The following is a 56,117-nucleotide window of genomic DNA, read 5'->3' on the forward strand; positions in this document are numbered from 1 at the left end:
GGGAGTGTGGCGCACGACAGACCAGGTGTCCTCCGTGAGCTCCATCCGCACGAGCACGTAGCCCGGGATGCGCACGCGGGTGACCATCTTGCGCTGGCCGTTCTTGATCTCGACGACGTCCTCCATCGGGACCTCGATCTGGTAGATCTCGTCCTCGACCTCGAGCGTCGACTTGCGCTGCTCGATGTTCGCCTTGACCTTGCGCTCGAAACCGGCGTACGAGTGGATGACGTACCACTTGCCCGGGAGCATCCGCAGGTCGAGACGGAACGCCTCGTACGGGTCTTCCTCGGCGTCCTCGTCCTCATCGGACTCGGCGTCGTCGTCGGTCTGCTCGTCATCGGCGCCGAGGTCGGGACCGTCGTACGGGGTGACCTCGTCGGCCTCAGCGGCCTCGAGCTCGGCGGTCTCTTCCGCCACAGAGTCGTTGAGGACCTCAGCGGCAGCCTCAGACTCAGCCGCTTCGTCCAGATTGAGAGCGTCGTTCACGATCGCGTCAGCCTCCGGGTCGTCGATTTCGATGTCGGTGTCGTCGTTCTGGATCTCGGCGTCGCCCTCGGCGTCGACGTCCTCGATGTGGATGGCGACGTGCTCAGCAGGGGTGACGGAATTCTCTTCCGCGGCGAGCACGTTGCCCTCCTGGGCTTCGTCCTCTTCGCTGGACTGCTCGGCAGCCGTCGCCCAGTCGGCGTCGTCGGAATATCGTTCAGACACGTTGCTTCTTTCCAATCACTGCGGCCAGGGCCGCGAAGGCGTCAGGCGCCCGGAACCCCGAAGACGATGTGTGTCACCCAGGCGAACAGGGTGTCAAGTCCGTAGACGATGCCCATGACGATCAGAACGAAGACGAGCACCACCGCAGTGAACTTGACCAGTTCCTTGCGGGTCGGCGTGACGACCTTGCGCAGCTCTGCGATGACCTGACGGAAGAACAGGGCGATGCTCCCGAAGAAGCCTGCGATGCCACGCTTCTTCTCGCGGGTGGCTCCTGACGCGACGACCTCGCCGCGCGGTTCGTCCTGATCCATCCTGAATGTACCTTTCGTGTGTCAGCGTGTGCTGACGCGCAGGGCGGACAGGAATCGAACCTGCAACCTGCGGTTTTGGAGACCGCTGCTCTGCCAATTGAGCTACCGCCCTAGAGACCGGGAGGTCTCGGGGTGTCATCTTCATCCTGCCACCGCAACCGGACCGGAAGGACCGGGGCACGGCGAAAGAATGCAGACAACAACTGCTCGTCAAGCATACGGCATCCTCCGGCCGGTGCCGAACCGGGCCCGGCCGGGGCGTTGTTGTTAGGCTCGGCGGGCGGATGCAACCGGAGGGAGCGCAGTGAGCGCTGACGTGCAGCAGTTCCAGGTGGACCTGCGCGGGGTCGTCGACCTTCTGAGTCGTCACATCTACTCGAGCCCTCGGGTGTACCTTCGGGAGCTCCTCCAGAACGCCAGGGACGCGATCACGGCCCGACGCGAGGTCGACGGCGAGGGCGGACGCATCCGCATCACGCCGCTGACGGAGGCCTCCGGCGAGTTCGTCCTGCGAGACGACGGCGTGGGCCTGACCGCCGGTGAGGTGGCCGACCTTCTCGCGACGGTCGGACGCAGTTCGAAGCGCGACATCTTCGACCTTCCCCGCAGCGACTACCTCGGCCAGTTCGGCATCGGCCTGCTCAGCTGCTTCATGGTCGCCGACACGATCGTGATCCGCTCGCGCAGCGCGCGGGGCGGCCAGGCCGTCGAGTGGACGGGCAGCGCCGACGGGACGTTCCGTGTGGTCGAGATCGACGACGACCTGCCGATCGGCACGAGCGTGCACCTCGTGCCCCGCTTCGATGCCGATGATCTGCTGCGCCCCGCGGCCGTTCGCGAGCTGGCGTCGACCTTCGCCGAGTTCCTCCCCGTTCGCGTCACGATCGATTCTCCGAACGGCGACGTCGACGTGACCCGCCGCGCGCCGTTCCTCGACGCCGCCGACGACGTCGACGGCGCCGTGCAGTACGGGCGCGACCTCCTCGGCGCCTCACCGCTCGACGTGATCGAACTCTCCGAGCCCGCCACCGGCACGCGCGGACTCGCCTACGTGCTCCCGTACGCTCCCCCGCCGGGCGCGCGGCAGGCGACGCGCATGTACCTCGGCAGGATGCTGCTGGGCGAGCGCGTCGACGACGTGCTGCCCGAGTGGGCCTTCTTCGTGCGGGCGGTCGTCGATTCGACCGGCCTCGCGCCGACCGCGAGTCGTGAGTCCCTGGTCGACGACGCGGCACTGGAGCGCGTGCGCGAGCAGTTCGGCGCGGGCATCCGTCGCTGGGTGCTCGAGCTGGGTCTGCGCGAGCCGCACCGGCTCGCCCAGTTCGTCGCGATCCACGAGGTGGGGCTGAAGTCGCTGGTGCGGCACGATGAGGAGCTCGCGCGGTTCATCACCCGCTGGCTGACTCTCGAGACCACCCACGGCACGATGCGCATCGGCGATCTCGTCGAGCGGTTCCCGCATGTGCGCTTCGCCCCGACGGTCGACGAGTTCCGTCAGGTCGCCGGCATCTCCCCCAGCTCCGAAGTGCTGGTCAACGGCGGGTACCTCTACGACGCCGACCTCGTGCGGATGCTCCCCGATCTCTACCCGCAGATCACCGTCGAACTCGTCGACGTGACCGGCGAGCTCGACCGTCTCGACCCTCCTCCGCTCGACGACCGCGACACCGCCGTCGCGCTCGAGGCCCGCGCCGGAGCCGTGCTGACGGCATCCGGATGCTCGGTCACGGTGCGCTCGATCGACCAGCCGGAGCTCGCCGTCCTCTACGTGGCCGACCCCGAGGTGCTCCGCCGGATCGACCGCGGCCGCACCAAGGGCATCACCGGCTCGCTGTGGGGCGGGGTGCTCGACCGCATCGACTCGACGCTCTCGGCATCACGCGACGACGACCTGAGCGCACGGCTCTGCCTGAACTGGTCGAACCGGGTCGTGCGCGCCCTGGTGCGGGTGCAGGATGACGCGGTGTTCGCCCGCACGGTGCAGCTGCTCTACATCCAGGCGCTCCTGGCCGGGCACCATCCGCTCTCCGACGCGGACCGCGCCCTCATGTCCACGGCGCTCGCCGACCTCGTCTCGCTCTCGGCAGGCGTCGAAGAGGACTCGGTCCCCTTCGGCGACGCGCTCTGATCCGCCCTCCGTCCGAAGGAACCCCGCATGGCACGTCCGCAGAAGCGCTTCACGCAGCTCATCGAGGAGATCGACCGCACCCCGTGGGGCCCCGCCGAGCAGACGCTCGTGGCCGAGGCCGTCGCCCTCGCCGTCGAACTCGGCGACGAGCGCCTCGAGTACGAGGCCCGCATGCGCCAGACCGCATCGGCGAACATGAACGGCGCCACCGACGTGATGCTGAACTCGTTCGCGTGGTGCCTCGCCCGGCATGACGCCGACCCGCAGCGCTTCCCGGCCGATCTGGAGTACGGCGGCGCCGATCTGATGTGGCAGTTCAAGTGGATGGCGTCGTCACTGAGGTCGTCGCCCGCATTCTCGGTCGAGCAGATCGCCGCGGTGCTCGATGACATGGAGGCGCACTACCGCACCGCGGGGCTCGGTCTCAGCGGAGTGCTCACCGCACGGTTCGAGGATGCCTGGGATGCCGGCCGCCTCGACGAGGCCGAGGCGCTGCGCGTGCAGCTGGAGGCGACACCCCGAGACGACCACAGCCACTGCGACGCGTGCGGCCGCAGTCAGGTCGCCGGTTTCTTCGCCGAGACCGATCGTGAGGCGGAGGCGATCCGGCTCATCGAGGAGATGCTCGAGGGCGGGTTCTCGTGCGGAGAGGAGCCTGAGCACGCCCTCTCACGCGTGCTCGTGCCGTACCTGCGCGCCGGGCGCCTCGACGAGGCGAAGAGCGCGCACCTGCGCAGCTACCGTCTGGCGAAGGACAACCCCGACAACCTGCGGATCGTCGCGAACAACATCGTGTTCTCGGCGCTGACCGGCAACGAGGCCCGCGCTCTCGCGCAGATCGAGCGGCACATCTCGTGGCTCGCGCACGACGGTCTCAACGTCGACGCGCATTTCGCCGCCCTCGCCGCATTCGCGTTCGCGCTCGACCGTGTGGCGGCGACCGGCCATGGCGACACCCCGGTGCGAGGAGCCGACGCTCCTGCGCTCACCGCTTTCTTCGGCGAGCACGACGGCACCTGGGGCGCAGCAGAGCTCGCTGCCGCCGCCTGGGCGTCCGCCGAGCGCATCGGCGCCGACTTCGACCGCCGCGACGGCACCGAGGGGCACTCGCGCGCACTCGCCCGCACTCGCGCCCTGGCCACCGAGCACTACGACGTCCCCATCAGATCGGATGCCTTCACCGCTGCTCCCGACGCGACGATTCCCGCCGACGCCGATGCCTGGTTCGACCGCGTGATGGACCTCGCCCAGTTCGGGGCCGAGCACGAGACGCTGCAGGCGCTCCCGCACGCGCTCGCCGTGGAGGATCCGTCGAAGCTCGCCCAGCTCATGTCGATGCGCCTCGGCATCCTGATCGCGCTCGATCGCGCCGACGAAGCCGCCGAGCTGCTCCCGTCACGGATCGACGCGCTGCGGGCCGCAGGGCTCGATGCGCAGGCCGACCTCGAGCAGCGGCTCGGCCTCGCGACCTTCGGCCTCAACACCCCCGACGCGGCATCCGCCCTCGAAGACGAGCTCGCGACCGCCGCAGCCCTTCCCGCGTGGTCCCGCGGCGACCTGGCGATCAGCCGTGCCTCGCTGCACATGCATGCCGAAGAGCCGAGCGCCGCCCTCGACATGGCCGAGATCGCCGCCCGCGCCTTCGCCGAGGCCGGCGACGCCCGTCTGTCGAACACCACGACGCTGATCGCGATCGCGGCCGTGCTGCAGAAGAACGACATCGAGGCGGCATCCGCGCTGTTGGATCGATTCCTCGCCCAGGACGACCTCAGCATCGGTCACCGCGCGCAGGCCCTGCAGACCCGCGCCAGAGTGCGCGGCGGCAGCGAGGCGTTCGTGGAGGGCGCATCGGACGCCGACGAGGCGTCACGCCTGCTGGCGGGCCTCGGAGCGACCAAAGCCCTCGCTGCGGCGCACCTGCTCGCCGGAGCGCTCTGGGAGGACGCGGGCGACCCTGAGAAGGCCGTCACCCGCTACCGAGTCACGTCCCGTCTCGTCGCACAGGAGGGCGGCGATCAGACGGGGGCCGATTTCCGTCTCGCGCGGGCCATGCTCGCTGCGGGCGACGCGGAGGTCGCCGCTGAGCTGTTCGGCCAGGTGCTCGAGAGCGAGGAGCAGGCCGAGGTGCACCCCGCATCGCGCGCGATGACGGCATCTCTCCTCGCCCGCGCGCTGGGCGCATCCGGCGAGTTCGGGCAGGCCGTCGGCGCCTTCGGATACGCCGCACAGCTCTTCGGCGAGGCGGAGGAGCACGCAGATCACGCCGTGGCGCTGACCGAGCGCGCGAAGATCCTCGCCCGTTTCGAGGAGAACGACGAGGCGATCGAGTCGCTCGAGACGGCAGCCGAGATCGTCCGCAACGCCCCGGATGCGGTCGGCGCCCTCGCCGACGTCCTGCACAACCTGGGTCAGGCCTACGGCTCACGGCAGGACGACCGTGCGTTCGCCCTCTTCGACGAGGTCGCAGCGCTCGCCCGGGAGCACGAGGCCGGCTGGCTGCTCGCCGACGTCACCGACTCGCGTGGCCGCGCGCTCGCGCAGTTCGGCCGCACGGACGAGGCCGTGGCCGCCGCGCTGACCGCTGCCGACGGATTCGCCGCGGTCGGTGATGCAGGTTCTGCCGGTGGCTCAGAGCTGTTCGCCGCGCGTCTGCTCGCGGGAGATGAGCGCGCCGCGGATGCCGTGCCGATCTACCGCAGCGCGCTGGAGCACGCGACCGACCATCCGCCGCTCCGTCAGGTGTCGGCTCTCGAGTTGGGCGATCTGCTCGAAGCACTCGGCCGTCACGTCGAGGCCGCGGAAGCGCGCGCGCTGCTCGAGAGCTGAGGCGCCGAGGCTCAGAGGAACTGACGCCAGTTCGCCCGCGCGAGGTCGAGCAGCTCGTCCCCCTTGCCCGACATCACGGTGCGGATCGCGTACAGCGCGAAGCCCTTGACCTGCGCGGCCTCGATCGCGGGCGGCATCGACAGCTCCTGCCGCTCCGTGACGACATCGAGCAGCGCAGGGCCGTCGTGCGCGAGTACCTCTCGCACGGCCTCCGGCAGGTCCTCGCTGTTCTCGACGCGGCGCGCGAAGATTCCCATGGCCTCGGCGATCGCCGCGAAGCTCGGGTTGTCGAGGGACGTGCCGTAGTTGACGAAGCCGGCGGCCTTCATCTCGAGTTCGACGAAGTTCAGCGACGAGTTGTTCACGACGATCGTCTTCACCGGCAGCCTGTTCTGCGTGAGGGTCAGCAGCTCCCCCAGCATCATCGCGAGCCCGCCGTCACCGGCGAGTGCGACGACCTGCCGATCAGGATGCGAGACCTGCGCGCCGATGCCGTGCAGCAGCGCGTTGGCCATCGACCCGTGCGTGAACGAGCCGATCAGCCGTCGGTTCTCGGTCATCGACAGGTACCGGGCCGCCCATACGGTCGGCGAGCCGACGTCTGCGGTGAAGATCGCGTCATCCGCCGCCTGTTCGTCGAGCAGTCGGGCGAGGTACTGCGGGTGGATCGGACGGCCCGCCTTCGTCGGGGTCGCGAGGTCGTCGAGCTTGGCCCTGGTCTTGCGATAGTGCGCGGTCGAGTCGTCGAGGTGATCGCGATCGCTCTTCTCGGCGAGACGCGGCAGCAGTGCGGCGGCGGTCGCTCCGACGTCTCCGACGAGACCGAGGTCGAGCGGATGCCGCTTGCCCAGCTGTGAGCCGCGGATGTCGACCTGGATGGTCGTGGCGTGCTCGGGATAGAACTGCTCGTAGGGGAAGTCGCTGCCCAGCACCAGGAGCGTGTCTGCCGCCTCCATCGCACGGTACCCCGAGGCGAAGCCGAGAAGTCCGGTCATGCCGACGTCGAAGGGGTTGTCGTACTCGATGAACTCCTTGCCGCGGAGGGCGTGCACGATCGGGGCGCCGAGCCGGTCGGCGAGCGCGATGACCTCATCGTGGGCGCCCTCGACACCTGCGCCGGCGAGGATCGTCGTCTTCTTCGAGGCGTTCAGCAGAGTGGCTGCACGCTCGAGCTCATCGCCGCTCGGCACCACCACGGGATGCGCGCGCTCGATCACCACGGCGCGGTCGTCGGCGATCTCGGAGAGCGCGACGTCGCCGGGGATCACGAGCACCGCGACTCCCCGCTGCTCGATCGCCGCACGCATCGCGATCTCGAGAAGGCGCGGCATCTGCTGGGGGTCGGCGACGTACTCGACGTAGACGCTGCACTCGCGGAACAGCTCCTGCGGGTGGGTCTCCTGGAAGTATCCGGTGCCGATCTCTGTGGTCGGGATGTGGGCCGCGATCGCCAGAACCGGCACCCGCGAGCGGTTGGCGTCGTAGAGGCCGTTGATCAGGTGCAGGTTGCCGGGGCCGCACGAACCGGCCACCACCGCGAGTTCACCCGTGAGCGCCGCATCCGCCGCCGCCGCGAACGCCGCGGACTCCTCGTGTCGCACGTGCACCCATCGGATGCCGCCGTCCTTGCGGAGCGCATCGGTGAACCCGTTGAGGGAGTCGCCCGGGAGGCCGTAGACACGGTCGATCCCGTTCGCGCGGAGAGTCTTGACGATGTTCGCTGCGACGGTTGCCATGCTTCCAACCTACGCCCGGGGGCCGGTGCGGGCTCCGGCATCCGTCGAACGTCCATTCTCCGAATGCTGAACGGCGAAGACGACGGAGGGACGGATGCCGATGCATCCGTCCCTCCGTGACGCCGTCGCTCACCCGATGCGGATGAGCTTCTTGTTGACGAATTCGTCGGCGGCGAGGTGGCCGAGCTCGCGCGAGGTGCCGCTGCGCTTGATGCCGCCGAAAGGCAGCTCCGGGCTGTCGGCGAGCACGAGGTTGACGTAGACCATGCCCGCCTCGATGTTGTCGGCCACGCGCTCGGCCTGCTCGGCGTCGGTCGTGAAGACGTACGAGCCCAGACCGAAGGTGGTGTCGTTCGCGAGGGCGACCGCGGCGTCCTCATCGGCGACCCGGTAGACGACCGCCGCGGGGCCGAAGAGCTCCTCGCGGTAGACGTTCATCTCGGGCGTCACGTCGGCGAGCACGGTCGGCGCGAAGAACGCCCCCTCACGGGTGCCTCCGGTCAGCAGCGTCGCCCCCTGCTCGATGGCCTGGTCGATCTGCTTCTGCAGGTTCTCGGCCGCAGTCTCGGACGAGACCGGGCCGAGCACGGTGTCATCGAGCATCGGGTCGGTCGCCGTCACCGCGGCCATCGCAGCCGTGAACTTCTCGACGAACGAGTCGTAGAGGTCGTCGACGATGATGAAGCGCTTCGCTCCGTTGCAGGCCTGGCCGTTGTTATCGAGACGTGCGTCGACGCCCGCCTGCACGGTGGCGTCGAGGTCGTCGGTGGAGAGCACGATGAACGGGTCGGATCCGCCGAGCTCCAGTGCGACCTTCTTGAGGTTGCGTCCGGCGATCTCGGCGACCGCGGCTCCGGCGCGCTCCGATCCCGTGAGCGAGACGCCCTGCACGCGCGGGTCGGCGATCATGTCGGCGATCTGCTCGTTCGTCGCGAGCACGTTCTGGTAGGCGCCCTTCGGGAATCCGGCGTCGTGGTAGATCGCCTCGATCGCAGTCGACGACTCGGGGCACTGCGGTGCGGGCTTGAGCAGGATCGTGTTGCCGACGATCAGGTTCGGCGCCGCGAAGCGGACGATCTGGTACGCCGGGAAGTTCCACGGCATGATGCCGACGAGCGGTCCGAGCGATGAGCGGCGGACGATCGCCGTGCCGTCTCCGAGGATCGCGATCGGCTGGTCGGCCATGATCGCCTCTGCCTGGTCGGCGTAGTACTCGGCGATGTCGGCGGCGAAGTCGACCTCGCCGAGCGCGGCCTCGCGGGGCTTGCCCATCTCTCGCACGAAGACGTCGGCGAGCGCCTCACGGCGTTCGCGGTGCAGCTCGGCCGCACGGCGCAGCAGCGCTGCGCGCTCCGCCACGGTCGACGACCGCGACCAGTCGCGGTGCGCCTCATCGGCAGCTGCCACGGCCTCCTCGATCTGCGCGTCGGTGAAGGTGTCGAAGGACGCCAGCGTCTCTCCGGTGGCGGGGTTGATGACGGCGTAATCGGTCATGTTCTCTCCTCCTCTGGGCCGACCGGTCAGGAGACCGGGATCAGCGTGTACTTGGTGGACAGGTACTCGTGGATGCCCTCGAGACCGCCCTCGCGGCCGACGCCGGACTGCTTGACGCCACCGAAGGGGGCGGCGGCGTTGGACACCACGCCCACATTGAGACCCATCATGCCGGTCTCGAGCTTGTCGATCATGCGCTGGCCGCGCTGCAGGTTCTCGGTGAACACGTACGACACGAGCCCGTACTCGGTGTCGTTCGCGAGACGGACCGCGTCGTCCTCGGTGTCGAAGGTCGCGATCGCGAGCACCGGTCCGAAGATCTCCTCACGGAGGATCGCCGAGCCTGCGACGACATCGGTGAGGACGGTGGGCTCGTAGAACGTGCCGGTTCCCTCGAGCGCCTTGCCGCCGGCGAGAAGCGTGGCACCGCGTTCCACGGCGTCGTCGACGAGCTCACCGGCCTTCGCGACCGCACCTTCGTCGATGAGCGGTCCGATGGCGACGCCCTCTTCGGTGCCGCGGCCGATCTTCATGGCGTTGACGCGCTCGGTGACCTTGCGGGCGAACTCCTCGGCGACGTCCTTGTGGACGATGAAGCGGTTGGCGGCGGTGCACGCCTGACCGATGTTGCGGAACTTCGCAGCCAGCGCGCCGTCCACGGCCTTGTCGAGGTCGGCATCGTCGAACACGACGAACGGGGCGTTGCCGCCCAGCTCCATCGACACGCGCAGCACGCCCTCGGCGGCCTGCGCGATGAGCTTGCGGCCTACCTCGGTCGAGCCGGTGAACGACAGCTTGCGCAGGCGCGGGTCGGCGATGATCGGGGCGGACAGCGCCGACGACTTCGAGGTCTGCACGACGTTGACGACGCCGGCGGGAAGGCCGGCCTTCTCGAGCAGCGACGTGAAGAAGATCGTCGTCAGCGGCGTGAGTGCCGGGGGCTTGATCACCACGGTGCAGCCTGCCGCGAGGGCGGGAGCGATCTTGCGCGTCGCCATCGCGAAGGGGAAGTTCCACGGCGTCACGAAGAACGACGGACCGACGGGACGCTGCGAGACGACCATGTGGCCGGTGCCCTCGGGGTTGATTCCGTAGCGACCGCTGATGCGCACGGCCTCTTCGCTGAACCACCGAAGGAACTCGCCGCCGTAGGCGACCTCTCCGCGCGCCTCGGCGAGAGGCTTTCCCATCTCGAGCGTCATCAGCAGCGCGAGGTCTTCCTTGTGCTCCTGCACGAGGTCGAATGCGCGGCGCAGGATCTCGCTGCGAGTGCGGGGAGCGGTGGCTGCCCACGAGTCCTGCGCGGCCACGGCCGCATCCAGGGCGCGGATGCCGTCGGCGGGGGTCGCATCCGCGATCGTGCGGATCACCGCACCGGTCGCCGGGTCCTGCACGTCGAACGTGCCGCCGGTCTCGCCGTCGATCCACTCTCCCCCGATGAAGAGGCCGGTGGGGATGCTGTCGAGCAGCGCCTGCTCTGTCTGAGTGCTCATGGAATCTCTTTCTGTGGGGACGTGGGTGGGGTCAGCGTCGGCGAACACTCGCGGGAGCATCCATGCTGAGCGTCTCGCCGCGGAAGAACGCCGGGCGCTTGATCGACTGCCAGATCATGATGACGATGCCGATCACGATGATGCCGACGCCGAGGACGAACACGAGGCCGAGACCGCCGATGCTCGATCCGCTGCCGTAGGCGGGATCCATCGAGTCGATGAGCGTCGTCACGAACAGCACGGCGAGGATCGCGCCTCCGACGAGCGGGAACAGGAACGTGAAGAAGAAGCTCCTGGCCGAGTCGAACCACTGCTTGCGGAAGTACCAGACGCACGCGAACGCGGTGAGGCCGTAGTAGAAGCAGATCATCATGCCGAGCGACAGGATCGTGTCGGTGAGCACGTTCTCGCTCACCAGGCGCATCACGGCGTAGAAGACGGATGCGACCACGGCGGAGACGATCGTCGAGTAGCCGGGGGTGAAGAAGCGCGGGCTCACCCGAGCGAACTTCTTCGGCAGGGCCCCGTAATGCCCCATCGCCAGCAATGTGCGGGCAGGGCCGACGGCGGTCGACTGCAGAGATGCCGCCGAGCTCGAGAGCACCGCGAGCGACACGAGGAACGCCAGCGGTCCGAGGATCGGGTCGGACAGGGCGAAGAACACGTTCGCCGAGATGTCCTCGTTCGCGAGACCGTACTCGCCGGTGCCGACGCCGGCGAACATGATCAGGCCGATCGCGAGAAGCAGGTACAGGGCGACGACGACCACGACGGTGACCATCGCGGCGCGACCAGGGGTCTTGGCCGGGTCCTTGGTCTCCTCGTTCATGGTCAGGACGACGTCCCAGCCCCAGAAGATGAAGATCGACAGCGAGAGGCCCGCAGCGAAGGCGCTGAAGGACTGCACCTCGAAGGGGTTGAACCACGACCACGAGAACGCGGTCGGCTCGGGGGCGTCTCCGCTGACGGCCTTGACGATCGCGACGGTGGCGAAGACGACGAGCACGAGCACCTGGAAACCGACCAGGATGTACTGGAACTTCTGCGTGGTCTGCATGTCTCGGTACGACACCAGCGTCGCCCCGAGCATGAAGAGCAGACAGACCACCACGTTGATGAACGGGTTGAAGGCGAGATCAGCGATCTCGGGATTGCCGCTGAGCTGCGCGATCAGTAGGAAGAGGAATTCGACGGCGATGCCGGCGAGGTTCGACAGCACGATGACGGTCGCGGCGATCAGGCCCCAGCCGGTCATCCAGCCGATCCACGGGCCGAACGCTCGCACGCCCCAGGTGAACGAGGTTCCGGAGTCCGGCATCATCCGGTTGAGCTCGCGATACCCGAAGGCGGTCAGGAGCATCGGAATGAAGCCGACGAGCATGATCGCGGGCACCTGGGTGCCGACGACCGCGACCGTCGGTCCGAGCGATGCGGTGAGGGTGTACGCGGGCGCGATCGTGGACACCCCGATCACGACGGCTCCGAGGACGCCGACGGCACCTGCGCTGAGCCCCTTCTGGGAGATCCCGGTCGTCACACCGGATTCGGGCTCCGTCGCCCGGTTCGTGCTGCTCATCAGCGGTCTCCTGCTTCGGCGCGGGTGCGCGGGACGACGATCATCGGTACGGGCAGTTCGTGCAGCATCTTCGCTGCGGTGGAGCCCAGGAACAGGCGGCGCGGCTGCGCCAGACGGCTGGAGCCGACGAGGACGACCTCGCCGGGCAGCCAGGAGAGGTTCGCGACGGCATCCTCGACGCTGTCACCCGGTGCCTCTTCGACCTCGGCCTTCAGCTCTTCGGGCAGCAGGCTCTTGGCCACCGCGAGCACGTCGTTCGCGTGCGCCTCTCCGACCACGCGGATCGCACCGGTGTCGAGACCGGGCGGCACGTCGAACGGCACGAGTGAGACCAGACGCAGACCGACACGGGACTCGGTCGCGATCGCCGCAGCCTCGTCGAGCAGGTTGTCTGCTCCTGCGCGATTGCCGACGGCTGCCGTCACCCGAGGCAGGACGTGGTCGTCCTCGTCGGCGGTTCCCGCCGGGGCGAGTGCGACGGGGATGGTCGACGAGTGCAGCAGCTCCGAGGCGACGCTGCCGAGACGGTGGCGGCCGAAGATGCTGCCGCCGGCGGTCCCGATGACGATCAGCCGGGCGTCGAACTCCTCACCCGCGGCGATAAGCCCCTCGGCGAAGGACTCACCGAAGCGCACGTGCCCCGTACGGGTGAGCTCCTGCGGCAGGCGCACGACCGCATCCTCGAGCCACTCCTTCGCCTGGCGGCGGATGTGGTCCTCGTAGGCCCGCTCCGGAGGCACCGCCGCGCTGCGGGTGCCCTCCGAGGGCAGCACGATCACGAGGTGCAGAACAGCCCCGAGGCTGCGTGCGAGCCGCGCACCGAGAGCCGCGGCATCCGCACCCGCATCCGTCGCCGTGTAGCCGACGACGACTGCACCGGTCATCAGCCGACCTCAGCGGTGTCGCCGGCGGCGCGGCTCGAGTCGACGATGTTCGAGGCCACGAGGTGGCCCATGCGGATCGCACCGTCGACGTGCTGGTAGCCGGCGCCCGCGAGATCGCTGCACGCGAAGTGGATCGGGCCGACGGCCGAGCGCAGGTCTGCGCCGTAGCGGTGCAGACCCCCCATGTCGAAGCTCGCCGCGTACGCGCCGCGCGTCCACTCCTCGGTGCCCCAGTCGCTCTCGTAGTAGACGACGGGGTTCTTTGCCTCGGGTCCGTAGTAGTGCGACAGCGACTCGAGGATGCGCTCCTTGCGCTCCTCTGCCGTGAGAGTGAAGAGGTCATCGGCGTTCTGGTCGCTGACGAAGCCGACCAGGGTGCCCCGCTCATCTGCGTGATTCGTGTTGTCGTACGCCTCGTGCGCCAGCTCGTACGGGCTGAACGCAGTGCCGCTGAGGCCCTGCTCGCGCCAGAACGGGCGGTCGTAGACGGCGTGCACCTTGATGACGAAGCCCATCGAGATGTGTTGGTGCATCTGGTGCTGGCGACGTGGCAGCGGCGGCACGAAGGCGATGCGACTGTAGAGCACCGGCGCATGTGCGAGGATCGCGAACCGCGCGCGCACGGTGAGCTCGTCGGTCGTGGCGGTCACGCCGTCGGCGCCCCACTCGAGCGAGCGCACCGGCTGGTCGAGGTAGACGTCGTCGCCGAGGCGCTCGGCCAGCAGCAGCGGCACCTTCTGCAGGCCGCCCACGACGCGCTTGTCGAGGATGAAGTCGGCATCGACGAGATTCGAGTACGAACCGGCGGATGCCGCCATCAGCAGCGACTGCAGCAGCGAGAACGAGTGCGTGGGCTTGGTGAGCATCGCGGATCCCGTGGCGAAGGCCAGGTTGCGCACGGCCTCGTCGTCGTCGGTCTGCGCTCGCAGCCAGGCATCCCACGTGATCGAGTCCCACTCTTCGGCGTTCGCGTGCTCCCACGGGCGATCGGGGTCGATCTCGGCGACCATGGCGTCGAGTCGTTCGGTGATCTCGGCGATGACCGCCTCGGTCGCAGCCGACACCGGGAACATCTCGCCGGTGAAGCGGTGCGTCTGACCGTCGGGGCCGACGTACACGCTGTCGCCCTCGCGGTAGCGGCTGTAGGTCTCGAGCCCCAGCTCTTCGATGGTGTCCTTCAGCGCGTCCTGATCGGGCGAGACCCACTGTCCGCCGATCTCGAGCATGGCGCCGTCGATGACATCGGTCCACAGACGGCCTCCGACGCGGTCGCGGGCCTCCAGGACGGCGACCGACAAGCCGGCCTTGCGCAGGTCGTTCGCCGCCGTGAGCCCTGCGGCTCCCGCACCGACGATCAGCACGTCACGGGTGATCTCAGCCATCTGCTTCTCCTTCGTTGGAAAGGGGTAGTGCCGGTCGCGATCCGAAATCCCCCGATACGAATCGCGACCGGACGTCTGTTCAGGTCGCGACGGCGTCGCTTCCCGATGTCTCGGTCGCCTGTGCGGCGTTGCGCTTGGCGAGGTTGCGACGCACGAACGGCCAGAAGAGCACGAGCACGCCGGTGGCGATGAGGCTCGTCCAGACCTGGGTGCGTCCGCCCTCGGTCGTGAGCATGACCACGAGCACCGCGGCGATGCAGGTGATCAGCACGATGTTGAGCCACGGGTGCAGCCACATCTTCAGCTTGAGGTTCGCGACCTCCTCCGGCGTCATCTTCTGACGCAGCCGCCACTGGGTCAGCGCGATGAAGACGTAGACGAACAGCGCGACGAGACCGGCGGAGTTCATGATGAAGTCGAAGATGCCCGAACCGGGAGTGAAGAAGTTGACGAGGGTGGCGATGAGGCCGCCGATGGTCGAGGCGAGCAGCGCCATGACGGGCACGCCGCTCTTCGACTTCCTCGTCATGATCTTCGGCGCGAAGCCCTGCTCGGCCAGAGCCGAGAACATGCGCGATGCGGAGTACAGGCCGGAGTTCAGCACCGAGATCACGGCGGTGAAGATGACGAGCTGCATGATGATGCTCGCGCCGGGGATGCCGAACTGCTCGAGCGCGTACGTGAACGGCGCGTTCGCGACGTCGGTCGGCACGGGGAGCTCGTCCCACGGCACGACGGTGACGATGATGAGCACGGATCCGACGAAGAACAGCAGGATGCGCCAGATGATCGTGCTCGTCGCCTGACGGATGCCCTTGGCAGGGTCCTCGGACTCGGCCGACGCCATCACGGCGATCTCCGTGCCGAAGTACGAGAAGATCACCAGCGCGACACCGGTGAAGGCGACGCCGTAGCCGTTCGGGGCGAAGCCGCCGTGCTCCCAGAGGTTCGACACCGAGACCTCGGAGTTCGGCCAGAGTCCGAAGGCGAAGAGCAGACCGGCGCCGAGGAACACGACGATCGCGAGCACCTTGATGCTGGCGAGCCAGAACTCGACCTCGCCGAACGTGCGGACCGAGATGACGTTGGTTCCGACGAAGATCGCGATGAGGATCAGAGACCAGGCCCAGGACGGCACCGCCGGGAACCAGCTGGCCATCGTCTCGCCGCCGAGGACCGCCTCGTAGGCGAGAACGCCGACCCAGAAGTACCAGTACAGCCAGCCCACGAGGTAGGCGGCCCAGTTGCCGAGGCCGACCCTCGCGTATTCCATGAACGAGCCGATGGCCGGACGCGATGCCGCCATCTCGCCGAGCATCCGCATCGCCAGGAATACCAGCAGGCCGCCGATCAGGTACGACAGCACGGCGGCGGGCCCCACGGCGCGGATGACGTTGCCCGATCCGACGAACAGGCTCGCGCCGATGATCCCGCCGAGCGTGATCATCGTGACGTGACGGGACCGCAGCTTCTTCGTGCGCGGGTTCGCGCCCGCGAAACCGGCCGACGTCTCAGGAGAGACGGGCCGATCCCACTGCGATTCCGGTTGCGTCGACATGTCAGGCCGCAGCGAGCGCCGCAGCGACGACGTCGAGGCCCTCGTTCAGCAGATCGTCGCCGATCGCGAGAGGCGGCAGGAAGCGGATGACGTTGCCGTAGGTGCCGCAGGTGAGGACGATCACGCCCTGGGCGACGCATGCCTTGGCGACGGCTGCGGTGAGTGCGGCATCCGGCGCCTTGGTCTCGGGATCGACGAACTCGGCAGCGATCATCGCGCCGTGTCCGCGGATGTCGCCGATGCGGGCGTCCTTCTGCTGCATCGCGCCGAGGCGCTGCGTGAGGATCTCGCCGATCTCGCGCGCCCGCTCGATCACACCGTCGTTCTCGAAGACGTCGATCGCCGCGAGGGCTGCCGCGCACGCGATCGGGTTGCCGCCGTAGGTTCCGCCGAGGCCGCCCGAGTGCGAGGCGTCCATGATCTCTGCGCGGCCGGTGACGGCGGCGAGCGGCAGGCCGCCCGCGATGCCCTTGGCCGTGGTGATGAGGTCGGGCTCGACGCCGAAGATCTCGCTCGCGAACATGTGGCCGGTGCGGGCGAAGCCCGTCTGCACCTCGTCGGCGATGAAGACGACGCCGTTGGCGCGGCACCACTCGGCGATCGCCGGCAGGAACCCCTCGGCGGGGACGATGAAGCCGCCCTCGCCCTGGATCGGCTCGATGATCACGGCGGCGAGGTTGTCGGCGCCGATCTGCTTCTCGAGTTGGAGGATGACGCGGGATGCCGCCTCGGGGCCTGCGAGCCCGTCGCGGAACGGGTACGACATCGGAGCGCGGTACACCTCGGGCGCGAACGGGCCGAACCCGCTCTTGTAGGGCATCGACTTGGCCGTCAGCGCCATGGTGAGGTTGGTGCGGCCGTGGTAGCCGTGGTCGAAGGCGACGACCGCCTGGCGACCGGTGTGCTTGCGGGCGATCTTGATCGCGTTCTCGACGGCCTCGGCGCCGGAGTTGAACAGCGCGCTCTTCTTCGCGAAGTCGCCGGGGGTGAGGCGGTTGAGGGCCTCGGCGACCTCGATGTACGACTCGTACGGCGAGATCATGAAGCAGGTGTGCGTGAACTGCGCGGCCTGCGCGGCGACGGCTGCGGCGACCTTCGGGTGCGCGTTGCCGACCGTAGTCACGGCGATGCCGGATCCGAGGTCGATGAGCGAGTTGCCGTCGGCGTCGACGACCACTCCTCCGCCTGCGGCGACGGCTGCGACGGGAACAGTGTGCCCGACACCCGCTGCCACGGCGTCTGCCTTGCGTGCGAGGATCTCCGCCGACCGGGGGCCGGGAAGGTCTGTCACGAGGCGACGCTCCTGGGGGAGCTCGGGTCCGCCGAGGGGAACTGCAACAGCTGCGTTGTCGAGGAGTGCCATGTGGGTGAGCGTACGACTCGGACATCGACCGCCGCATTCGCCCAGCTGTACAATCTGATCGAGATCATCGCCGGGCCGTACAAAGACCGTTCACGCGATGGAGATGGAGACCACGCATGGATGCCGCCGAGCAGCCCACTCTTCGCGCACTCCTCAGCCGTCGCGACCTCGGTCTGGGCCTCGTCTCGGCAGAGACCGATCTCCCGCTCGGCGCGGTGGATCGTCCACTGCGCTGGGTGCACAGCTCCGACCTCGCCGACCCCACGCCCTTCCTCGCGGAAGACCTCGCACTGCTGACAACCGGCACTCAGTTCGACGCCGGCATCGACGTCGAGCTGTACGTCGGGCGCCTCTCCGACCGAGGTGTGCTCGGCCTCGGTTTCGGCACGGACGTGCACCGCGCCGGCATCCCCGACGAGCTCGTCACCGAGTGCGCGCGCCGAGGCATCCCGCTGTTCGAGGTGCCCTACCGCACGCCGTTCATCGCCGTCGCCCGCGCGCATTCCGAGGCGATCGCGGCACAGGCGTACGCCCGCAGGTCATGGGCGCTCGACACGCAGCGCGCACTGGCACTCGCCGCGCTCCGCCCGCATGGACTGGACGCGACGGTCGCCGAGCTCGGCCGCCGCCTCGGAGTCTGGGTCGGCATGTACGACGCATCCGGCGCTCTGCAGCTGTCGCATCCCCGGGCGTCCGTCTCGACGGACCGCCTGACAGCACTCGGCGAGCGCGCCACCGAGATCCTCACCCGCGGCCTCGAATCCGGGCAGTCGCTCACGATCGACGAACAGACGTTCATGCTGTTCACGGTCGGGCGCGGCGGGCAGCTGCGGGGTGTGATCGCGCTCGCGGTCGACGCACTCGATTCCGAGGCCCGCACGGTCGTGACCTCCGTGATCGCCATGGCCGGGCTCGCACTCGAGCAGAGCGACCAGCTCGCCCGCAGCAGGCGGAAGCTGAACTCCCAGCTGCTGGGCTCGCTGCTCGATGACGACGCTTCCCTCGCCAGGAGAGTGCTCGGCAGCATGCCCGCGGCACCCGTCGTGGTGGCGATCGCCGCCGACGCCCCGACCGGCCCACTGACCGACTGGTGGGAGCGACGGCGCTCCGAGCACGGGACCGCGAGCTTCCTCGCGGAGTCCCCGGACGGCGTCGTGCTGTGCGTCTCGATGGCCGACGACGCGCTGCTCGACGAGATCGCGATCCGCTTCGGCATCCGCATCGGTGCCTCCGGTTCGGAGTCGTACGACGCGTTCTCGCGGGCGCACGCTCAGGCGCTCGCGGCGCTGCGCCAGCAGTCGGATGCGGGGGTGTTCCACTTCGCGGACGCGGCAGGGTCCAGCATCCTCAGCGCGCTGGCGACCGACGAGGCGCGCCTGGTCGCCGAGTCGCGCCTCGCCCCGCTGCGCGACCACGACGCGCGATCGGGCGGCGACCTCGAAAACTCTCTGCGTGTGTGGCTCGAGCACGATGCCAGAGCCGAGCCTGCGGCGGCTGCTCTCGGGGTGCACCGCCACACCCTCCGGTCGCGCATCGCGCAGGCGGGTGCGCTGCTCGGCTCCGACCTGTCGTCGTTCCCCGCCCGCGCCGAACTGTGGGCGCTGCTGCAGACCGCGCGGGACTGAACGCGCCCTCTCGGTCAGCTGGCTGACGTTCTCCCGCATGGCGGCGGATGGGGATGCCCTCGTCCAGCCATCCGGGGATCGCTCAGCCGTCCGTCCCCTCGGCGGGATGCAGGTAGCGTCCGACGAACTCCTCGAAGAGGGCGACCATGTCGACGGAGTCGTCCAGGAGCCACTGCAGCTGGATTCCGTCCATGACCGCGCTGATCAGTCGTGCCGCCAGCGCGGGGTCGACGTCGGCACGGACCTCTCCGTCCGCCTGGCCACGTCGCAGGATCTCCTCGGCCTCGGCCGCCCTGTCTCGATAGCGGGCGGCGAAGTCGGCGTGCGACGGATGATCGGGGTCGGTCGCCTCCGCCGAGACGATCGCGTACAACGAGGTCAGCCCCCGCGAGGTCTGGTTGTGCGCGACGACCCGCTTCGCCTGCTCGATCAGCGCATGCTCCGCAGGATCCCCTGCCGCCTCCCGCACCTTCTCGTCGCGCTGGTGGATCACCTCGGCGAAGAGCTCCTCCTTGCCGGCGAAGTGGTGCAGCAGGCCGGCGGGCGTCACACCCACGCGCTTCGCGATCTCCCGCAGGGATCCGCCGTGGAATCCCGTGCGGGAGAACACCGCGAGAGCTTCGTCGACGATCGCCTGCCGGCGCGCCTGCCCCGTGGCATACGGGCCTCGGGGCCTGCGCGCCGGCGCCGCCTGCTGCTCATCCGTGCTCATCACCCGCTCCTGTCATCGGCGGGGTGAGGAGGGTCTCAGCCGTGGCTGTTCCCCGATCCCCATGACGAGCCGAATACCTGTTGTTTCATGGCGGGCCGCAGGCGCTGTTCCATCTCGCGGTCCACGAAGTAGTCCTTGAGTGTATCTTTGGTCAGCTCGTTGCCGATCGCCGCCATGATCATCGACTGATCGAGCGACAGGTACCGTTCGGCGATCGTGCCGCTCTCGACGGCGACGGCATCGTAGAAGCCACCGGGGCCGTACGCGTGGAGCTCGTTCTCGATGCCGTGCAGGTTGCTGAGGGCACCCTTCCGGTCGTACGGCAGCGCGAGGAAGGCCGCATGAGGCGTCACCACGCCGTCGCCGAACTCCGGGGCCGGATTCGTTCCTGTCGTGCACCCCGGCCGGTCGATGTCGACATCGGTCTTCTCGGCGTCCGAGGTGTAGCCGTCGGACCGCATGCCGGCGACGTCGACTCCGTACTCGGCGTACCCGCCGAAGGGATCACTCGCGGGCGAGAAGCCCCAGAAGCCGTACCCCGCCTCGTCGAGCCCGTGCTGCTTCTGCACGGCGACCGTGATCGGGTGGTTGAGCTTCCACGACTGCGGTCCCCATTTGGTCTCCGGCACCAGGAGATCGGGCATCAGCGACTCGAACATGCTGCCGCCCCAGCTCGGGACGAACGACATCCCGGCGTAGTCGTACACGCCTTCCCAGACCTCGACGCCGTCGTAGGTGCGGTACTCGCCGCGCGGTAGCTGCTCCTGCCACGCCCAGTCGCATCCGGGCGGCATGGTGCGATGCGTCCCGTAGAGCGCCGTGGCGGGGATCTGTCCGTTGGCGATGCCGAGATAGGTCGCGATGCGGCTCTCGCTCACGGTCGTGTCGTAGTGGTGACACGTGTAGTACACGGTCTCCCCCGAGCCGTTGTACATGGGTGCCTCGACACTGCAGTCGGGCGGCGCCGCATCCCAGAACCCGCCGCGGTTCGTGCCCGCGGGCAGGCCTGCGGCGCCTGCAGGATCGAAGAACGCACCGAAGTCCATCGAGTCGTACAGTGCGTCGGCCTCGGTCGCGAGCTCCGGCTCCGCCTCGCGGACGATGCGCAGCGCCGCCGCGAGCCATCCGTTGTCCACCGTGCTGAGGAACGGGTGCACGGCGTCACCCGAGTCGGGCCAGGTCGTCAGCTTCTCGCCCGTCGTCGGCGAGTACCAGTTGTAGAACATGCCGCTCGCGTCGTTTCGCTCGAGCCCTGCGAGGGTGTCGAGCGTGGTCGACAAGCGGGTGCGCGCCTCGTCGTCGGCGATGATCCCCAGGTCGCGAGCCGTCACGGTCGACCACAGGTAGCCGCCGATGTTCGTCGGCGACGTGTAGTCGCCCGGCGTCTCGAGATCACCCGTCACGTTGTCTGCCGGCAGGCCCGTCTGCTCATCCGTCATCGCATCCAGTGATCGCCAGGTGTCCGTCGCCCAGCGGTTCAGATCCTCGGCGCCCGGGCGCCCTGCGCCAGCTGTCGCGGGCCCGGCGAGACTCAGTCCCGCGACCACCAGTCCGGCGGTCGCCACTGCGCTCATCCATCGCTTCATCGTGTCTCCTCTTCGAGAACGGCGCTGCCGATCGCAGCGCTCCGACACGCGAAAACCTAACACCTGTTCGGTGTTCATTCAACCCCTCTCCTGCACGCGCTCCCCCGGGCGCACTCTCTCGTGGGTCCGGCACCAGCTCTCAGCCGAGCGAATCGAGAGCATCGAGCAGGTCGCCCGCAGGTGTGAGGCGACTTTTGGCAGCGCGATACGGTGGAGGGGTGACCTCCCCCCTCACAGAAGCGACCCCCGATCGTCTCGAATGGGCCGACACCGCGCGAGGCCTCAGTGTCACGCTCATCGTCATCCTCCACCTCTGGGCCATTCACCTGACCTACTGGATCACCGACACGACCGTGATGCGCGTGCTCGCCGACGTCATCGAATGGACGGGACCGCTGCGGATCCCCCTGTTCTTCTTCGTCTCGGGCTTCCTGGCATCTCGATCGCTCCGCAAGCCGTGGCGTCAGGCCTGGCGCGGACGAGTGCTCAGCGTCGCCTACCTCTACATCGGCTGGGTGTCGTTCTCGACGGCGTTCCTCTGGATCGAGAATCGCGCGCACAATCAACCCACTGAGAACCCGGTCGTCACGATCGCGCAGAACCTGTTCGCACCGCAGACGCATCTCTGGTACCTGTGGGCGCTCATCGTGCTCTTCATGCTGGTCTGGGCGACGAGAGCAGTGCCCGGATGGATCATGCTGGCCGTGGCCGCCGCCCTCAGCATCTCGGCTCCCTTCTTCCTGGAGCATCCGTTCCTGCAGGTGGGCTCCGCGACCGTCTTCTACGTCGCCGGGGCGCGGTTCCCCGCCATAACGGGGTGGCTGTCGTCTCGACGGAAGGTCTGGATCTTCGCCGGCGCTGCGAGCATATACATCGTCTCCATGCTTCTCGGCCCCACGGACCCGTACGGCGTCGCCGACCCGTTCACCTCCAGCGTCGGCGTGGCCGCCATGGTGGCGCTCCTCGCCGTGGTGTCGCACCAGCGATGGACCGGGGTGCTGAAGCTCATCGGTCGCAACACGCTGCCGGTCTTCATCCTGAATCCGTTCGTCTTCATCCTGCTCAACGAGCTGCTCCTGAACGATTCGACTCTCGCCGCCTGGTTGCACGATCACCCCCGAGGAGCCGGCCTCTACGTCGCGTGCATCATCGTCGCGACGATCGCGGGGAGCATCGGCATCAAGCTGGGGGCCGATCGGATCGGCCTGAGGTGGCTGTTCGCGATGCCGACCAGCTGGTTCTCGGGAACGCGCGTCCGTCGCGCCTGACTGCTGCCGGACAGCAGATCAGCGGGGCGCGTGCGCCTCGAGGAACTCGTACACGTCGGTCGTGTCGACGCCGGGGAAGGCCCCCGTCGGCAGGGTCGCGAGCAGCGTGCGCGGAGTCCTGACGTTCGGCCAGGAGTTCTCGCGCCACCGCCCCTCGAGCTCTGCCGGAGCCCGGCGGCAGCAGACCTCCACCGAGTGCTTCGAGACTCCTCGGTGCGCCGTGTCACGACCGACGAACCACTTGGTGTCATCGAATCGCACGCCCACGCTGACCGAGTGGAGGCCCTCACTCGAGGCCTCGACACGGGCAGTGCACCAGTAGGTGCCGTTGCCGGTGTCGGTGTACTGGTAGTACGGGTTGAAGCGGTCGTCCTCGTCGAACACGACGCGACTCGTCCAGCGACGGCAGCACATCTGCCCCTCGATCGAGCCGAGCCGATCGGTCGGGAAGTTCACGTCGTCGTTCTCGTACGCCTTCGTGATCGTGCCCGACTCGTGCACCTTGAGGAAGTGCACGGGGATGTCGAGATGACGGGTCGCGAGATTCGTGAACCGGTGCGCCGCGGTCTCATACGAGACCGAGTAGGCATCTCGCAGGTCCTCTATCGAGATCGCCCTGCGGGCTTTCGCGTCTTTCAACGCGGGAACGACGTGCGCCTCGGGCACGAGGAGCGCTCCCGTGAGGTAGTTCGTCTCGACGCGCTGGCGGAGGAACTCCGCATAGCTGCGTGGCTCCGAGTGACCGAGGATGCGGCTCGACAGCGCCTGCAGCACGGCGGTGCGCGCATCGCCTTTGGCCGGCACACTGCTCGACAGGTACAGCCGCCCGTTCGCGAGGTCGGCGACACTGCGCGTGGTCTGCGGCAGATCAGGCGCGTAGTGGAGGGTGAACCCCAGGTACGCGGCGATCTCGGATGCGGTCCGCTGGGTGAGCGGGCCGCCCGGATGCCCGACCGCCGCGAGTATCTCGGCCGCCTTCGTCTCGAGATCCGCGAAGTGGTTGTCCTGCCTGCGCATCAGGTGACGCAGCTCGACGTTCGCGCGCCGGGCCTCCTCCGGCGTGGCGGCCCGCTCGTCCTTGAGACGATCGATCTCGCCGTGCAGCGCGAGCAGCGCCTTCAGAGCATCCGTCGGCATGCTCTTGGCGATCCGGAACGGCTCGATCCCCAGCGCCTGGAATGTCTGGCCCTTCATCGCGCGTTCGAGGGCGATCTCGACCGCGCTGCGCTCATCGAGCGGCTCACCCTCGAGAAGCGCGTCGATCGTGACGCCGAGTGCACGCGCGATCGCCTGCAACTGGGTGAGCTTCGGTTCGCGCTTTCCCGTCTCGATCATCGACATCTGACTCGGGGCCCGATCGACGGCCGCCGCGAGGTCGTCGAGGGTCATCCCGCGCGCCGTGCGCAACTGACGGATGCGTCGCCCGATCGTGAGGGCGTCGGCGTCTTCTTCGACCGCTGAGGTGCTCATGAGGCCGATTCTGTCACAGAAACAGAATTTCCGACGATCTTCACACGCGAATCGGCCGGTTGCACGCGCCTTCTTCACCCACAGTGGAAACACGCCACCCGGCTTCACGATCCGGGCATCCAACGGAGGAGACACCATGACGAACACCGCTCAGAACCACACCCCCCGCCCCGCAGGTCTGCGCGCCGGCGACCAGGTTCAGACGGCCGCCGAGCTCCGGGAGATCTGGGAGACGGATCCCCGTTGGGACGGTGTCGAGCGCACCTACTCTGCCGAAGACGTCATCCGCATCCGCGGGTCGGTCCGCGAGGACTCCACCCTCGCCCACCGCGGAGCCGAGAACCTCTGGAACCTGCTGCACACCGAGGACTATGTGCGGGCTCTCGGCGCCTACACCGGCGGCCAGGCCGTGCAGCAGGTGCGTGCGGGCCTCAAGGCGATCTACCTCTCGGGCTGGCAGGTCGCGGCCGACGGCAACCTCGCCGGCCAGACCTACCCCGACCAGTCGCTCTACCCGGCCAACTCGGTGCCGGCGGTCGTGCGTCGCATCAACAACGCGCTGATCCGTCAGGACCAGCTCGAGCACGCCGAGGGAGAGGTCACCCAGGACTGGCTCGCCCCGATCGTCGCCGACGCCGAGGCCGGATTCGGCGGGCCGCTGAACGCCTACGAGCTCGCACAGTCGCTGATCCAGGCGGGCGCGGCGGCGATCCACTGGGAAGACCAGCTCGCGAGCGAGAAGAAGTGCGGCCACCTGGGCGGCAAGGTGCTCGTGCCCACCCAGCAGCACATCCGCACGCTGAACGCGGCACGCCTCGCGGCCGACGTGGCAGGTGTCCCGACGGTCATCATCGCCCGGACGGATGCTCTCGCCGCCGACCTGCTCACCAGCGACGTCGACGAGCGCGATCAGCAGTTCACCACCGGCGAGCGCACGACCGAGGGCTTCTACCGCATCCGCCCCGGCATCGAGTCGGTCATCAGCCGCGGACTCGCATTCGCTCCTTACGCCGATCTGCTGTGGGTCGAGACGGGTGAGCCCGACATCGAGCTGGCTCGTGAGTTCGCCGCGGCCATCCACGCGCAGTTCCCCGGCAAGCTGCTCGCGTACAACTGCTCGCCGAGCTTCAACTGGAAGCGCCACCTGTCGGACGCCGAGATCGCGACGTTCCAGCAGGAGCTGGCTGATCTGGGCTACAAGTTCCAGTTCATCACGCTCGCCGGCTTCCACGCCCTGAACCACTCGATGTTCGACCTCGCCCGCGGCTACGCCGAGCGCGCCATGAGCGCGTACGTCGAGCTGCAGGAGGCCGAGTTCGCCGCCGAGGCGAACGGCTACACCGCCACCAAGCACCAGCGCGAGGCGGGCACCGGCTACTTCGACGTCATCTCCACCGCGCTCAACCCCGACAGCGCGACCCTCGCCCTCGCCGGCTCCACCGAAGCCGCGCAGTTCCACTAAGCCTCTTGTGAAGGACAGACGATCATGACCACTCCCACTGCACCCCCGGCCACCGCTCCGATCCAGACCACGCAGCAGGGTCCGGCGATCACCGTCACCGGTCCCCGGCGCGAGCGCTACGACGAGATCCTCACCCCCGAGGCGATCGCGTTCCTCACCGAGCTCCACCACCGGTTCGCCTCCCGTCGCCACGACCGACTGGCCGACCGGATGCGTCGGCGGTTCGAGATCGGCAACGGCCACGATCCCCGATTCCGCGACGACACCGCGCACATCCGCCAGGATGCCGAGTGGCGCGTCGCCGGCGCGGGTCCCGGCCTCGAGGACCGCCGCGTCGAGATCACCGGTCCGACCGACCCGAAGATGACGATCAACGCCCTGAACTCGGGCGCTCGTGTCTGGCTCGCCGACCAGGAGGACGCGACCAGCCCCACATGGAAGAACGTCATCGAGGGTCAGCTGTCGCTCCGCGACGCGATCCGCGGCGAGCTCTCCTTCACGGGTCCGTCGACCGAGTCGGGGCCGGGCAAGGAATACCGCGTCACCGCCGAGCGCACGCCCACCATCGTGATGCGCCCCCGCGGATGGCACCTGCCGGAGAAGCACCTGCAGTTCACCGATCGGGCGGGGCGCCGTACCGGGGCATCCGGTTCGCTCGTGGACTTCGGCCTCTACTTCCTTCACAACGCGAAGGAGCTCATCGCGAACGGGCGCGGACCGTACTTCTACATCGCGAAGCTGGAGTCGAGCGAGGAGGCGAAGCTGTGGGACGACGTGTTCTCGTTCAGCGAGGAGTACATCGGCATCCCGCACGGCACTATCCGCGCCACGGTGCTCATCGAGACCCTCCCCGCGGCGTTCGAGATGGACGAGATCCTCTTCGAGCTGCGTGATCACTGCGCTGGCCTCAACGCCGGACGCTGGGACTACATCTTCTCGATCATCAAGAACTACCGCGGTCGCGGCGCGCGCTTCGTGCTCCCCGATCGCAGTGAGGTCACGATGACGGTGCCGTTCATGCGGGCATACACCGAGCTGCTCGTGCAGACCTGCCACAAGCGGGGCGCCTACGCGATCGGCGGCATGAGCGCCTTCATCCCCAACCGTCGCGATCCCGAGGTCACAGAACGGGCGTTCGAGAAGGTCTCGGCCGACAAGAAGCGCGAGGCCGGCGACGGCTTCGACGGCACCTGGGTGGCCCACCCCGATCTGATCCCCACGGCGCAGGCGGAGTTCGATGCCGTGCTCGGTGAGCGACCGAACCAGGTCGACCGTCAGCGGCCGGAGGTCGCGGTGACCGCGGCGCAGCTGCTCGATGTGCACATCGGACGCCCGATCACGGCCGGCGGTGTGCGCGACAACGTGTCGGTGGCGATCCGCTACCTCGAGGCGTGGCTGCGGGGCCTCGGCGCGGTCGCGATCGACAACCTGATGGAGGATGCCGCTACCGCAGAGATCAGCCGCTCGCAGGTGTGGCAGTGGATCCATCAGGACCGTGCCACCGAAGACGGCACGCCGATCACGGCCGAGTACATCGAGGGCCTGATCCGCGATGTGCTCGCTCAGGCGACACGGTCGGCCGGTGACCGATTCGACGATGCGGCGGAGATCTTCCGCGACGTCGCGCTGCAGGAGGAGTTCCCGGCCTTCCTGACGCTCGGCGCCTACAGTCGCTTCCTCGTCGACGAGGACTGACTCGCACTGCACAGAAGCCCCTCGGATGCGGCGATCCCGCATCCGAGGGGCTCTGCCGTTCCGCCCTGTGGACAACCGGGTTCAAGCGTCTCCGTCCCGCCGTAGGCTCGCGGGATGCCGACACCTGCACCCCCTTCCGAACACGCTCTCCGCGTTCGCCGCACCGCCGGAACGTCCACCATGTTCTGACCGGCGGCGCCTGCGGTCACAGGCGGGCGTAGCCTGAGATCATGAGCGACGTCTGGTCCGACATCTCCGCCGAGTTCCTGCACCTGTACCCGCGTGGACGCCGCCTGCTCGTCGTCGCGGGAGCGGATGCCGAGCGTTCACGCCACGCGGCCGATGGCCTCGCCGCGGCTCTGGCCGCCGCGGACCAGCAGGTCGAGCGTCGACACACTGCCGATGGCGACGAGCAGGTTCTGCGCACCGATGTCATCGCTCCGTTTCGCGCATCTCCCGACAGTGGCAGCGTGCTCGTCGTCTCGGGTCCGCCCGCGCTGCTGAGTGAGAGCGCTCGCGGTCTCTGGAACTTCATCGTGTGGCAGCTCGCGGGAGACGAGGCGCCGCATGCGATCGCCTCGGCGCTCGTCGACATGACCGACCCCGCGAATCCCACCCGGCGCTTCGCGGACTACTGCGCGCTTCCCTCGTCGTTCGGTTCCTGACGCGAACCCTGGGGTTCGCGGGTGCTTCGGTTCCCCCGACCGAAGCACCCGCACGTCCACCCGTTCTCCCGCGGGCGGTCCGTCGTGCCCGGCGCTCACGCGCCTGTCCCCGAGCTTCCGGACGGGCGGTCCACCACGTCCGGAAGCCGTGACAGCCGACGATCCCGAAGCCGGAGCTCCGTCGCCGTCTGCCGTCATGACCCGCCTGGGGACACGGGCAGGCCCAGGTTAGAGCCGCGCTTCCCGCTCCCGAGGCGCGGGAGCACGTTACGTCACATGCTGCGCGTTACGCGGCACTCAGCACTCGCGTTGGCACGAGATTCGCGATCACCCGTCACCCTGCGCACGCCTCGTCGACAGTGATCTGCGGGCGACCGAACACCCAGGTCCGCTCGCTCCGGCTGCTCACGGAAGCCACGTCGAGCAGACGATCGGATCAGAGCGATGACCCCGCCTGCTCGTCGCTGAGCAGCATCGCCTCTGCGAGGCGCGGTGGCCGGGCGCGTGCGGCGAGACGGAAAGCACTGGGGCTGTGCCCGACATGGCGCGAGAACTGGGCGCGCAGCGCCGCTGCGTCGGTGAATCCGGATCGCTCGGCGACCGTGGTGAGGTCCTGCGGGGGAACCGACAGCAGTTCCTCTCGGGCGGTCACCAGCCGCCGTCGCAACAGCCTCGACGCGAGACTCTCGTCGGTTCCCGCGTAGAGCCGGAACAGCTGGCGTCGACTGACGTGCAGCTCGGCGGCGAGCTCCTCTATCCCGAATGCCGCATCGCGATGGCGCCGCTCGATGATCCTGCCGGCCTCGGCCCGCAGTTCGCTCGCTCTGTCCGTCTCGCCGTCACCGGGGAACTGCCGGAACAACCCGCGCACCAGTGCGAGGAGCGCGGCCTCGGTGCCGGCGAGCGCCCCTACGCCCTGATCGGGGTCCTGAGCCCATTCGAACAGCATCCGCGCCAGAGCCGCACCTGCAGCCCTGGTGAGCGGGGTGTCCGGGAACATATCCGCTCCCCTGGCCAGCACGTGTCGGTAACCGGCGATCGCGGCTGTGGGCACCACGACGCCCGTGGTGTTCGTCACGCCGAACTGCTCGACCGACGACGCTCCGAGGCTCGACATGAAGCCCACCCGCCCCACGCCCATGAGCTGGACACCTGACGCGGTGTGCAGGCGTTGCCCGCCCTGACTCACCATCCCGATGATGACGATGTCTTCGTCTTCGGGGGTGGCGTGGTCGTATCTCACCGTGTGCGCCGTTTCGAGTGTGCTGTAGAGCATGGTCGCGCCGATCGATCGGCGCAGGAGCGCTGCCTCGAACGCGTCGGGATCGTCTGCCGTCATCGATCCGAAGTTCGACAGCTGCATCATGCCGAGCTGACCATCGAGACGGATCACCTCTGCCGCGAACCAATCGGGCGGCGTTCCCTGCGACTCAGGGTCCGACGGCGACCAGGATCCGCCGGCGAGCCGACCGAGCCAGGCGCTCAACTCCGCATCGTCGATCACTCGTTCCATGGCAACCCCCGTCGGATGCGCGCCGCATCCGCAGCGACCGCTCCGTCCCCGCCCTCACCCTAGGGACGCTGCGAAAACCGAGCAATATACGTTCGTGCGGAGGCAGGGAACAGCGACAAGAGACGCAAACGGGCAACAGCGGCGGGCAGGGACGCTCAGCGGAACGAGGCCGCTACGGAATTCCGGTGGTAGTCGAACACGATGCTGGTCCTCGTCGAGGCGACGCTCGACTGCGCCGACAGGTGCTCCAGCACGAACTCGCGCATCTCCGACGAGTCGGCGACGGCGATGTGCAGCAGGAAGTCGTCGTCTCCCCCGAGGAAGAACACCTGGATGACCTGCGGCAGCACTCGCACACGGTCGGCGAACTCGACGATGCTCTCTCTGCGGCCGCTCGGGCGCAGCGTCACGCCGATGATCGCCTGCAGGCCCGCGCCCAGCATCCGCTCGTCGACGCTCGCATGGAAGCCGCTGATCACTCCTCGCTCGACGAGGGCGCGCAGACGCGCGTGGGCGGTCGACGGGGCGACACCGAGGTGACCGGCGAGCTCGGCATTCGTCATCCTCCCGTCGGCGCTCAGCAGCTGCACGATTCGCGCATCGATCGCATCGAGTGCCGGAGCCCGAAGAGTGTTCGACTGTGCGGCCTCGGATGACGTCTCCATGCGAATGATTATGCAGGATTCATGAGACAAACGAATGTTCTTCAGGCATTCTGTCGATCAGTCGACGTTTCTGCGATTCTGAAATGTACCCACGCAACCGTCACTTGGAGGATCGATGAAGATCGGCGTGCCCACAGAGGTCAAGAACAACGAGAACCGCACCGCGCTCACGCCTGCGGGCGCCGACCGTCTGGTGCACGAGGGCCACCGCGTGCTCGTGCAGTCGGGCGCGGGCGTCGGTTCCGGCATCTCCGACGAGGCGTATCGCCTGGCCGGCGCCGAGATCGTCGCTACGGCCGAAGAGACCTGGGGCGAGGCCGAGCTCCTCATCAAGGTGAAGGAGCCGATCGCGCAGGAGTACGGCTTCCTGCGCCCAGACCTCACTCTCTTCACTTATCTGCACCTCGCGGCCGATCGCGCGCTGACCACTGCGCTCGTCGACGCGGGAACCACGGCCGTCGCCTACGAGACCGTGCAGCTGCCCGATCGCAGCCTGCCGCTGCTCGTACCGATGAGCGAGATCGCCGGTCGCCTCTCGGTGACCATGGGTTCGTACTCCCTGATGCGGTCGGCCGGCGGGCGAGGCGTGCTGATGGGTGGGATCGCCGGCGCTCCTCGCGCCAAGACCGTCGTGATCGGCGGCGGTGTCGCCGGAGAGCACGCGGCAGCCAACGCCCTCGGGCTCGGCTCCCAGGTGACCGTGATCGACATCTCGCTGCCCCGCCTCCGCGAGCTCGAGCATCGCTACGGCGGCGCTCTGCAGACCCGAGCGTCGAGCAGGTACGACATCGCCGAGGAGCTGGCGACGGCCGACCTCGTGATCGGCTCGGTACTGATCCCCGGTGCCGCCGCGCCCAAGCTGGTCACCGACGACATGGTCGCAGCGATGAAGCCCGGATCTGTGCTCGTCGACATCGCGATCGACCAGGGCGGATGCTTCGAGGGGTCCCGACCGACCACGCACGACGATCCCACCTTCGCCGTGCACGACTCGATCTACTACTGCGTCGCGAACATGCCGGGCGCCGTGCCCGAGACGGCCACCCGCGCCCTCACCAACGCCACCCTCCCCTATGTGTCGGCCATCGCCGGCAAGGGGTGGGAGCGTGCGGCGGCGGACGACGTCGCACTCGCCAAGGGCCTCAACGTGCAGGGTGGGCGCATCGCACTGGATGCCGTCGCCCATGCGCACGGCTTCGCCACGGCGTGACCGGCATTGCGGTCGGACACCGTCAAGAACAGCGATTCTTGACGGCATCCGACCCGTCATCGACCGGGCCGACCCGGGTACGCTCGTACTCGTGACCGAACGCGCTCCTCTCTCTCGCAAGCTGTCCGCCATCGCCGAGTCGGCGACCCTCAAGGTCGACGCCAAGGCGAAGGCCCTCAAGGCCGAAGGCAAGCCCGTCATCTCGTATGCCGCGGGTGAGCCCGACTTCGCGACACCGCAGTTCATCGTCGATGCCGCCGCCGAGGCGTTGGCAGACCCCGCGAGCTACCGGTACACCCCGGCGCCCGGACTTCCGGCGCTCCGCGAGGCCATCGCCGCGAAGACGCTGCGCGACTCGGGTCTCGAGGTCTCGCCGAGCCAGGTCATCGTGACCAACGGCGGCAAGCAGTCCGTGTACCAGGCCTTCCAGACCGTGGTGAACCCGGGCGACGAGGTGCTGCTGCCAGCGCCCTACTGGACCACCTACCCCGAGGCGATCCGCCTCGCCGACGGCACCCCTGTCGAGGTCTTCGCCGGCGCCGACCAGGACTACAAGGTCACCGTCGAGCAGCTCGAGGCCGCTCGCACCGACCGCACGACCGTGCTCGTCTTCGTCTCGCCCTCCAACCCGACCGGCTCCGTGTACACCGCCGAAGAGACCGCAGCCATCGGCGAATGGGCGCTCGAGCACGGCATCTGGGTGATCTCGGACGAGATCTACCAGAACCTCACCTACGAAGGCGTCAAGGCGACCTCCATCGTCGAGGCCGTTCCTGCTCTCGCCGGTCAGACCATCCTCGTCAACGGCGTCGCGAAGACCTACGCGATGACCGGATGGCGCGTGGGCTGGATGGTCGGCCCCGCGGATGCCATCAAGATCGCCGGCAACCTGCAGTCGCACCTTTCGAGCAACGTCAACAACGTCGCCCAGAAGGCCGCGATCGCAGCGCTCACCGGCCCTCAGACCGAGGCCGAGCAGTTCCGCGAGGCCTTCGACCGTCGCCGCCGTCTGATCGTGTCGGAGCTGTCGAAGATCGACGGCCTCGTCGTGCCGAACCCGCTCGGCGCCTTCTACGTCTACCCCGATGTGCAGGGCCTGCTCGGCCGCACCTGGGACGGAGTGACGCCGACCACCTCGCTCGAACTCGCCGACTTCATCCTCGAGCGTGCCGAGGTCGCCGTCGTCCCGGGTGAGGCTTTCGGCCCGTCCGGATACATCCGCATGTCGTACGCGCTCGGCGACGACCAGCTCCTCGAGGGCGTGCAGCGCCTGCAGCGACTGTTCAGCTGACCGGCGTCTCGTCTCGCTCGACGACCCCGGGCGTGAAGCCTCCCGGTCGTCGAGCGAGGAGCGCAACGACGACGCGACACGTCGCGGTCACTCCTCGTCGTGGAAGCCGATGAGCCAGCGGATGCCGTAGCGGTCGACGAGCGTGCCGTCGTAGTCGCCCCACGGCCGCTTCTGCAGGGCGTCGAGCACTCGCCCCTCCAGGGACAGCTGGTCGAACCAGCTGGTCAGGGTCGACGCATCGACCGTGCCGAGAAGCGAGAGGAACATGCCGCTCATCTGCACGGCGTCATCGTCGGCTCCGGCATCGGCGCCTGCCAGCTGGACCGGGCCGGACAGCTGCCCGTGGGCGATCGCATCGCCCGGGCCGTCGTGGCGCCCCGCCTGCGAGTAGTCGAGCAGCTGCAGATCGCCGCCGAAGACGGAGCGGTAGTGCTCCAGCGCCTCAGCCGCGTTTCCGGGGAACAGCAGGTAGGGGATCAGTCCGCTCATGCCGCGAGTGTACGGCGAACGGACGGCATTGTCAGTCAGGTCGATGCCGTCAATCGGGGACGCTGCTGCGATAGCGTCGGGGCTTTCCCTCGCCGAGGTCGATGAGGCGTGTGACGCTGTGCAGCTCCACCGGCATCCCGAGCAGCGCGTGAAGAGCCGTGCGGATGCCCGTCTCGTCGCCGCCCGCGATCGCCGCGCGCACCCGCCCGTCGTCGCCCTGCTCGATCGACCACCCCAGCGCACCTCGGGCCTGCAGCTGCTGCGTCAGCTCGACGCACGGCACGAGCGTGCCGTCGGCCGCGCGGAAGCGCGTGTTCTCGCGGCCTTCGAGGTCGGCGATGCCGAACGCGCCGTCGTCGAGGCCGACGAGCCGGCCGAAGTCGCCGGTGCGATAACGCACCAGCGGCAGCAGCGGGTTCTCCCCCGCGGTCACCACGATCTCTCCCATGACGCCCGGGGGCACGGCGACGTCTCGATGCGGTTCGAGAACTTCGACACGCACCCGCCGATCGAGGATCCGGAACGACCCGTCGTCGGTGCGCGCGGCGATCGGGCGCGTCTCGTGGAGCCCGTAGACGTCGATCACCGGACATCCGAACGCCGTCTCGAGGCGCGCCCGCAGCGGTGCGGACAGCGCCATGGCACCCGAGATGATCACGGCCGGGTGCAGCACGGCGTCGAGTCCGGCATCCAGAAGCTCGGCGAGGCTCGTCGGATGCCCGCTCAGGATCTGCGGATCCGCCTCCGCGAGGAATCGGGCGCGCGCGTCGCCGTCGCTCCAGGCGGACGGATGCAGATTCAGCCGGGCCATGGCGCGGTGCGAGAAGCTCGAGATCACCGACACGTAGGTGAATGCCTGCCTCTGGAAGACGAGATTCGCCACCGCCATCCGTTCGTCGTCGTCGGTGACCGTGGCCCCGGCGGATGCGGCGAGCGCGACCAGCAGGTGGAAGCCGCGCGCGACCTCCTCGACGTCGTCGGGGATGAGCAGCGCCGCTCCGGTCGAGCCCGAGCTCGTGCCGTGCAGCATGCGGGAGAGATCCGCATCGAGCGGCACGAACGCAGCGAGGTCGTCGACGAGGTCGGCCCGTGCGATCGTCGGGTAGTCCTGGAGCGCGGCATCCTCCGGCATCCCCCGATAGCGCAGCGTGCGCCGCGCGGCATCGAGGTGCTCGCGGAGCCAGCCGTCGGTGGGAAGCGGATGCCGCACCCGCTCGACCTGCTCGGCCGTGAGGCGGTCACCGGTCGCGTGGGTCCAGCGCGGGGCGTCGGGATGCGCACGCCAGTGCTCGAGCCTCGATGATCCCTCAGCGTCGATGGTCGGCCAGCGCTCCGCGTCGGCGAGCACCGCAGCCTCTCCCGGCGCGTACTCCGCGAGGGTCAGCGCACCGCGGAGGTCGGGGTCACTCACTGGAGTACCGCGCCGCCGCCTCCTTGCGGCGGGCCTCGTCGAGCTTGCGGGCGATGTCGGCGCGGTGTCTGTGGCCCTCATATGCCTCGGCGAGCGCCCGGTCACGCGCCAGCGAGTCGCACGCGGCGAGAAGGGAGGCAGCTGTCGCCGCATCCTCCCCCGCGGGGAGGAAGCCGCACCAGAGCAGGAACGTGCGGGCGGCCTCGGTACGCCGCTCATCATCGGAGGTCCACTCCGCGGGAGCGGCGACCGGGGCGACACGCAGCGCGAGCGCATCGACGGCGAGGGCTGCCTGTCCGGTCGAGAGGGCCGGGTCGAGCGGTTCGAGGAGACCCTCGCTGGCGACGAGCCACAGTCCGATCGCGGCCCCCTGACGCACCCGAGGATCATCGTCGAACCCGGCGGACACGATCTGACCGCCGAGGACGTCTCCTGCGAGGGCACGCAGCGAGATCCGCTCGTCGAGGAACTCCTGGGGCACGCGGGAGAGACGTGCGGCCACCGAATCGAGCGAGGGCCCGGTTCTCGCACGCGCCCAGGCCTCGGCCTCTCCGCCCGAGCGCTCGCTCCACACGGCGAGCAGTGCCTCGGTGTCAGCCATGCAGAGCCTCCGCCAGGGCCGCGCACGCCGCCGGAGCGTCGGCCATCGTCTGCAGGTAGACCACGTCGTAGCCGTCGCGCTCGGCGAGCTGGGCGACCTGGTGTCTGCGATCCATGAGCACGAGCGTACCGGTGGTGAGCACGTCTCGGACGGTGCGGGCGACGCCCTCGTAGGGCTCGTTGCCGACACCGAACATCGACACCAGTCCGTCGTCGGAGAGCACCACGACGTGACGCTGATCGTCGTCGCCCGCCGGAGGAAGCCCCGCGTATCTCGCGGCGTACAGGTCGAGCGGGAATGACGTCGATCTGCCGAAGAACAGCGAGATCGCGGCGATGATCTCAGCGGGGTCGCGTCCGAACCGGCGCATCCCCGCGACCTCTCCCGTGCCCGAGAAGCTCGTGACCCTGACTCTTCCTCCGCCGCGGAGGATCGACAGCGCGAGGATCGTGCCGGCGAGCACAGCGGGCGAGCCGTTGCGCGGATGCGTCATCGATCCGGAGGAGTCGATGTAGAGGTCGAGCTCGAGACTCGTCTCGCGGACGATCGGCTCGTCGTCGAGCTCCGAACGCCGACGGGTCGTGACCCCGGGAATCACGGTCCCCGATCTCAGAGTCAGCGGCCAGTCGAGGTCGGCGAGCGCGTCTCCCACCTCCCACAGCTCCACGGGACCGGGGATGCCGCCGGTCGGCGTCGAAGGAGCGGGGCGTGTGTACGGGCGCACCCATGCGGCCGCCTCGTTGCGATACCAGGCGGCGAGCACGGCATCCTCCCCGCTCTCCCGGTACAGCGCGAGCGTGCGCGCGATGGTCAGACGCTGTCCGTCTTTCTTGACTCCGTCGTTGGTCGAATCCTCGAGATCCTCTTCTCCGTCGGGATCCCGCACCATGCCGGGGTGCCGTGGCAGATCGTCACGCAGACGCTGATCGGCGAGGATTCGGCCGAGCTCTTCGGCTGTGGCCGGGGCGTCGTCGACTCCGCATCCGACGAGTGACTCGCCGGCGCCCGGCTCCGCCGCTCCCGCCTGCTCGGCGAGATAGGGGGCGGCGATCACCCCGAACAGTGCGGCCCCCGAGACCGGGTCGGTGGCGAACGAGCGCACGGCATCCGCGACGAGAGCGGCGTCGACAGCCGGGTTCGTCGCCGTCGCTCCGGCGAGCTCTGCCGCGACCCTCTCGCGTTCGGCCTGCGCTGCGCGCAGCAGGCGTTCCTTCTCACGGTGTCTCTCGGGGATCTGACTCAGCGGCACGAAGGTGGCCTGCACACGGGCGCGCTCCGGTCGGGGCGGCGCCTCGAGCGGGCACAGGGTGCCTGCCGGCAGCTGCCAGAGCAGCTCGTACGCGCGGCAGTACACCCACCACAGTCGGTCGCCGCTGTCTTCGGGAGCAGGATAGAGCGCGAGGCCGAGCCGGACGATGCCGAGATCTCGGGTGGCGATGGGCGTGCCGGTCTGCTCCGCCCGCTGCAGCTGGGCGACCCGTGTGTTCACGAGCAGATCGCTCCACAGATTCGAGAGCCGCCGCGCGCCTTCCCGCGCATTCACGTGCACGGTCGCCGCGGTGATCGCGCGCGCCATCTGGTGGTCGATCTTGAGCGAGTCGACGCGGGTGCTGGGGGCGAGCACGTGGTGCCCGATCTCGTGGGCGAACATGCTCCACAACTCGTCCGCGAGCCCGCGGTCGGCGAGATAGCGCGGGTCGACGGTCACCGACGGGGGGAAGGAGAACCACGCGGGGGCGCCGTGTGCCGCAGCCGCGCCCGGCCGGACGGCCGGGTCGTCGAGCCGCACCCGCCACAGGGCGAGCGCCCGCTCCCACGCCGAACGGGCGTCGTCCGTGAGCGGGACCCGATCGGGGAGGGCCGTCACCCCTGCTCCCGCACGTGCACCCAGGCCAGGTGCGTGTCCGGCCCGATCACGATGGTCACCCCGTCACCGCTCGGCTCGGTCGTCTTCGGTCGTTCGGGAAGCAGGGAGAGACGCGCGCCCCACACGTCACTGTCGAGACGCCACCAGGCATCAGCGACGAGGAACGCGAAGGCCCCGTCATCGGGCACGCGTTCCACACGCTCGGGCGGACGGATCCACGCACCGCCGAGGCCTCGGAAGCCTCCGGTGGCGAGAACGTATCCCCGCTGATCGGCGCGGCCCGGCCACCAGAAGCGATCGCTTCGCTGCCGGCGCCGGAACTCGTCGAGCAGGTCGACGCCGATGCCGAGGGACGCGGCCGCCGACACCCGCTGCTCCGCGGAGTCGAGACCACCGAGCCGGGCGAGTGCGTCGGCGCGCAGCCCGAGCGCGCCTGCACGCCACGCGGCGATCGCGACGAGATCGAGCGCGCTCTCTCTGTCGGTCAGGGATGCCGGAGCGAGCGCGACTCCTGCGGCGAGCGCGCGGCGGAACAGCAGCGGATCGCCGTGGGCACCCCGCACCGACTCCGCCGCGAGTGCGGCGTCGAGGCCCGCCGCCGAGAGATCGGGGAGGACCGCGTGCGGGAACGGCGCCGAGACGTTCGCCAGCTGCACGGGAACGCGGTTCACCCGCGCATCTCCTGCCAGCGCACGTAGGCGGTGTAGCGCTGATGCAGATACTTCAACGCGATGACGTCGTCGAAGTCGCGGCCGTACAGCTTGCCGACCGTGGCGATCCGGCGCAGCTGCGCCTCGACCGCGGTGATGCGACGAGAGGCCTCGAGTGCCGGCAGGCCGTCGAGGCCGCGGTCGAACTCCGCGAGGAGCACGGCCACCTCGTCGTCGGCATCGCGTCCGAGCGCGTCGTACTGTCGGCACGACTGGGCGAACAGGTCGGCCAGCCAGCTGACGGTGTCGGTGCTGAGCTCGCGCTCGGCTCCGACGTCGAAGCGCGGATGCGTGGCGTTGGGCAGCAGCTTGCCGCGGAGCACGAAGGGCAGGACAGCCGCGACGTCGTCGAGTTCGACGGCGTCCACGCCCCGGAACCAGGCCATGGCCTTGGCGTACATGATGAGCGTCTGCAGAGCGCGCACAGAGAGTCCGTTGCGGGTCTGGGCTCCGAGGTCGACCTCGAGGTCGGCACCGCTGTTCGCCTCGATGACCTCGCCGACGCGTCCGCCCGCGGTCGTCACGACGTCCTTGGTGCGATATTCGAAACGGCGTCCGCCGTGCTGCACGAACTCGAAGTGGCTGAGGAAGAACCGCAGGCGCTCGCGCACGGCATCCGGGATGGGCACCGCGCGGATCCGCGCGCGCATCTCGTGCTGCTGCGCCGGGTCGAACGAGAGCTCGGACGGCACGTGCTCCTCGGGCTTCTCCCCCGCCTCGACCCGGGTGATCAGCTCGGCGAAGAACCGGCTGTTGAACCCGGCCGCCTGCACGGTGACGTCCATGCGGTCGCGCAGCGCCTGGATGACGGGGAAGGTGCCGCCGCCCGCGTCGTCGTTCGCGGTGAAGAACCAGCTCTCCACTCCCCCGTCCGGCGCGGTGCGGCGCATCTGGTCATGACTCTCGACGTAGCCCTCCGCGACCATCGTCAGCAGCGCCGACTGGGTCTTCGTGGGGATGCGGTTGTACTCGTCGATGATCTTGACGGGAAGGCCCAGCCAGTCGCGCCAGGCGATGCGGATGTCGGTCAGCCGCTCGGCTCCGACGAGATCGCGAGGCAGCGGGATGCCGACGAGATCGCTGACCGTGAGCTGAGGCTGCCCCTGCTGCACGGCCCGCCTGACATCCGCCGACGAGGTGCCCGCGAGCACCCCCATGAGCACGGCGACGGTGGTCTTGCCCCGACCGGGTCCGCCGATCAGCAGGCATCTGCCGCCCACCGCGAAGGTGAGCAGCGGCACGAGGACGTTGGATGAGAACGACGCCTGCGTCGGCAGCGATACGTCAGCCCCGGCATCGCCCAGCCCGATCGAGAGCGGCTCGCCGTGCGAGAACTCCATGTCGTAGTACGGCGAGATCACCGCCCGATTGACGATCCAGTAGTAGACCTGGCGGAGCTTCTCGTCGAGCGGAACCGCGGCCCGTGCGGCCGGACGGAACAGGTCTTCGGCAGTCAGCGCCTCGACACCGTGTCCGCTGCCTGGGTTTGTGGGCGAGGCGGATACTCTGTTCCAGCGGTCGGGCATGCGATCATCCTAACGATGTCGATCGGGCGTGCCGCTGGAGCGCACGCTGCTCGTCGAGCGGCCGCGCCTCGAGCGGAACCGCGAAGCTCAGGTGCTCGGCGAGGAGGGGCTGCAGAGCGGATGCCGCGGCCTCGACCCGCGTCGGCACGTCGCCATGCACCTCCAACCAGGGCGCGTCCTGCGCCGCCAGCACATCGCGGAAGCGCTGCTGCATGCCCTGGCGGATGTGCTCGCCGTCGCGCATCCCGTCCTGCACGAACGGGATCTCGTCGCCCGTGAGGACGTAGAGCAACGGCGGATGTGCGGCGGCGGCCTCGTACAGGCGCGCGGCCGTCGAACCGACGTAGCGCTCATGCCACAGAGCTGTCGCGAGCACGTCGGTGTCGCAGACCAGCACCGGCACCGGCACCTCCCGCAGAGCGCGGTGTTCGAGAGCGATCTGCCGATCGACGATCAGGTCGAACTCGTCGCTGCGCCACGGCGCCTCGAGGCCCCCCTCGCGGATCTCGGAGTGCTCGCGCCCGTACTCCGGCACCCACAGCGTTCCCAGCCTCTCGGCCAGCGCCGCAGCGAGGGTCGTGGATCCGGTGGACTCCGCCCCCAGCACCACGACGCGGGCGGTCAGCCAGGCGCGCACGGCCGGCGCGAGCTCGTGCCAGTTGCCGGCGACGTCGGCGCGGATCGCTGTGCCCGAGACCGGGTTGATGCGCCGCCCCTCGTCGATCCGCACCCAGCGGGCATCGAGTCGCCTCGCCAGCTCGCCCCCGTATGCGTCGCACGAGAACACGGTGTCGACGGGCTCATCGAGCAGCGACCCGATCAGCGCCATATGCTCGTCCCACGCGGCCTCCGATTCGAAATCGACCGGGGCGTCGTCCATCGCGGCGACCACCCGCACACCCGGGTGCGACTCACGGATCCAGTCGGCGCGCACCTCGAGCGGGATCGACTCGACCGAGGCGCCGAGCACCTGGACGGTGACCCGGTCGCTTTCGCGCTGCGCCTGACGGATGAGGTGCGCATGCCCGCTGTGGAACGGGTAGAACTTGCCGAGGACCAGTCCATGACCGCTCATGCCCGCCGCCTCATGCCCGCGCGGGAGCGGACGTCGTATCCGTGGCTGCGGAACCGCGATCGGTGACCGCAGCCCGTCGCCACGACCGGTAGCCGATCACGCAGAGTCCGATGAAGAGGGCGTACAACGCGGCGATGACCCAGAGGCCCGCGACGATCGACAGGCCGACGAATGCGATGTCGACGCCGATCCAGACGAACCAGTTCTCGATCCACTTGCGGTTGAGCATGTACTGCGCGACGAGACTCGCGGCGGTGGTCGCGGCATCCGGGATCGCCACCTGCGAGTCGGTGAACGTCGTGAGCACCCACACCAGCACCGCAGCGCCGGCGATCGCGGCGAGCGCGAGCCACGGCCACGCTCGGCGCGGGGTGTTCGCGACGTACGTGCGGCTCTGCTCGGCGCCGTGCGTCCAGCGCCACCAGCCGTGCACTCCCATGAGCAGATAGACGACCTGCAGCACTGCCGTGGCGTAGAGCCCCGCGCCGATGAAGACGACGAACAGCACCACGTTGTTGGCGATGCCGATCGGGTAGTTCCAGACGTTCCGACGCCCCGCGAGCCACACGCAGACCGCTCCCGTGACGAAACCGAGAACCTGAGGCCACTCGGCCTGGAGCCATTCGAGCACGGGGCTCCTACAGTTCGACGCCGAGCAGCACGGGCTCCGGCTGCAGCACCAGACCGAACTCGGCGTGCACGCGGCTCTGGATGAAGCGCGCGAGCTCCGAGACCTCGGCGGCGGTCGCGCCGCCACGGTTCGTCAGTGCCAGGGCGTGCTTGGTCGAGACCGACGCACGCGACCGAGGCAGCGCGAAGCCCTTGCGGATGCCGGCCTGCTCGATCAGCCACGCGGCGCTCACCTTGACATCCGGAGCCTCGGTCTTGACCGGCGGCACGAACCCGTCGTACGACGCGAGCGGGATCACCGTCACGGCATCGAGGTCGGGGGCCACAGGCCAGCGAGGGCACTCGGGCGGCAGCGCGCGCGCCACGGCATCGGGCACGATCGCATTCTGGAAGAACGATCCGACGCCATGAGTGTCGGGATCGTGCTCGTCGAGCAGCATGCCCTTCGACGCCCGGGTGGCGAGGATGCGCTCACGCACCCATGCGAGCGGCACCGGAGCATCCGAGTCGAGCGCGAGAGCCCGACGCAGCTGCTCGCCGCGGACGATACGCTCTTCGGCCACGACCAGATCGACCGTGACCGACAGGATGACGGCTCGTCGCTGCGGCACGCTGCCGTAGTGGTGCTTGAGCACGGACGTGCGGAATCCGAGCCTGAGCTCTGCGGCGGACACCACGGAGACCTCACCCGTCGCCTCGTCGATCAGCTCGACCTCGACGAGGGTCTCCTGGATCTCCTGCCCGTAGGCGCCGATGTTCTGCACGGGAGCCGCGCCGACGGTGCCGGGGATGCCGCTCATCGCCTCTAGACCGGCATAGCCGTGCTCGACGGCGTAGGCGACGAGGTCGTCCCAGCTGTGGCCCGCCTGCACCCGCAGCCGGACGCGACCTGCGTGCGGCGAGGGAAGCTCTTCGATGCCGCGGGTCAGGACGCGGATCACCGTGCCCTCGAACGGCTCATCGCCGATGAACAGGTTGGAGCCGCCCCCGAGGACGAACCACTCCTCGCCGCGGGACCACACCTCGGTGAGGGCGTCGACGAGCTCTGCCGTGGTCGAGGCCTCGAGCATCCGCTCGGGCGCTCCCCCGGTGCGGAGCGTCGTCAGCGTCGAGAGCTGCAGCGGCTCGATCTCGTGCACCACGCGGTCACCCATCAGGAGGCGATGCGCAGCTGCGCCTTGACGAGCACGGTCGTCTCGCCGAACGTGACCTTGAGGTCGATTCTCGTCGACGTCTCGTCGACCGCTCCGACGGTTGCGAGCACGTGCAGATCGGCTCCGTCGGCGGGGTCGACGACGACGGGCTTGGTGAACCGCACGCCGTAGTCGAGGATCCGCGCGCCCGGCTCGAGAGCGGCGACGACCACAGACGAGGCGATGCCCATCGTGAGCATGCCGTGCGCGAGGACACCGGGCAGCCCCACCGAGGCGGCGATGTCGTCACGGTAGTGGATCGGGTTGAAGTCGCCCGAGGCACCGGCGTACCGGACGAGCGACTCCCGCGTGAGGTGGACGGTGCGCTCTGCGACCACGTCTCCGACGGCGAAAGGCATCACGCGGCTCCTTCTTCGGCGCCGACCAGCAGCACGCTGGTGGCGGTGACGACGTGTGCGCCTGCGGCATCCGTGATCTCGGCGGCGCTCGTGATCATGGCGTTGCCGCCCATCATGCGGATGCCGGTGACGCTGAGCCGCCCAGTGAGCTCGTCGCCGGCGACGATCGGCCGGGTGTACGAGAACTTCTGCTCGGCATGGATCGTGCGCGCGAGGACGATGCCGGAATCCGGCTCGGCGAGCAGCTGCTGAAGGGTGTGGTCCTGGATGACCATCGCGAAGGTCGGGGGCGCCACGACATCGTCGAACCCCGCTGCACGAGCGGCCTCGACGTCGGTGTGCTGAGGGGCATCGGCGAAGACGGCACGCGCGAACTCGCGCACCTTCTCACGGCCGACGAGGTAGGGGGCGGTCGGGGGGAACTCACGACCGACAAGCTCTTGATTCACTGCCACCCCTCGATCCTACTTTCTCGGTCGTGGAGCGCGGTGCTCGCGGGCCGGATCAAAGACCGCTCAGTCCTTCTTCCTGCGCCCCTTGATCGCCTTCATCGCCATCTGCACCGCGATCACCACGAGGTATGCCGCGAAGAGCATGTTGCCCACCAGAGGGTCGATCAGGGTGGCCAGCCAGGCGCCGAGTGCGGTGGTCGTGCAGGCCGAGACGCCGACGATCGCCGCCGCGAGGAGGTCGACGTTGCGGTTGCGAAGATTGCCGATCGTGCCCGAGATCGCGGTGGGGATCATCATGAGCAGCGAGGTGCCCTTGGCCACGAGGTCGCTCGTGCCGAATGCCAGCATCAGCACGGGCACCACGATCACGCCTCCGCCGACACCGATCAGGCCGGCGAGGATGCCGGTGCCGACGCCGACCGCGAGCAGGGCGAGCCCGTTGAGCAGCTGCAGCTCGAACTCGGCGTCACGCGAGGGAACGACCAGGAACAGGCTCACGATCACGACCACGAGGAAGCCCACGAAGAACCAGCGCAGCACCGTCTGCGAGATCTTCGGCAGCAGTCGGGTGCCGATCTGCGCACCGACGACCGCACCTGCGGCGAGGATCAGTGCGGGGATCCAGGCGACCGAGCCGTTGATCGCGTAGGAGATGACGCCGACCGTCGCCGTCGGGACGATCGCCGCGAGGGATGTGCCGGCCCCCAGCCGCTGGTTGAAATGCAGGAAGAGCACGAGGAGCGGGACGATGACCGTGCCGCCGCCGACGCCGAAGAGGCCGGAGAGGAGGCCTGCGATCAGGCCGATCCCGATGAATGCCGTATAGGCGCGAGGCCCTCTGCTCAGGGTCTCTGCATCAGTCACCGGATCAGCCTACTCCCGGGCATCCGACCCCGCTGACGGGCCGCCCGCAGACCCTGGGACTCGGTGCCTTAGTGTGCGACACTGGATCGCATCAGACGGCGTCGTCGCCTCACCGGATCGAAGGAGATCTCATGGTGCGCAGTTCCTATCCCGATGTCGAGATCCCTGCGGTCTCGATCCACGAGTTCCTGTTCGGCGATGTCGAGGAGCACCGGCTCGACGCGGTCGCGATCGTCGACGGCGTCAGCGGCGCGACGACGACCTATCGGCAACTGATCCGACAGATAGACCTGTTCGCCGGCGCACTCGCCGCGCGTGGCGTCGGAGTGGGCACGAAGGTGGGAGTGCTGTGCCCGAACGTCCCGGCGTTCGCCACGGTGTTCCACGGCATCCTGCGCGCGGGAGCGACCGCGACGACCATCAACTCCCTCTACACACCCGAGGAGATCGCCAACCAGCTGACGGATGCCGAGGCCACCTGGCTCGTCACCGTCACCCCCCTTCTTCCCGGCGCGAAGGCCGCCGCAGCAGCGCTCGGCTTCGACGACGACCACGTGATCGTCCTCGACGGCGCGGAGGGCCACCCGTCTCTGCCCGCGATGCTCGGCGAAGGCCACTCCGCACCCGAGGTCTCGTTCGACCCGGCGACGCACCTGGCCGTGCTCCCGTACTCGTCCGGCACGACGGGACGCCCCAAAGGGGTCATGCTCACGCACCGCAACCTGATCGCGAACGTGAGCCAGTGCCGCTCGACGATCTCGCTCGGCGATGACGACCGCGTGCTCGCCGTCCTGCCGTTCTTCCACATCTACGGCATGACCGTCCTTCTGAACTTCGCGCTGCGACAGCGCGCCGCGCTGGTCACGATGCCGAAGTTCGATCTCGCCGAGTTCCTCCGCGTCGTGCAGGAGCACCGTACGACCTGGGTGTTCATCGCCCCGCCGATCGCCGTCGCGCTGGCCAAGCATCCGCTCGTCGACCAGTACGACACGTCGGCCATCAAGGTGATCTTCTCCGGCGCCGCTCCCCTCGACGGCGCACTGGCCTCGGCCGTCGCGAACCGCCTCGGATGCATCGTCTGCCAGGGCTACGGCATGACCGAGACCAGCCCCGTCACGCATGCGATTCCCTACGATCGCGCGGACATCGACCGCTCCTCGGTCGGCATGCTGCTCGCGAACACCGAGGCCAGGCTGCTCGGGGATGACGGGCGCGACATCGACGAGCCCGCCGAGGGCCCCAGCGCTCCAGGCGAGCTGCTGATCCGCGGCCCCCAGGTCATGAAGGGCTATCTGAACAGGCCGGATGCGACGGCCGAGATGCTCGACTCCGACGGGTGGCTGCACACCGGAGACGTCGCGACCGTCACGCACGACGGGATCTTCCGTATCGTCGATCGCCTCAAGGAGCTCATCAAGTACAAGGGATACCAGGTCGCCCCCGCCGTGCTCGAGGCGGTGCTGCTCGAGCATCCCTCCATCGCCGACGCCGCCGTGATCGGTGCCCTCGACGAAGACGGCCAGGAGGTCCCGAAGGCGTTCGTGGTCCTGCAGTCGGGTGCGCAGCTCGACGCGGATGCGGTGATGGCGCACGTCGCCGCGCATGTCGCCCCGCACGAGAAGGTGCGTCAGGTCGAGTTCATCGAGGCGATCCCGAAGTCCGCGTCGGGCAAGATCCTGCGCAAGGACCTGCGCGTCCGCTGATCGAGGTCACCGAGTCGAAGCACTCCGACGACGAAGAAGCCCGCCGTCCCTTTCGGGGCGGCGGGCTTCTTCATGCGAGCGAGATGCTTACTCGGACTTCTTCTCGACAGCGTCCTCGGCGGCAGCCTCGGCTGCCTCTCCCTCGGCCTGCGACTCGGCGCCGGCGTCGGCGGACTCCTCGACAGGAGCCTCCTCCTCGACCGGAGCCTCCTCGACGACCTCGGCAGGCTTCTCAGCCTTGGCGGCCTTCTTGGTCGACTTCGCCTTGGGGGTGACGGGCTCGAGGACGAGCTCGATCACGGCCATGGGCGCGTTGTCGCCCTTGCGGTTGCCGACCTTCGTGATGCGGGTGTAGCCGCCCTCACGGTCGGCGACCAGCGGTGCGATCTCGGCGAACAGCGTGTGCACGACTGCCTTGTCACCGATGACCGAGAGAACGCGACGACGAGCGTGCAGGTCTCCGCGCTTGGCGAAGGTGATCAGACGCTCGGCGAGCGGACGCAGGCGCTTGGCCTTGGTCTCGGTCGTCTTGATCGACTTGTGGGTGTACAGAGCCGCCGCGAGGTTGGCAAGCAGCAGGCGCTCGTGTGCGGGGCCGCCTCCGAGGCGGGGACCCTTAGTGGGCTTGGGCATATCTCACTCCTGGTCAGGAAAGGTCGGGTCAGCTGGCCTCTGCCAGATGACAATCCGGGTGGGTCAGAAGGACTCGTCTTCGCTGCCGCCGTAGAAGTGGGCGCCGTCGAAACCGGGCACCGAATCCTTGAGCGACAGACCGAGCGAGATGAGCTTGTCGCGCACCTCGTCGACCGACTTCTGGCCGAAATTGCGGATGTTCATGAGCTGCGTCTCCGACAGGGCGACGAGCTCCGAAACAGTGTTGATGCCCTCACGCTTCAGGCAGTTGTAAGAGCGGACCGAGAGGTCGAGGTCCTCGATCGGCATCGACAGCTCGCTGGAGTTCACTGCCTCCACCGGCGCCGGGCCGATCTCGATGCCCTCAGCCTCGACGTTCAGCTCGCGGGCGAGACCGAACAGCTCGGTGAGCGTCTTCGCAGCCGAAGCGACCGCGTCGCGGGGGCTGATCGCGGACTTGGTCTCGACGTCGAGGACGAGCTTGTCGAAGTCGGTGCGCTCACCGGCACGGGTGGCGTCGACGCGGTAGCTGACCTTGAGGACCGGCGAGTAGATCGAGTCGATCGGGATCTGACCGGCCTCTGCGTACTCGTTGCGGTTCTGGGTCGCCGAGACGTAGCCACGGCCACGCTCGATCGTGAGCTCGAGCTCGAACTTCGCGGTCTCGTTGAGGGTCGCGATGACGAGTTCGGGGTTCTGGATCTCGACACCGGCCGGAGCCGAGATGTCAGCGGCGGTCACTTCGCCCGAACCGGTCTTGCGCAGGTACGCCGTGATCGGCTCGTCGCGCTCCGACGAGACGACGAGCTGCTTGATGTTGAGGATGATCTCGGTGACATCCTCCTTCACGCCGGGGATGGTGCTGAACTCGTGCAGCACGCCGTCGATGCGAACGCTGGTGACCGCGGCGCCGGGGATCGACGACAGCAGGCTGCGACGAAGCGCGTTGCCGATCGTGTATCCGAAGCCGGGCTCCAGAGGCTCGATGATGAACCGGCTCCGGTTCTCGACGATCTTTTCCTCGGTCAGTGTGGGACGCTGTGCAATAAGCACTCTGTGTTCCTTTCGATCACATGCCCGCTATATGACATGTGGTGGGGTGAGGTCTTGAGTTTTTGTGAGTCGATGCCCGCTGGCGGGCGTCGAGCCGCTCGGACCCTGAGGCACGAGCGGCTCGACGAGCCGGATCAGACGCGGCGACGCTTCGGCGGGCGGCAGCCGTTGTGCGCCTGCGGGGTGACGTCCTGGATCGAACCGACCTCGAGGCCGGCGGCAGTCAGCGAACGGATCGCGGTCTCGCGACCCGAGCCCGGTCCCTTGACGAAGACGTCGACCTTCTTGACGCCGTGCTCCTGCGCCTGGCGGGCGGCCGACTCGGCGGCCATGCCAGCGGCGTAGGGCGTCGACTTGCGCGAGCCCTTGAAGCCCACGCCACCCGACGATGCCCAGCTGATGACAGCGCCGGACGGGTCGGTGATCGAGACGATGGTGTTGTTGAACGTCGACTTGATGTGGGCGTGGCCCAGCGCGATGTTCTTCTTTTCCTTGCGGCGCGGCTTGCGCGCGGCGGCCTTGGGTGCAGCCATGAAAGTGTTCTCCTAGTCCCTGGGGGCCGCGCTTAGCGGGCCTTCTTCTTGCCTGCGACGGTGCGCTTCGGGCCCTTGCGGGTACGGGCGTTGGTCTTGGTGCGCTGACCACGGACCGGGAGGCCACGACGGTGGCGGATGCCCTCGTAGGAGCCGATCTCGACCTTGCGGCGGATGTCTGCGGCGACCTCGCGGCGCAGGTCACCCTCCACCTTGTAGGTACCTTCGATGTGGTCGCGGAGGGCGATCAGCTGGTCGTCGCTGAGGTCCTTCACGCGGATGCTCTCGTCGATGTCCGTCGCCTTGAGGATCTCGACCGAGCGGGTACGGCCGACGCCGTAGATGTAGGTAAGGGCGATCACCACGCGCTTGTCGCGCGGGATGTCAACGCCGGCAAGACGTGCCATGCGGTTCTCCTGAGTTTGGTAGAGGTGTGGAGCAGGATCGGTGCCCGGGCCTCTGTCCCGAGGTGTCCCCCACTCGCGTGGGTTCTGATCCTGCCGTTGTGTGTGTTGAGTTGTGAGTCAGATCCGAAGAGTCCGTCGGCGTGGCCGACGGGTGGTCAGCCCTGGCGCTGCTTGTGGCGCGGGTTGCTCTTGCAGATCACCATGACGCGGCCGTGCCGACGGATCACCTTGCAGTGATCGCAGATGGGCTTGACGCTGGGGTTGACCTTCATGATGTTTCCTGTTCGCTGTCTTCGTACCGCCCCGAGCTGGGGCAGGCCGTTACTTCTCGACCGATCAGCGGTAGCGGTAGACGATACGGCCGCGGGTGAGGTCGTAGGGGCTGAGCTCCACGACCACGCGGTCCTCGGGGATGATGCGGATGTAGTTCTGCCGCATCTTGCCGGAGATCGTTGCCAGGACCTTGTGTCCGTTGGAGAGCTCAACGCGGAACATCGCGTTGGGCAGAGCCTCGGAGATCACGCCCTCGATCTCGATGACACCGTCTTTCTTAGCCATAGCCTCGCTGACGCTTCTGCAGATCGGTCGATCTGCGGTGGGTGGTTGGATTGCGATGCCTCTGCCGATTCAGACACGCCGAATCAAGGCGCAAGGCACCAAGGATCTATGTTATCCGAGAACGGGAGTTCCGGCAACCTGAGCAGGATGCCGGAACTCCCGAGTCGATATCGGACAGATCAGCCGAGGATCTTTGCGAACTCGGTCGCGATCTCGGTGTTGTCGATGCGCGTGCCGTTGACCTCGACCGTCGGAGTTCCCTTGATGTCGTGGGCCTTCGTCTGCGAGTCGGCGAACTTCGTGTACGTGCCGTCCGCGATGCAGTCGGCGGCAGCTCCCGCACCCGCCTGCTCGGCGAGAGCGCTCAGCTCCTCGACGCTGAGGCCCGCGGAGTTCTCCTCGGGCTGGTTCGTGAAGAGCAGGTTGAAGTAGTCCAGGGTCGCGTCCGGAGCCTCGGCGGCGACGCAGTACATGGAGCCTGCCGACAGCGACGAGTACTGACCCGTCGTCGAGTACCGGTTGAGGATCGAGACCGGGTGGATGTTCAGCGTGATCTTGTTGTCGGCTGCCGCCGTCTGCAGCTGCTCGCCGTATGCGTCCTCGAACTGGCCGCACACGGGGCACATGAAGTCGACGTACGTGTCGATCTCGTCCTCGCCCGTGCCGAAGGAGATCGCGCCGGTCTCCTCGTTCACGATCGAGCTCTGCGGCGCGGTGCCGGGGTCGGTCGCCTGGTTGTTGAGCGACACGACGACGAAGGCGAGGACGGCCAGAACGACCACCACTGCCGCCGAGACGCCGATCACGAACCAGTTGGTGTTGCCTTTCGCGGCTGCCATGGTTTTCCGTTTCTGTCGAGGCCCACTCACGGTGGACCCGGCCTGAAGTCTGCGGGTGCATGCGCACCCATACATCCATTGTGCCCGGAGAAACCTATGTGCGCGTTGTGACGACGCTCTGCGTCGCGACGGACGTCACCGGAAGCGTCCGCCGGATCAGGCGATCGGCGTCGGCGTCACGCCGAAAGGTGCGAGGCCTGCCGCTCCCCCGTCGACGGACGTGAGCACCCAGATGCCGCCCTCGTGCAGGGCGACGCTGTGCTCCCAGTGCGACCCGTCGGTGCCGTCGACCGTCGAGACGGTCCAGTCGTCGTCCTCGACGAAGGTCTCGTCGCTGCCGGCGGTGACCATCGGCTCGATGGCGAGCACGAGCCCGGGCTTGACCTCGGCGCCGGGGTCGGGCGTGCGGTAGTTGAAGACGCTCGGCGCCTCGTGCATCTTGCGGCCGATGCCGTGACCCACGTATTCACGGAGGATGCCGTAGCTCTCACCGGAGACCGCTGACGGGCCCTGTGCCTCGATGTAGCCCTGGATGGCTGCTCCGATGTCCCCCAGGTGCGAGGCGGACGCCATGGCGGCGATCCCGGCCCACATCGACCCCTCGGTCACTCGGGAGAGCTCCTCGCGCTGGGCGACCAGCTCGGGGCGGCCGTCATCCGGGACGACGACGGTGATCGCGCTGTCTCCGTTCCAGCCCTGGTACTGCGCGCCGCAGTCGATCGAGACGATGTCGCCCGCCTGCAGCACACGCTCGCCGGGGATGCCGTGCACGACCTCCTCGTTGACCGAGATGCAGGTCGTGTGGCGGTAGCCGCGCACGAGCTGGAAGTTCGACTCCGCGCCGCGAGCGAGGATCACCCTGTTCGCCTCGGCGTCGAGTTCGAGCGTCGTGACGCCGGGCCGGATCAGCGGACGCACGGCCTCGAGGGCCGCTGCCGTGATGAGGCCGGGCTCGACCATCGCGCGCAGCTGTGCGGCGCTCTTGTAGATCGACTTGCGGAACATAGTGCGCGGGTCAGGCGGCGAGGCGCAGACCGCGTGCGGTCAGCGCAGCGAACACGCGCTCGGTGATCTCGTCGAGGCTGCCGACTCCGTCGATGCGGTCGACGACGCCTCGGGGGCCGTAGACCTCGAGGATCGGAGCCGTCTCGTGCTCGTAGATGTCCAGGCGATGTGCGATGGCCTCGTCGGTGTCGTCCGACCGCCCCTGCTCCGCTGCGCGGAGCTTGAGACGCTCGATGCTCTCCTCGCGAGGGACGTCGAGCAGGATGACGGCGTCGAGGGACTCGCCTCGCTCCGCGAGGAACGCGTCGAGGTGAGCCACCTGAGCCGAGTTGCGCGGGTATCCGTCGAGCAGGAAGCCGTTCGCGGCGTCATCCTGCGACAGGCGATCGCGGACGATCTCACTCGTCAGTTCGTCGGGAACGAGGTCGCCCCGGTCGAGGACAGCCGTGACCTGCTGGCCGAGCGGCGTGCCCTCTTTGATGTTCGCCCGGAAGATGTCGCCGGTGGAGACGACCGGGATGCCGTAGGACTCGGCGATGCGAACACCCTGCGTGCCCTTGCCGGACCCCTGCGGTCCGACGATGAGGAGACGAGCTGATCGAGTCATCGGAGGAGCCCTTCGTAGTGACGCTGCTGCAGCTGCGCATCGATCTGCTTGACCGTCTCGAGACCGACACCCACGATGATGAGGATCGACGCGCCACCGAACGGGAAGTTCTGGTTGGCGCCGACGGTGGCGAGAGCGATCAGCGGGATCAGCGCGATCAGGCCGAGGTAGATCGAGCCGGGAAGCGTGATGCGCGTGAGCACGTAGTCGAGGTACTCGGCCGTCGGACGACCGGCACGGATGCCGGGGATGAACCCGCCGTACTTCTTCATGTTGTCGGCGACCTCGACAGGGTTGAACGTGATCGCGACGTAGAAGTAGGTGAACCCGATGATCAGCAGGAAGTACGCCGCCATGTAGACCGGGTGGTTTCCCGTGGTGAAGTTCGCGCTGATCCAGGTGACCCACGCGGCGGGCTCGGAGCCGTCCTGCGGGGTGTTGAACTGCGCGATCAGCGCCGGGATGTAGAGGAGCGACGAGGCGAAGATCACGGGGATCACACCCGCCATGTTCACCTTGATCGGGATGTAGGTGTTCGTGCCGCCGTAGGTGCGGCGACCGACCATGCGCTTGGCGTACTGCACCGGAATGCGACGCTGCGACTGCTCGACGAACACGACGAGGCCCATGACGATGATCCCGACCAGCAGCACCAGGAGGAAGACCTCGAAGCCCTTGCTCTCCCAGATGAGCCACATGGCACCGGGGAAGGTGGCGGCGATCGAGGTGAAGATCAGAAGCGACATGCCGTTGCCGATGCCGCGCTCGGTGACGAGCTCGGCGAACCACATGATGAGGCCGGTGCCGGCGGTCATCGCCATGATGATGAGCAGCTGCGCCCACCACACGTCGTTGGTGAGGAGGTTCTGGCATGCGGCGACGTCGGTCGTGCCGAAGAGCTGTCCGCTGCGGGCGACCGTGACGAGGGTCGTCGACTGCAGCAGTGCCAGCGCGATCGTCAGGTACCGCGTGTACTGGGTGAGTCGTGCCTGACCGGCCTGACCCTCCTTGTGCAGCGCCTCGAAGTGAGGGATGACGACCCGGAGGAGCTGGGTGATGATCGTCGCGGTGATGTACGGCATGACGCCGAGCGCGAAGATCGAGAGCTGGAGGAGCGCGCCACCGGAGAAGAGGTTGACGAGCCCGAGGAGTCCCTCCGTGCCTGAGTTCAGAGCCAGGCACTCCTCGACGTTCGGGAAGTTCACGAACGGAGCAGGGACATTCGAGCCAAGCCGGTAGATGGCGACGATGGCGAGGGTGAAACCGATCTTCCGACGCAGGTCGGGCGTGCGGAAGATCCGCGCGATGGCGCTAAACAAGGACGTCCTCCTGAAAAGGTTGCCGATCCCCGAGGGACGGCTGAAAGAACAGGCTAACCCATAAGAGGGGCCGGAGAATCTCCGACCCCTCTTATGAAGTGGTTACTTGACGGATCCGCCAGCAGCCACGATCTTCTGCTCGGCGGAACCCGAGACCTTGTCGACCGCGACGGTGAGCTTCACGGCGATGTCGCCGTTTCCGAGAACCTTGACCTTTTCGTTCTTGCGAACGGCACCCTTGGCGACCAGGTCGCTGATGGTGACGTCGCCACCCTTGGGGTACAGCTCCGCGAGCTTCTCCAGGTTCACGACCTGGTACTCCACGCGGAACGGGTTCTTGAAACCGCGCAGCTTCGGGGTGCGCATGTGCAGAGGCATCTGCCCACCCTCGAAGCCGACGCGAACGGTGTTGCGAGCCTTCGTACCCTTGGTACCGCGACCCGCCGTCTTGCCCTTGGAGCCCTCACCGCGACCGACACGGGTCTTCGCGGTGTTGGCGCCGGGGACCGGACGCAGGTGGTGCACCTTGAGCACGCCGGGGCGGGATGCCGGAGCATCCTTCTTCGGCGCAGCCTTCTTGGCAGCCGGCTTCTTGACGGCGTCGGCCTTGGCCTCGGTCGCCTTCGCCGGTGCCTTCTTGGCGGCGGGCTTCTTCTCGGCTGCGGCCTTGGGAGCGGCAGCCTTCTTCGGGGCCTTCTCAGCCTCGACGGCTTCGTTCTTCTCAGCCATTAGTCGATCTCCTCAACCTTGACGAGGTGGGCGACGGTCTTGACGTAACCGCGCGTCTGCGCGTCGTCGGGGCGAACGGTGCTGTCACCGATGCGCTTCAGACCGAGGCTGCGCAGCGTGTCACGCTGGTTCTGCTTCTCGCTCACCTTGGACTTGACCTGCGTGACCTTCAGGCGCGCAGCCATCAGGCACCTACCTTCTGTGCGGCGATGGCGTCAGCCTCCGCACGGACGAGACGCGCGGGTGCGACCTGGTCGAACTCGAGGCCACGACGTGCGGCGACCGCACGGGGCTCCTCGAGCTGCTTCAGAGCCGTCACCGTGGCGTGCACGATGTTGATCGTGTTCGACGAGCCGAGCGACTTCGACAGCACGTCGTGGATACCGGCGCACTCGAGCACGGCGCGGACGGGACCACCGGCGATGACACCGGTACCGGCAGCGGCCGGGCGGAGCAGGACGACGCCTGCTGCTGCCTCGCCCTGCACGGGGTGCGGGATGGTGCTTCCGACGCGCGGAACGCGGAAGAAGTTGCGCTTGGCCTCTTCGACACCCTTCGAGATCGCCAGAGGGACCTCGCGGGCCTTGCCGTAGCCGACGCCCACCAGACCGTTGCCGTCACCGACGACCACGAGAGCGGTGAAGCTGAAGCGACGACCACCCTTCACGACCTTCGAGACGCGGTTGATGGTGACCACGCGCTCGAGGAACTGGTTGTCCCCACGGTCGCGGGAGTTGCGGTCACGGCCACCCTGGTTGCGGTCACCACGGCCACCGCCGCGGCGGTTGTCGCGCTGAGACGGCTCTGCCTGCGTGGTGCCGGCGGCAGTCTCGGAAGTGGCAGCTGCCGCTTCGGTCACTTCGTTCTCCTTGTTGTCACTCACAGTGCCAGACCCCCTTCGCGGGCGCCGTCGGCGATGGCGGCGACACGACCTGCGTAGCGGTTGCCGCCACGGTCGAACACTGCCTCGGAAACGCCGGCAGCCTTCGCGCGCTCGGCGAGAAGCTCGCCGACCTTGCGTGCCTTGGCGGTCTTGTCGCCCTCGAGCGAGCGCAGGTCGGTCTCGAGCGTCGATGCCGACGCGACGGTGTGACCCTTGCTGTCGTCGACAAGCTGCACGAAGACGTGGCGAGCCGAACGGTTGACGACGAGGCGCGGACGCACCTCGGTGCCGACGACCTTCTTGCGAAGGCGGGCGTGACGACGCGCGCGGGCGTCAGACTTTGACTTGAGAGCCATGGTTACTTACCACTCTTTCCGGCCTTGCGACGCACGACCTCGCCGGCGTAGCGCACGCCCTTGCCCTTGTACGGCTCGGGCTTGCGGATCTTGCGGATGTTCGCAGCTGCCTCGCCGACAGCCTGCTTGTCGATACCACTGACCGTGAGCTTGTTGTTGCCCTCGACCGTCAGCGTGATACCGGCGGGCGGGTCGATGAGGACCGGGTGCGAGAAGCCGAGGGCGAACTCGACCGAGCTGCCCTTCTGAGCGACGCGGTAACCGGTTCCGACAACCTCGAGACCCTTGGTGTAGCCCTGGGTCACGCCGATGATGTTGTTGTTGATGAGCGTGCGGGTCAGGCCGTGAAGCGACCGGGACTCGCGCTCGTCGTCGGGACGGGTGACGAGAACCTGGTTCTCCTCGACCGCGACCTCGATGGGCTTTGCGACCGTCAGGGTGAGTTCACCCTTGGGGCCCTTCACCGCGACCTCACGGCCGTCGACCGAGATGGTCACGCCCGCGGGAACGTCGATGGGAAGTCGTCCAATACGCGACATTTTCGATTACCACACGTAGGCGAGAACTTCTCCGCCCACGCCCTTCTGCTCTGCCTGACGGTCGGTGAGAAGACCGGAGGAGGTGGACAGGATGGCCACGCCGAGGCCGCCGAGGACCCTGGGGAGCTCGGTGGACTTCGCGTACACGCGGAGGCCGGGCTTCGACACGCGCTTGATGCCCGCGATCGAACGCTCACGGTTGGGGCCGTACTTCAGCTGCAGCGTGAGGTTCGAGCCGACGCGAGCGTCAGTCGTCTCCCATCCAGCGATGTAGCCCTCCTGCTGGAGGATCTCGGCGATGTGCGTCTTGAGCTTGCTCGACGGCAGGGTCACGGAATCGTGGTGCGCCGAGTTCGCGTTACGCAGACGGGTCAGCAGATCTGCGACCGGGTCTGTCATTGTCATTGTTGTTTTCCTTTGTTCATGAGGTTCCGGCTGCCGTTACACGACAGACGGCCTGCGATGACACGCAATCTTCAATTGTACGGGATCGGGCGGGGCGCTGTGCGCCCCGCCCGAAACCGCTTACGCCTTGGCGTCTTCCGTACGGAAGGGGAAGCCGAGGTGACGCAGAAGCGCGCGGCCTTCGTCGTCCGTCTTCGCGGTGGTGACGACAGTGATATCGAAACCGCGAACCCGGTCGATCTTGTCCTGATCGATCTCGTGGAACACGCTCTGCTCCTGGAGACCGAAGGTGTAGTTGCCGTTGCCGTCGAACTGCTTGGCCGACAGACCGCGGAAGTCGCGGATGCGGGGCAGGGCGAGCGAGACGAGGCGGTCCAGGAACTCCCACGCACGGTCACCACGGAGGGTGACGTGTGCGCCGATGGGCTGGCCCTCGCGCAGCTTGAACTGCGCGATCGACTTGCGTGCCTTCGTGACGAGCGGCTTCTGACCGGTGATCTTGGTGAGATCGTCGATCGCGCCGTCGATCACCTTGCTGTCACGGGCCGCTTCACCGACACCGGTGTTCACGACGACCTTGACCAGACCGGGGATCTGCATCACGTTGGTGTAGCCGAATTCATCCTGCAGCTTCTGCTGGATCTCGGCCTTGTACTTCGCCTTCAGGCGGGGCTGGATCTTGCCAGCCACCGCAGCGTCGGTGGTTGCCATCAGAGGTCCTTACCTGACTTCTTCGCGTAC

General features: G+C 68.2%; 55 protein-coding genes and 1 tRNA gene (2 of these 56 cut by a window edge). 10 read left to right on the forward strand and 46 right to left on the reverse strand.

Features of this window, described 5'->3' with window-relative positions; genetic code table 11:
- The 3 genes from nusG to MRBLWH13_RS11105 all read right to left on the reverse strand — a co-directional run.
- Positions 1-714, reverse strand: partial view of a transcription termination/antitermination protein NusG gene (gene nusG / locus MRBLWH13_RS11095; protein WP_341955102.1) — the 5' portion only. Its footprint begins 336 nt before the window's first position; the window shows 714 of its 1,050 coding nt (coding positions 1-714); its start codon is at positions 712-714; the stop codon falls past the left edge of the window.
- Positions 715-755: 41 nt separating this feature from the next.
- Positions 756-1,028 (reverse strand): preprotein translocase subunit SecE, encoded by a 273-nt coding sequence (secE, locus tag MRBLWH13_RS11100; protein WP_056312767.1) that lies wholly within the window; start codon positions 1,026-1,028, stop codon positions 756-758.
- Between the two features lie 39 nt (positions 1,029-1,067).
- Positions 1,068-1,140: transfer RNA gene (locus MRBLWH13_RS11105), tRNA-Trp, on the reverse strand.
- A gap of 192 nt (positions 1,141-1,332) precedes the next feature.
- Here MRBLWH13_RS11105 and MRBLWH13_RS11110 point away from each other — a divergent pair.
- Together MRBLWH13_RS11110 and MRBLWH13_RS11115 are read left to right on the forward strand one after the other, a co-directional pair.
- A complete protein-coding gene (locus MRBLWH13_RS11110; protein WP_341955103.1) occupies positions 1,333-3,156 on the forward strand; it encodes an HSP90 family protein in 1,824 nt (607 codons plus the stop codon).
- Positions 3,157-3,183: 27 nt separating this feature from the next.
- Positions 3,184-5,982 (forward strand): hypothetical protein, encoded by a 2,799-nt coding sequence (locus MRBLWH13_RS11115; RefSeq protein WP_341955104.1) that lies wholly within the window; start codon positions 3,184-3,186, stop codon positions 5,980-5,982.
- Between the two features lie 11 nt (positions 5,983-5,993).
- On the opposite strand, the gene poxB is transcribed toward MRBLWH13_RS11115, so the two are convergent.
- The 8 genes from poxB to gabT form a co-directional block, all read right to left on the reverse strand.
- A complete protein-coding gene (gene poxB / locus MRBLWH13_RS11120) occupies positions 5,994-7,718 on the reverse strand; it encodes a ubiquinone-dependent pyruvate dehydrogenase (protein WP_341955105.1) in 1,725 nt (574 codons plus the stop codon).
- Between the two features lie 129 nt (positions 7,719-7,847).
- Positions 7,848-9,212: an NAD-dependent succinate-semialdehyde dehydrogenase gene (locus MRBLWH13_RS11125; protein WP_341955106.1), complete on the reverse strand. Its 1,365-nt coding sequence runs from the start codon at positions 9,210-9,212 to the stop codon at positions 7,848-7,850.
- A gap of 26 nt (positions 9,213-9,238) precedes the next feature.
- Positions 9,239-10,705, reverse strand: a complete 1,467-nt coding sequence (locus MRBLWH13_RS11130; RefSeq protein ID WP_341955107.1) for an NAD-dependent succinate-semialdehyde dehydrogenase — start codon at positions 10,703-10,705, stop codon at positions 9,239-9,241.
- 31 nt (positions 10,706-10,736) lie between these two features.
- Positions 10,737-12,281 (reverse strand): APC family permease, encoded by a 1,545-nt coding sequence (locus tag MRBLWH13_RS11135; RefSeq protein ID WP_341955108.1) that lies wholly within the window; start codon positions 12,279-12,281, stop codon positions 10,737-10,739.
- A complete protein-coding gene (locus tag MRBLWH13_RS11140; RefSeq protein ID WP_341955109.1) occupies positions 12,281-13,165 on the reverse strand; it encodes a universal stress protein in 885 nt (294 codons plus the stop codon). The genes MRBLWH13_RS11135 and MRBLWH13_RS11140 overlap by 1 nt, the downstream gene beginning before the upstream one ends.
- Positions 13,165-14,547: an NAD(P)/FAD-dependent oxidoreductase gene (locus tag MRBLWH13_RS11145; protein WP_341955110.1), complete on the reverse strand. Its 1,383-nt coding sequence runs from the start codon at positions 14,545-14,547 to the stop codon at positions 13,165-13,167. The genes MRBLWH13_RS11140 and MRBLWH13_RS11145 overlap by 1 nt, the downstream gene beginning before the upstream one ends.
- Before the next feature lie 79 nt (positions 14,548-14,626).
- Positions 14,627-16,105 carry an amino acid permease gene (locus MRBLWH13_RS11150; protein ID WP_341955111.1) on the reverse strand — a complete coding sequence of 493 codons (1,479 nt, stop codon included), beginning with the start codon at positions 16,103-16,105 and terminating at the stop codon, positions 14,627-14,629.
- Position 16,106: 1 nt separating this feature from the next.
- On the reverse strand, positions 16,107-17,468 hold the full coding sequence (gene gabT / locus MRBLWH13_RS11155; protein ID WP_341955112.1) for a 4-aminobutyrate--2-oxoglutarate transaminase: 1,362 nt from the start codon (positions 17,466-17,468) through the stop codon (positions 16,107-16,109).
- 116 nt (positions 17,469-17,584) lie between these two features.
- Here gabT and MRBLWH13_RS11160 point away from each other — a divergent pair, with 116 nt between their 5' ends.
- On the forward strand, positions 17,585-19,093 hold the full coding sequence (locus MRBLWH13_RS11160; protein ID WP_341955113.1) for a PucR family transcriptional regulator ligand-binding domain-containing protein: 1,509 nt from the start codon (positions 17,585-17,587) through the stop codon (positions 19,091-19,093).
- 82 nt (positions 19,094-19,175) lie between these two features.
- On the opposite strand, the gene MRBLWH13_RS11165 is transcribed toward MRBLWH13_RS11160, so the two are convergent.
- Positions 19,176-19,805, reverse strand: a complete 630-nt coding sequence (locus MRBLWH13_RS11165; protein WP_341955114.1) for a TetR/AcrR family transcriptional regulator — start codon at positions 19,803-19,805, stop codon at positions 19,176-19,178.
- Positions 19,806-19,840: 35 nt separating this feature from the next.
- Positions 19,841-21,391 (reverse strand): glucoamylase family protein, encoded by a 1,551-nt coding sequence (locus MRBLWH13_RS11170; protein ID WP_341955115.1) that lies wholly within the window; start codon positions 21,389-21,391, stop codon positions 19,841-19,843.
- 218 nt (positions 21,392-21,609) lie between these two features.
- Here MRBLWH13_RS11170 and MRBLWH13_RS11175 point away from each other — a divergent pair, with 218 nt between their 5' ends.
- The gene (locus MRBLWH13_RS11175; protein WP_341955116.1) at positions 21,610-22,659 is read left to right on the forward strand and encodes an acyltransferase family protein; all 1,050 of its coding nucleotides are present in this window, start codon (positions 21,610-21,612) and stop codon (positions 22,657-22,659) included.
- Positions 22,660-22,677: 18 nt separating this feature from the next.
- On the opposite strand, the gene MRBLWH13_RS11180 is transcribed toward MRBLWH13_RS11175, so the two are convergent.
- A complete protein-coding gene (locus MRBLWH13_RS11180; RefSeq protein WP_341955117.1) occupies positions 22,678-24,129 on the reverse strand; it encodes a helix-turn-helix domain-containing protein in 1,452 nt (483 codons plus the stop codon).
- A gap of 136 nt (positions 24,130-24,265) precedes the next feature.
- On the opposite strand from MRBLWH13_RS11180, the gene aceA reads away from it, so the two are divergent.
- The 3 genes from aceA to MRBLWH13_RS11195 all read left to right on the forward strand — a co-directional run bounded on the left by aceA (position 24,266) and on the right by MRBLWH13_RS11195 (position 27,951).
- The gene (aceA, locus tag MRBLWH13_RS11185) at positions 24,266-25,591 is read left to right on the forward strand and encodes an isocitrate lyase (RefSeq protein ID WP_341955118.1); all 1,326 of its coding nucleotides are present in this window, start codon (positions 24,266-24,268) and stop codon (positions 25,589-25,591) included.
- Between the two features lie 24 nt (positions 25,592-25,615).
- Positions 25,616-27,286 (forward strand): malate synthase A, encoded by a 1,671-nt coding sequence (aceB, locus tag MRBLWH13_RS11190; protein ID WP_341955119.1) that lies wholly within the window; start codon positions 25,616-25,618, stop codon positions 27,284-27,286.
- A gap of 230 nt (positions 27,287-27,516) precedes the next feature.
- Positions 27,517-27,951, forward strand: coding sequence for a hypothetical protein (locus tag MRBLWH13_RS11195; protein WP_341955120.1), 435 nt, complete (start codon positions 27,517-27,519; stop codon positions 27,949-27,951).
- Positions 27,952-28,387: 436 nt separating this feature from the next.
- On the opposite strand, the gene MRBLWH13_RS11200 is transcribed toward MRBLWH13_RS11195, so the two are convergent.
- Both MRBLWH13_RS11200 and MRBLWH13_RS11205 read right to left on the reverse strand, forming a co-directional pair.
- Positions 28,388-29,464, reverse strand: coding sequence for an AraC family transcriptional regulator (locus MRBLWH13_RS11200; RefSeq protein ID WP_341955121.1), 1,077 nt, complete (start codon positions 29,462-29,464; stop codon positions 28,388-28,390).
- Positions 29,465-29,619: 155 nt separating this feature from the next.
- A complete protein-coding gene (locus tag MRBLWH13_RS11205) occupies positions 29,620-30,129 on the reverse strand; it encodes an Lrp/AsnC family transcriptional regulator (protein WP_341955122.1) in 510 nt (169 codons plus the stop codon).
- Positions 30,130-30,244: 115 nt separating this feature from the next.
- Between MRBLWH13_RS11205 and ald the strand changes: the two genes are divergently transcribed.
- Both ald and MRBLWH13_RS11215 read left to right on the forward strand, forming a co-directional pair.
- Positions 30,245-31,339, forward strand: a complete 1,095-nt coding sequence (ald, locus tag MRBLWH13_RS11210; RefSeq protein ID WP_341955123.1) for an alanine dehydrogenase — start codon at positions 30,245-30,247, stop codon at positions 31,337-31,339.
- A 91-nt stretch (positions 31,340-31,430) separates the two neighbouring features.
- On the forward strand, positions 31,431-32,630 hold the full coding sequence (locus tag MRBLWH13_RS11215; RefSeq protein WP_341955124.1) for a pyridoxal phosphate-dependent aminotransferase: 1,200 nt from the start codon (positions 31,431-31,433) through the stop codon (positions 32,628-32,630).
- An 87-nt stretch (positions 32,631-32,717) separates the two neighbouring features.
- Here the strand turns inward: MRBLWH13_RS11215 and MRBLWH13_RS11220 are convergent, their stop codons facing one another.
- The 12 genes from MRBLWH13_RS11220 to MRBLWH13_RS11275 are packed head-to-tail and all read right to left on the reverse strand — an operon-like array spanning position 32,718 to position 43,807.
- Positions 32,718-33,119, reverse strand: coding sequence for a VOC family protein (locus MRBLWH13_RS11220; RefSeq protein WP_341955125.1), 402 nt, complete (start codon positions 33,117-33,119; stop codon positions 32,718-32,720).
- Between the two features lie 49 nt (positions 33,120-33,168).
- A complete protein-coding gene (locus tag MRBLWH13_RS11225; protein WP_341955126.1) occupies positions 33,169-34,530 on the reverse strand; it encodes an AMP-binding protein in 1,362 nt (453 codons plus the stop codon).
- Positions 34,523-35,131 carry a phosphohydrolase gene (locus tag MRBLWH13_RS11230; protein ID WP_341955127.1) on the reverse strand — a complete coding sequence of 203 codons (609 nt, stop codon included), beginning with the start codon at positions 35,129-35,131 and terminating at the stop codon, positions 34,523-34,525. Before MRBLWH13_RS11230 ends, MRBLWH13_RS11225 begins: the two co-directional genes overlap by 8 nt.
- A complete protein-coding gene (locus MRBLWH13_RS11235) occupies positions 35,124-36,998 on the reverse strand; it encodes a VWA domain-containing protein (RefSeq protein WP_341955128.1) in 1,875 nt (624 codons plus the stop codon). Before MRBLWH13_RS11235 ends, MRBLWH13_RS11230 begins: the two co-directional genes overlap by 8 nt.
- Positions 36,995-37,669 carry a potassium transporter Kef gene (locus MRBLWH13_RS11240; RefSeq protein ID WP_341955129.1) on the reverse strand — a complete coding sequence of 225 codons (675 nt, stop codon included), beginning with the start codon at positions 37,667-37,669 and terminating at the stop codon, positions 36,995-36,997. Before MRBLWH13_RS11240 ends, MRBLWH13_RS11235 begins: the two co-directional genes overlap by 4 nt.
- Complete coding sequence (locus MRBLWH13_RS11245; protein WP_341955130.1) at positions 37,666-39,234, reverse strand: MoxR family ATPase; 1,569 nt, start codon at positions 39,232-39,234, stop codon at positions 37,666-37,668. Before MRBLWH13_RS11245 ends, MRBLWH13_RS11240 begins: the two co-directional genes overlap by 4 nt.
- Positions 39,235-39,238: 4 nt before the next feature.
- Complete coding sequence (locus tag MRBLWH13_RS11250; RefSeq protein ID WP_341955131.1) at positions 39,239-40,309, reverse strand: AAA family ATPase; 1,071 nt, start codon at positions 40,307-40,309, stop codon at positions 39,239-39,241.
- Positions 40,310-40,319: 10 nt separating this feature from the next.
- Entirely contained in the window at positions 40,320-40,940 is a 621-nt protein-coding gene (gene pnuC, locus MRBLWH13_RS11255; protein WP_341955132.1) for a nicotinamide riboside transporter PnuC, read from the reverse strand.
- Positions 40,941-40,947: 7 nt separating this feature from the next.
- Positions 40,948-42,078, reverse strand: coding sequence for a UDP-N-acetylmuramate dehydrogenase (locus MRBLWH13_RS11260; RefSeq protein WP_341958292.1), 1,131 nt, complete (start codon positions 42,076-42,078; stop codon positions 40,948-40,950).
- Between the two features lie 14 nt (positions 42,079-42,092).
- Positions 42,093-42,491 (reverse strand): MaoC/PaaZ C-terminal domain-containing protein, encoded by a 399-nt coding sequence (locus tag MRBLWH13_RS11265; protein WP_341955133.1) that lies wholly within the window; start codon positions 42,489-42,491, stop codon positions 42,093-42,095.
- A complete protein-coding gene (locus MRBLWH13_RS11270) occupies positions 42,491-42,946 on the reverse strand; it encodes a MaoC family dehydratase N-terminal domain-containing protein (protein WP_341955134.1) in 456 nt (151 codons plus the stop codon). The genes MRBLWH13_RS11265 and MRBLWH13_RS11270 overlap by 1 nt, the downstream gene beginning before the upstream one ends.
- Before the next feature lie 60 nt (positions 42,947-43,006).
- A complete protein-coding gene (locus MRBLWH13_RS11275) occupies positions 43,007-43,807 on the reverse strand; it encodes a sulfite exporter TauE/SafE family protein (RefSeq protein WP_341955135.1) in 801 nt (266 codons plus the stop codon).
- A 131-nt stretch (positions 43,808-43,938) separates the two neighbouring features.
- Between MRBLWH13_RS11275 and MRBLWH13_RS11280 the strand changes: the two genes are divergently transcribed.
- A complete protein-coding gene (locus tag MRBLWH13_RS11280; RefSeq protein ID WP_341955136.1) occupies positions 43,939-45,510 on the forward strand; it encodes an AMP-binding protein in 1,572 nt (523 codons plus the stop codon).
- A gap of 87 nt (positions 45,511-45,597) precedes the next feature.
- On the opposite strand, the gene rplQ is transcribed toward MRBLWH13_RS11280, so the two are convergent.
- From rplQ to rplX, 18 genes are all read right to left on the reverse strand, one after another.
- Positions 45,598-46,143 (reverse strand): 50S ribosomal protein L17, encoded by a 546-nt coding sequence (gene rplQ / locus MRBLWH13_RS11285; protein WP_056514152.1) that lies wholly within the window; start codon positions 46,141-46,143, stop codon positions 45,598-45,600.
- Between the two features lie 63 nt (positions 46,144-46,206).
- On the reverse strand, positions 46,207-47,196 hold the full coding sequence (locus MRBLWH13_RS11290; RefSeq protein ID WP_017829188.1) for a DNA-directed RNA polymerase subunit alpha: 990 nt from the start codon (positions 47,194-47,196) through the stop codon (positions 46,207-46,209).
- A gap of 134 nt (positions 47,197-47,330) precedes the next feature.
- A complete protein-coding gene (rpsK, locus tag MRBLWH13_RS11295) occupies positions 47,331-47,729 on the reverse strand; it encodes a 30S ribosomal protein S11 (RefSeq protein ID WP_045253826.1) in 399 nt (132 codons plus the stop codon).
- Positions 47,730-47,761: 32 nt separating this feature from the next.
- Positions 47,762-48,136, reverse strand: a complete 375-nt coding sequence (rpsM, locus tag MRBLWH13_RS11300) for a 30S ribosomal protein S13 (RefSeq protein WP_045253827.1) — start codon at positions 48,134-48,136, stop codon at positions 47,762-47,764.
- 155 nt (positions 48,137-48,291) lie between these two features.
- Positions 48,292-48,408, reverse strand: a complete 117-nt coding sequence (rpmJ, locus tag MRBLWH13_RS11305) for a 50S ribosomal protein L36 (RefSeq protein WP_005050492.1) — start codon at positions 48,406-48,408, stop codon at positions 48,292-48,294.
- 64 nt (positions 48,409-48,472) lie between these two features.
- Positions 48,473-48,694 carry a translation initiation factor IF-1 gene (gene infA, locus MRBLWH13_RS11310; protein WP_017201569.1) on the reverse strand — a complete coding sequence of 74 codons (222 nt, stop codon included), beginning with the start codon at positions 48,692-48,694 and terminating at the stop codon, positions 48,473-48,475.
- 179 nt (positions 48,695-48,873) lie between these two features.
- On the reverse strand, positions 48,874-49,533 hold the full coding sequence (locus MRBLWH13_RS11315) for a thioredoxin domain-containing protein (RefSeq protein WP_341955137.1): 660 nt from the start codon (positions 49,531-49,533) through the stop codon (positions 48,874-48,876).
- 156 nt (positions 49,534-49,689) lie between these two features.
- On the reverse strand, positions 49,690-50,538 hold the full coding sequence (gene map / locus MRBLWH13_RS11320; protein ID WP_341955138.1) for a type I methionyl aminopeptidase: 849 nt from the start codon (positions 50,536-50,538) through the stop codon (positions 49,690-49,692).
- Positions 50,539-50,548: 10 nt separating this feature from the next.
- The gene (locus tag MRBLWH13_RS11325) at positions 50,549-51,145 is read right to left on the reverse strand and encodes an adenylate kinase (protein WP_056312860.1); all 597 of its coding nucleotides are present in this window, start codon (positions 51,143-51,145) and stop codon (positions 50,549-50,551) included.
- Positions 51,142-52,464: a preprotein translocase subunit SecY gene (gene secY, locus MRBLWH13_RS11330; protein ID WP_056514161.1), complete on the reverse strand. Its 1,323-nt coding sequence runs from the start codon at positions 52,462-52,464 to the stop codon at positions 51,142-51,144. The genes MRBLWH13_RS11325 and secY overlap by 4 nt, the downstream gene beginning before the upstream one ends.
- Positions 52,465-52,566: 102 nt before the next feature.
- On the reverse strand, positions 52,567-53,193 hold the full coding sequence (gene rplO / locus MRBLWH13_RS11335) for a 50S ribosomal protein L15 (RefSeq protein ID WP_341955139.1): 627 nt from the start codon (positions 53,191-53,193) through the stop codon (positions 52,567-52,569).
- Positions 53,193-53,378: a 50S ribosomal protein L30 gene (rpmD, locus tag MRBLWH13_RS11340; protein WP_042538783.1), complete on the reverse strand. Its 186-nt coding sequence runs from the start codon at positions 53,376-53,378 to the stop codon at positions 53,193-53,195. Before rpmD ends, rplO begins: the two co-directional genes overlap by 1 nt.
- Positions 53,378-54,052, reverse strand: coding sequence for a 30S ribosomal protein S5 (gene rpsE / locus MRBLWH13_RS11345; protein ID WP_259162244.1), 675 nt, complete (start codon positions 54,050-54,052; stop codon positions 53,378-53,380). The genes rpmD and rpsE overlap by 1 nt, the downstream gene beginning before the upstream one ends.
- 20 nt (positions 54,053-54,072) lie before the next feature.
- A complete protein-coding gene (gene rplR, locus MRBLWH13_RS11350) occupies positions 54,073-54,432 on the reverse strand; it encodes a 50S ribosomal protein L18 (protein WP_029260926.1) in 360 nt (119 codons plus the stop codon).
- Between the two features lie 2 nt (positions 54,433-54,434).
- On the reverse strand, positions 54,435-54,971 hold the full coding sequence (gene rplF / locus MRBLWH13_RS11355) for a 50S ribosomal protein L6 (RefSeq protein ID WP_056514166.1): 537 nt from the start codon (positions 54,969-54,971) through the stop codon (positions 54,435-54,437).
- Between the two features lie 6 nt (positions 54,972-54,977).
- Positions 54,978-55,376: a 30S ribosomal protein S8 gene (gene rpsH, locus MRBLWH13_RS11360; protein WP_045253835.1), complete on the reverse strand. Its 399-nt coding sequence runs from the start codon at positions 55,374-55,376 to the stop codon at positions 54,978-54,980.
- A gap of 120 nt (positions 55,377-55,496) precedes the next feature.
- Complete coding sequence (rplE, locus tag MRBLWH13_RS11365; protein ID WP_056514168.1) at positions 55,497-56,087, reverse strand: 50S ribosomal protein L5; 591 nt, start codon at positions 56,085-56,087, stop codon at positions 55,497-55,499.
- On the reverse strand, positions 56,087-56,117 hold the 3' end of the coding sequence (gene rplX, locus MRBLWH13_RS11370; RefSeq protein WP_056514171.1) for a 50S ribosomal protein L24. It continues 329 nt past the right edge of the window; 31 of the gene's 360 nt are visible here — the last part of the coding sequence; its start codon lies beyond the right edge, outside the window — the gene reads right to left on this strand; the stop codon is at positions 56,087-56,089. Before rplX ends, rplE begins: the two co-directional genes overlap by 1 nt.

It is taken from the genome of Microbacterium sp. LWH13-1.2 (assembly GCF_038397735.1).
In the GTDB taxonomy this organism is placed as follows: domain Bacteria; phylum Actinomycetota; class Actinomycetes; order Actinomycetales; family Microbacteriaceae; genus Microbacterium.

Bases quoted from the DNA above. Each gene is read 5' to 3' on its own strand.
- secE (WP_056312767.1), bottom strand. From the start codon at position 1,028: ATGGATCAGGACGAACCGCGCGGCGAGGTCGTCGCGTCAGGAGCCACC.
- MRBLWH13_RS11115 (WP_341955104.1), top strand. From the start codon at position 3,184: ATGGCACGTCCGCAGAAGCGCTTCACGCAGCTCATCGAGGAGATCGAC.
- poxB (WP_341955105.1), bottom strand. From the start codon at position 7,718: ATGGCAACCGTCGCAGCGAACATCGTCAAGACTCTCCGCGCGAACGGG.
- MRBLWH13_RS11125 (WP_341955106.1), bottom strand. From the start codon at position 9,212: ATGACCGATTACGCCGTCATCAACCCCGCCACCGGAGAGACGCTGGCG.
- MRBLWH13_RS11130 (WP_341955107.1), bottom strand. From the start codon at position 10,705: ATGAGCACTCAGACAGAGCAGGCGCTGCTCGACAGCATCCCCACCGGC.
- MRBLWH13_RS11135 (WP_341955108.1), bottom strand. From the start codon at position 12,281: ATGAGCAGCACGAACCGGGCGACGGAGCCCGAATCCGGTGTGACGACC.
- MRBLWH13_RS11140 (WP_341955109.1), bottom strand. From the start codon at position 13,165: ATGACCGGTGCAGTCGTCGTCGGCTACACGGCGACGGATGCGGGTGCG.
- MRBLWH13_RS11145 (WP_341955110.1), bottom strand. From the start codon at position 14,547: ATGGCTGAGATCACCCGTGACGTGCTGATCGTCGGTGCGGGAGCCGCA.
- MRBLWH13_RS11150 (WP_341955111.1), bottom strand. From the start codon at position 16,105: ATGTCGACGCAACCGGAATCGCAGTGGGATCGGCCCGTCTCTCCTGAG.
- gabT (WP_341955112.1), bottom strand. From the start codon at position 17,468: ATGGCACTCCTCGACAACGCAGCTGTTGCAGTTCCCCTCGGCGGACCC.
- MRBLWH13_RS11160 (WP_341955113.1), top strand. From the start codon at position 17,585: ATGGATGCCGCCGAGCAGCCCACTCTTCGCGCACTCCTCAGCCGTCGC.
- MRBLWH13_RS11165 (WP_341955114.1), bottom strand. From the start codon at position 19,805: ATGAGCACGGATGAGCAGCAGGCGGCGCCGGCGCGCAGGCCCCGAGGC.
- MRBLWH13_RS11170 (WP_341955115.1), bottom strand. From the start codon at position 21,391: ATGAAGCGATGGATGAGCGCAGTGGCGACCGCCGGACTGGTGGTCGCG.
- MRBLWH13_RS11180 (WP_341955117.1), bottom strand. From the start codon at position 24,129: ATGAGCACCTCAGCGGTCGAAGAAGACGCCGACGCCCTCACGATCGGG.
- aceA (WP_341955118.1), top strand. From the start codon at position 24,266: ATGACGAACACCGCTCAGAACCACACCCCCCGCCCCGCAGGTCTGCGC.
- aceB (WP_341955119.1), top strand. From the start codon at position 25,616: ATGACCACTCCCACTGCACCCCCGGCCACCGCTCCGATCCAGACCACG.
- MRBLWH13_RS11195 (WP_341955120.1), top strand. From the start codon at position 27,517: ATGAGCGACGTCTGGTCCGACATCTCCGCCGAGTTCCTGCACCTGTAC.
- MRBLWH13_RS11200 (WP_341955121.1), bottom strand. From the start codon at position 29,464: ATGGAACGAGTGATCGACGATGCGGAGTTGAGCGCCTGGCTCGGTCGG.
- MRBLWH13_RS11205 (WP_341955122.1), bottom strand. From the start codon at position 30,129: ATGGAGACGTCATCCGAGGCCGCACAGTCGAACACTCTTCGGGCTCCG.
- ald (WP_341955123.1), top strand. From the start codon at position 30,245: ATGAAGATCGGCGTGCCCACAGAGGTCAAGAACAACGAGAACCGCACC.
- MRBLWH13_RS11220 (WP_341955125.1), bottom strand. From the start codon at position 33,119: ATGAGCGGACTGATCCCCTACCTGCTGTTCCCCGGAAACGCGGCTGAG.
- MRBLWH13_RS11230 (WP_341955127.1), bottom strand. From the start codon at position 35,131: ATGGCTGACACCGAGGCACTGCTCGCCGTGTGGAGCGAGCGCTCGGGC.
- MRBLWH13_RS11245 (WP_341955130.1), bottom strand. From the start codon at position 39,234: ATGCCCGACCGCTGGAACAGAGTATCCGCCTCGCCCACAAACCCAGGC.
- MRBLWH13_RS11250 (WP_341955131.1), bottom strand. From the start codon at position 40,309: ATGAGCGGTCATGGACTGGTCCTCGGCAAGTTCTACCCGTTCCACAGC.
- MRBLWH13_RS11265 (WP_341955133.1), bottom strand. From the start codon at position 42,491: ATGCCTTTCGCCGTCGGAGACGTGGTCGCAGAGCGCACCGTCCACCTC.
- MRBLWH13_RS11280 (WP_341955136.1), top strand. From the start codon at position 43,939: ATGGTGCGCAGTTCCTATCCCGATGTCGAGATCCCTGCGGTCTCGATC.
- rplQ (WP_056514152.1), bottom strand. From the start codon at position 46,143: ATGCCCAAGCCCACTAAGGGTCCCCGCCTCGGAGGCGGCCCCGCACAC.
- rpsK (WP_045253826.1), bottom strand. From the start codon at position 47,729: ATGGCTGCACCCAAGGCCGCCGCGCGCAAGCCGCGCCGCAAGGAAAAG.
- rpsM (WP_045253827.1), bottom strand. From the start codon at position 48,136: ATGGCACGTCTTGCCGGCGTTGACATCCCGCGCGACAAGCGCGTGGTG.
- rpmJ (WP_005050492.1), bottom strand. From the start codon at position 48,408: ATGAAGGTCAACCCCAGCGTCAAGCCCATCTGCGATCACTGCAAGGTG.
- infA (WP_017201569.1), bottom strand. From the start codon at position 48,694: ATGGCTAAGAAAGACGGTGTCATCGAGATCGAGGGCGTGATCTCCGAG.
- MRBLWH13_RS11315 (WP_341955137.1), bottom strand. From the start codon at position 49,533: ATGGCAGCCGCGAAAGGCAACACCAACTGGTTCGTGATCGGCGTCTCG.
- map (WP_341955138.1), bottom strand. From the start codon at position 50,538: ATGTTCCGCAAGTCGATCTACAAGAGCGCCGCACAGCTGCGCGCGATG.
- MRBLWH13_RS11325 (WP_056312860.1), bottom strand. From the start codon at position 51,145: ATGACTCGATCAGCTCGTCTCCTCATCGTCGGACCGCAGGGGTCCGGC.
- rplO (WP_341955139.1), bottom strand. From the start codon at position 53,193: ATGGCTGAGAAGAACGAAGCCGTCGAGGCTGAGAAGGCCCCGAAGAAG.
- rpmD (WP_042538783.1), bottom strand. From the start codon at position 53,378: ATGGCTGCGCGCCTGAAGGTCACGCAGGTCAAGTCCAAGGTGAGCGAG.
- rplR (WP_029260926.1), bottom strand. From the start codon at position 54,432: ATGGCTCTCAAGTCAAAGTCTGACGCCCGCGCGCGTCGTCACGCCCGC.
- rplF (WP_056514166.1), bottom strand. From the start codon at position 54,971: ATGTCGCGTATTGGACGACTTCCCATCGACGTTCCCGCGGGCGTGACC.
- rpsH (WP_045253835.1), bottom strand. From the start codon at position 55,376: ATGACAATGACAGACCCGGTCGCAGATCTGCTGACCCGTCTGCGTAAC.
- rplE (WP_056514168.1), bottom strand. From the start codon at position 56,087: ATGGCAACCACCGACGCTGCGGTGGCTGGCAAGATCCAGCCCCGCCTG.